This window comes from Microbacterium sp. GXF7504 (assembly GCF_054798235.1).
Genome location: NZ_JBSJZI010000005.1, coordinates 204,089 through 261,511, shown reverse-complemented (window position 1 = coordinate 261,511; position 57,423 = coordinate 204,089). Strand labels below are relative to the sequence as shown.

Sequence of the window (57,423 nt, the reverse complement as noted above, 5' to 3'; positions counted from 1 at the left end):
CCGACCCGACGGGCGCGCCGCTCGCCCCTGCCGCCACCGCCACCGCCCCCGGGGAATCGCGGGATGCCGCCTCCACTAGTGTGGGAGCCCACACCGGCAAGGGGGACGCCGTGCACACTTGGCCTGGGTCCAGTCATCCGCTGGGCGCCACCTACGACGGCAACGGCACGAACTTCGCCCTGTTCAGCGAATGCGCCGAGGCGGTCGAGCTGTGCCTCTTCGACGAGGACGGCACCGAGACCCGCGTCCCGCTCGTCGAGGTCGACGCCTACGTCTGGCACGCGTACCTGCCGAACATCGGCCCCGGGCAGCGGTACGGCTACCGCGTCCACGGTCCGTACGACCCCGCCAACGGGATGCGGTTCAACTCGAACAAGCTGCTGCTCGACCCCTACGCCAAGGCCGTCGAGGGCGAGGTGCAGTGGGGGCAGCCCGTGTTCGGGTACACGTTCGGCGACCCCGACTCCCGCAACGACGAAGACTCGGCCGCGAACATGATGAAGGGCGTGGTCGTGAACCCGTTCTTCGACTGGGGCGGCGACCGGCAGCCGAAGGTGCCGTACTCGGAGACCTTCATCTACGAGGCGCACGTGAAGGGGCTCACCGAGCGGCACCCGGCCGTCCCGGAGGAGATCCGCGGCACCTACAGCGCCATCGCCCACCCGGCGATCATCGAGCACCTGAAGAAGCTCGGCGTGACCGCCATCGAGCTCATGCCCGTGCACCAGTTCGTCAACGACGACACCCTGCAGCAGAAGGGCCTGTCCAACTACTGGGGCTACAACACCATCTCCTTCCTCGCCCCGCACAACGCCTACGCCGCGACCGGCCAGCGGGGACAGCAGGTGCAGGAGTTCAAGGGGATGGTGCGCGCCCTGCATGCGGCCGGCATCGAGGTCATCCTCGACGTGGTCTACAACCACACCGCGGAGGGCAACCACCTCGGCCCGACCCTGTCGTTCAAGGGCATCGACAACGCCGCCTACTATCGCCTCGAAGACGACGACAAGCGGTATTACACCGACTACACCGGCACCGGGAACAGCCTCAACGTCGGCAACCCGCACGCGCTGCAGCTCATCATGGACTCGCTGCGCTACTGGGTGCTCGAGATGCACGTCGACGGGTTCCGGTTCGACCTCGCCGCGACCCTCGCACGCGAGTTCTACGACGTCGACAAGCTCGCGACGTTCTTCGAGCTCGTGCAGCAGGACCCGGTGGTGTCGCAGGTGAAGCTCATCGCCGAGCCGTGGGACGTCGGCCCCGGCGGCTACCAGGTGGGCAACTTCCCGCCGCAGTGGACGGAGTGGAACGGCAAGTACCGCGACACCGTCCGCGACTTCTGGCGCGGCGAGCCCTCGACCCTCGGGGAGTTCGCGTCGCGCCTCACCGGGTCCGCCGACCTGTACGAGCACTCCGGGCGGCGCCCCGCCGCATCCGTGAACTTCGTCACCGCCCACGACGGCTTCACCCTGCGCGACCTCGTCTCGTACAACGAGAAGCACAACGACGCGAACGGCGAGAACGGCAACGACGGCGAATCGCACAACCGGTCGTACAACTTCGGGGTGGAGGGGCCCACCGATGACCCCGAGGTGCTGAAGATGCGTGCCCGGCAGCAGCGGAACTTCATCGCGACCCTGCTGCTCAGCCAGGGGGTGCCGATGCTGCTGCACGGCGACGAGCTGGGGCGCACGCAGCAGGGCAACAACAACGGCTACGCGCAGGACAACGAGCTCACCTGGGTGAACTGGGATGCGGTCGACCAGCCGCTCGTGGAGTTCACCGCGGCGCTCTCCCGGCTGCGCCGCGAGCACCCCACCTTCCGCCGGCGCCGGTTCTTCGACGGCCGCCCGGTCCGCCGCGAGGAGGGCACCCGGGTGCCGGACATCGTGTGGCTGCGGCCCGACGGCTCGGTCATGGAGCCGGAGGACTGGGACACCGGCTTCGGCCGCGCGGTCGGGGTGTACCTGAACGGCGAGGGCATCCGCGAGCGCGACCGCCGGGGCGAGCAGATCACCGACGAGGACTTCATCATCCTCTTCAACGCCGGTGACGACCCGGTCGACTTCACCCTCCCCGACGTGGAGTACTCGCCCCGCTGGGACGTCCTCGTCGACACCGCCGGGGAGCGCGCCGATTCGGAGCCGATCGACCCCGGGCAGGCCGTGACGGTGGAGCCGAAGTCGCTCATGGTGCTGCGCGAGCACGAGGCGCCGGCACCCGAGGTTGACCACTCGGTCGCCGCCTCCCTCGCCCAGGCTCTCACCGGCGCGATCGACGAGGTGCCGGGCGCCGCGCCGAAGTCGGAGCTCACCCGGTGACCGGGCTCCCGTCCTCGACCTACCGGCTGCAGATCCGCCCGTCGCTCGACCTGCACGCGGCCGCGGAGCTCGTGCCGTACCTGCGGGAGCTCGGCGTCGGCTGGGTCTACCTGTCCCCGCTCCTGCAGGCGACGACCGGATCGGACCACGGGTACGACGTCGTCGACCCGTCCCGGATCGACCCGGCCCGCGGGGGTGCCGAGGGGCTGGAGCGGCTCGCCGCGGCCGCGCACGGCGCGGGCCTCGGCGTCGTCGTCGACATCGTCCCGAACCACATGGGCGTGAGCGTCCCGCACGAGAATCCCTGGTGGTGGGACGTGCTGCGCCGCGGCCGGGACTCCCGGTACGCCGCCGCGTTCGACATCGACTGGGATGCGGGCGCCGGACGCCTCCGCATCCCGGTGCTCGGGGCGCCGCTCGATGAGGTGCTCGGCGACCTGCGCGTCGAGGACGGCGACGAACCCGTGCTCCGCTATTTCGACCACGAGTTCCCGCTCGCGGACGGCTCGCTCGACGGGATCCGGGATGCGGCCGCGCAGCTGCCCGAGGTGCTCGCCCGCCAGCACTACGAGCTCTGCCACTGGCGCGAGGAGGCCGCGGGCCTGAACTACCGCCGCTTCTTCGCCGTGACGAGCCTCGCCGGCGTCCGCGTCGAGGACCCGGCCGTCTTCGACGCGGCGCACGCCGAGATCCTCCGGTGGGTGCGCGAGGGCCTCGTCGACGGCCTGCGCGTCGACCACCCCGACGGCCTCGTCGACCCCGGCGCCTACCTCGACCGGCTCGCCGCGGCCACCGGCGGCGTCCCGGTGTGGGTCGAGAAGATCCTCGAGCACGCCGCCACCGCGCATCCCGAGGAGCTGCAGCCGTCCTGGGCCGCGACCGGCACCACCGGTTACGACGCCATGGCCGAGATCGACCGGGTGCTGGTGGACCCGGCGGGCGAGGGGGCGCTCACCGCGATCGACGCGCTGCTGCGCGCGCAGACCGGGCTCCCGCCCGCGCAGCCGTGGCCCGACCTCATCCACGGCACGAAGCGGATGATCGCCGACACGATCCAGCAGTCCGAGATCCGCCGGCTCGTGCGGGTGCTCCCCGCCGAGGTGCGCGAGGCCGTGCCGACCGCGGCCGACGCGCTCGCCGAGCTCCTCGCCTGCTTCCCCACCTACCGGTCGTACCTGCCAGCGGGGCGGGAGTGGCTCGACGAGGCGGCGGATGCGGCGACCGCCCGCCGCCCCGACCTCACCGCCGCGATCGCGGCGCTCCTGCCGGTGCTCTCCGACCCGTCGCAGGAGGCCGCGCGGCGGTTCCAGCAGACGACCGGCCCCGTCATGGCGAAGGGGGTCGAGGACACCGCGTTCTACCGCGCGACCCGGCTCGGCACGCTGACCGAGGTCGGCGGCGACCCGTCGGTGTTCGCGCTCCCGGTCGCCGGGCTGCACGATGCGTTCACCCGCCGTCAGGCGCGGTGGCCGCAGTCGCTCACCGCGCTCAGCACGCACGACACGAAGCGCGGCGAGGACGTCCGGGCCCGCCTGTCGGTGCTCGCGGAGGTGCCGGAACGCTGGGACGAGGTGCTCGGCCGCCTCCGCGCCGTCGCCTCCTGCGGGCACGGGCCGTTCGACGCGTTGCTGTGGCAGGCGATCGTCGGCGCGTGGCCGGCGAGCCCCGAGCGGCTGCACGCTTACGCCGAGAAGGCCGCGCGTGAGGCGGGGGAGGAGACCGGCTGGCTCGAGCCCGACGCGGCCTTCGAGGCGCGGATGCACGCCGTGGTCGACGCCGCGTTCGGCGAGGCGCGGCCCGTCGTCGAGGCCTTCGTCGCCGAACTCGCGCAGCCCGGCTGGTCGAACGGGCTGTCGGCGAAGCTGCTGCAGCTCGCAGGCCCCGGCGTCCCCGACGTGTACCAGGGCTCCGAGCTGTGGGAGACCTCGCTCGTCGACCCCGACAACCGCCGCGCGGTGGACTTCGCGGCGCGGGCGCGGATGCTGCGCGAACTCGACGCCGGCGCCCTCCCCGAGGTGGACGCCGACGGTGCCGCGAAGCTCCTCGTCGTCTCGCGCACGCTGCGGCTGCGACGCGACCGCCCCGACCTGTTCACGCGGTACCGGCCGCTGCACGCGGTGGGCACCGCATCCGGGCACGTCGTCGCGTTCGACCGCGGCGGCGCGATCGCGGTCGCCACGCGGCTGCCGGTCGGGCTCGCGGCCCGTGGCGGCTGGGGCGACACCGTGCTGCAGCTGCCCGCCGGCACCTGGCGCGACGCGTTCACCGGCGCGACGGTCGCCGGCGGCCCCGCCCCGCTCGCGGCCCTGCTCTCGCGGTACCCGGTCGCGCTCCTCGCCCCCGCCGCCGACGACGACGCCGACCAGAACCGCGAAACTGCATCTCACCGCCGAAACAGCGCGGTAACCCCGCAGTCTCGGCGACCGGATGCAGTCTCGCGGTCCAACGACACAGAGGAGACGGACGCGTGATCGAGGTGTGGGCGCCGAAGGCGCAGCGGGTGCGGATGCGGCGGCCCGGGGTCGACGACGTCGACCTCACCGCGGCGGATGCGGGCTGGTGGCGCGCGGAGGTCGAACTCGCCGACGGCGACCGGTACGGGTTCGTGCTCGATGACGGCGAGGTGCGGGCCGACCCCCGCTCGCGCCGGCAGCCCGACGGCGTGCACGAACTGTCGGCCTGGGTCGATCCCGGCGCCTCCGCGTGGACCGACCACGCGTGGACCGGGCGCCAGCTCGCCGGCGGGGTGATCTACGAGCTGCACATCGGCACGTTCACCCCCGAGGGGACCCTGGATGCGGCGGCCGCCCGCCTCGACCACCTCGTCGACCTCGGCGTCACGCACGTCGAGCTGCTCCCGGTGAACGGCTTCAACGGCGTCTGGAACTGGGGTTACGACGGGGTGCTCTGGTACACCGTCCACGAGGCGTACGGCGGCCCCGCCGCGTACGACCGGTTCGTCGACGCGGCGCACGCGGCCGGGCTCGCCGTCGTCCAGGACGTCGTCTACAACCACCTCGGCCCGAGCGGCAATCATCTGCCCGAGTTCGGTCCGTACCTGCGCGAGGGCAGCCGCAACACCTGGGGCGACTCGGTGAACCTCGATGAGGACGCCGTGCGCGCCTACATCGTCGAGAACGCGCTCATGTGGCTGCGCGACCACCACGTCGACGGGCTGCGACTCGACGCCGTGCACGCGCTCCACGACGAGCGAGCTCGCCACATCCTGCAGGAGCTCGCCGAGGCGGCCGACGCGCTGTCCGCCCACCTCGGACGCCCGCTCACGCTCATCGCCGAGTCGGACATGAACGACCCGAAGCTCATCCTGCCGCGCGAGGCCGGGGGCTACGGCCTCACCGCGCAGTGGAGCGACGACTGGCACCACGCCGTGCACGTCGCCCTCACCGGCGAGACCGCCGGCTACTACGAGGACTTCGCCGACCCCGAGGCCCTGCCGAAGGTGTGGGCGAAGGGGTTCTTCCACGACGGCACGTACTCGTCGTTCCGCGGACGCGAGCACGGGCATCCCATCCCGGCCCAGGTGCCGGCCTGGCGGCTGGTCACCTTCGCGCAGGACCACGACCAGATCGGCAACCGCGCCGCCGGCGACCGCCTGACCGCCACGCTCGGCGCCGACCGGCTGGCGGTCGCGGCCGTGCTCACCCTCACCGCCCCCGGCACCCCCATGCTGTTCATGGGCGAGGAGTGGGGTGCGTCGACGCCGTGGCAGTTCTTCACCTCGCATCCGGAGGAGTGGCTCGGGGATGCGGTGCGCACCGGCCGCACGGCCGAGTTCGCCCGCATGGGGTGGGACGAGTCGCTCGTCCCCGACCCGCAGGATCCGGAGACGTTCGTCCGCTCGCACCTGGACTGGTCCGAGCCCGAGCACCCCGAGCACGCGCGGCTGCTCGCGCTGTACCGCGCGCTGACGCGGCTGCGTCGGGAACACCCGGAGCTCACCGACCCGGCGTGGACCTCGCTCGACGCGGTCGACGAGACCCCGGACGCGGCGCCCGACGCGCGCCGGTTCACCCTGCACCGCGGGCCCCTCCGCATCCTGGTGAACCTCTCGCCGGAACCGTGGGACGTGCCCGTGCCTGACGCGGACGCACTCCTGCTCGCGACCTCGCCCGCGACCGCCCGCACCCCCGGTGCGCTCGCCCTGCCGCCGTCCTCCGCCGTCATCCTCCGGCGTAACGCGGGGGTAACACCGCCGGGCTAGGGTCGCGGCAGCGTTCATGTACAACACGGGTCACGGCCGGCAGGCCGCGACGGGAAACACGTGAAGTGGCTACCTCACATCCCAACGGTCGCCCTTCCCGGGGCGGCCCTCCGAAGGAGTCGCCATGACATTCCACGTCCCCATCATCGACATCACGCCCTACGTGCAGGGCGGGACCGACGCCGAGAAGGCCGACGTCGCGCGCCGCGTCGACGACGCGTGCCGCACCGTCGGGTTCATCCAGATCACGGGCCACGGCATCCCGGCCTCCGCGATCGACGGCCTCACCGACGCGATGGACCGGTTCTTCGCCCTCGACCTCGAGGAGAAGTCCGCCTCCCGCACCCCGCCGCAGATCAACCGGGGCTACAGCCCGCCGAAGTCGGAGTCGCTGAGCCTCTCGCTCGGCGTCGAGCAGGCGAGCCGCATGAACGACTTCTTCGAGGCGTTCAACGTCGGCGCGGGGCAGGGCCACTACCCCCACGCGCCGGGGCTGCCGCAGCCCGAATACGCCGACAACGTCTGGCCGGACGTCGACGGCTTCCAGGCGCAGGTGGAGACCTACTTCGCCGAGGCCGCGACGGTCGCACGCACCATGACCCGCATCTTCGCGGACGCCCTCGGCCTCGAGCCCGGCTTCTTCGACCGGCTCACGGGGCACTCGCTCGACGTGCTGCGCATGAACAACTACGCCCTCCCGCCCGGAACCCAGGTGACCCTCGACGGCGATCTCATCGGCATGGGCGAGCACACCGACTACGGCATCGTCACGATCCTCTGGGCGGACCAGGTGCGCGGCCTCCAGGTGCTCGGCACCGACGGCTCGTGGCACGACGTGCAGCCCGCCGACGACGCGCTGCTCATCAACCTCGGCGACGTCACCGCCCGGCTCACGAACGACCGGTGGCTCTCGACGCTGCACCGCGTCAAGCCGCCGGTGATCGACGGCACGATCGAGCGGCGCCGTTCGGCGGCGTTCTTCCACGACGGCGACGTCGACGCGGTCATCGCGACGCTGCCGCAGTGCGTGGATGCGGACCGTCCCGCCCGCTACGAGCCGGTCACCGTCGGGGAGCACATCGCCGCGAAGCTCGCGGGCTCGCGCGCCGGGAAGAAGAACGAGAAGACCGGGTCGGAGACCGCCCGGGTGCTCTCGGCCCGCGGCTGAGCCCACTCGCGCGCCCGGGGGCTGTCAACCCCAGCGGCGACGCGGATGCGGGTTCCTAGCGTGGGATGCATGGCCACCCCATCCACCGCAGCCCCCGCGCCCGCCGGCCGCGACGTCCGGTCGACCGGGACGGACGTCCTCCGGCAGACCGTCGTGATCGCCGCGACCTGCTTCATGCTCGTCGCGGCGGTCATCGGCGCCGGCGTCCTCGGCGGCACGCCCGTGCAGGACCTCCAGGACGGCGCGCTCTCGGCGGACGCCACGTACCTCGCGCCCGCCTCGCCGGCGTTCTCGATCTGGTCGGTCGTGTACGTCGGGCTCGTCGCGTTCGCGATCTGGCAGGCGCTGCCGGCGCAGCGCGCGGACGCCCGGCTGCGACGGCTCGGCTGGTGGATCGCACTCAGCGAGGTGCTGAACGGGCTCTGGCTCGTCGCAGCGCAGTTCCTGACGCTGCCGCTCACCGTCCTCGTGATCGCGCTGCTGCTGGTGAACCTCTGCATCGTGTTCGCCGGGACCGTCCGCCGACCCGGCCGCGGGTGGGTCGACCGCCTCCTCGTCAACGGTGTGAACGGCCTGCACCTCGGCTGGGTCACGCTCGCGACCGTCGCGAACACGACCGCCTGGCTCACCGAGACGGCGCCGGCGGAATGGGAGAGCGCAGCGGAGATCTGGGGGAGCGCGGTGCTCCTCGTCGTCGCCGTGGTGGGCATGGGGCTCGCCGGTGTCGGCGGCGGCCGACTCGCCCCCGCGCTCGCGCTGTCGTGGGGGCTGTCGTGGCTCGCGGTCGGGCGCCTCACCGACGAGCCGCACAGCACCGTCATCGGTGTGCTCGCCGTCGTCGTGGCGGTGCTCGTGCTCGCGACCGCGGTGATCAGGCGGGTGCGTACCGTGTCGCGAACGCGCGCAGCATCCGCGCCGGCTCGCTGACGTCCGCCGCCAGCACGCGCGCGGCGACCGCGTCGAACGCCTCGGCGGCGAAGTACCCCGCGTCGCGGTAGAACACCATCCGCTCGGTGAAGTCCCGGGCGGTCGGCTCGGGGTGGAACTGGGTCGCATAGAGGCGGTCGCCGACCCGGTAGGCCTGCACCGGGCACGCCGGGTTCGTCGCGAGCAGCACGGCGTCGGCCGGCGCCGTCGTGCTGGACTCCTTGTGGGCGGTGAACGCCTGGAACACGCGCTGCATCACGCCGAACACGGGGTCGTCCGCACCCGCGTCGGTCAGTTCGATCTCGGCGGCGGTCGTGCCCTCCGGGTAGTCCCGGGTCACGGTGCCGCCCAGCATCCGCGTGACGACGCCGATGCCGTAGCAGGTGAACATGGCGGCGGGGCCGGATGCCGTCGTCGCGGCGGCGGCGATGGTCTCGAGGTCCGCCTCGAGCCGGCGCTGCACCTCGGACCGGTCCGGGTCGGTGGCGTTGAAGGGACTGCCCCCGACGAGGAAGCCGGCGTACCGGTCGAGGGCGCCCGCAGGCAGCGGATTCCGGACGAGGTCGAGCTCGTGCAGCCGGTCCGGACCGAGCCCGGTGGCGTTCCGGAACGACCGGTACTCCCCCTCGGCAGCTCCCCGTTGCGGCCGCACGCAGACGTACAGCAGCGGGCGGGGATCCATGCCGAGAAGTCTAGGCGGGCGCTCAGCCGCGCGACGAGTTGACGCTGCGGCCGCGCACGACACCCACGAAGACATCGACGAGCGGCGAGGCGTCCTCCACCGGCCAGGCGAGTCCCACCGGCGACTCGGGTCCGTCGGCCAGGATGCGGAAGGTCACGTCCTTGCGGTGGTGCAGGCGCGCGAGCGACATCGGCACGACGGTGATGCCCACGCCCGCCGCGACGGTCGCGACGGCCTCCTCGGTGGTCGCAGGGGCGTCGAAGACCGGGGCGACGGTGCCCGGCAGGTCGGTGTGGAGCACGTCGTCGGCCGGCACGATCCGCACCTCGCCGGCGAGATCCTCGAGCCGCAGCTCCTCCGCGACCGTCAGATCCGACTCCGCGCCGCACACCACGACCGGCACCTCGCGGTAGAGCGGGATCACGTGCAGGCCGTCGCGGTCGAGGGGCAGCCGGGCGATGACCGCGTCCACGCTGCCGTCACGGAGCGCGGCCGCCTCCTCGCCGACGGCGAGGTGCGTGAGTTCGACCGGGTTCCGCGGCATCCGCTGCTGCCACACGTCCAGCCACTTGCCCGGGGTCGCGCCCGGGATGACCCCCAGGCGGAGCGGGCCCTCGGGGAGCGCGGGCGACGGCTCCGGGCGGGGCTGGGGCTTCGTCCGCGGTTTCGGCGCGGGCGTGCGCGCACCGCCCCGGGCGGCGCCGGGACGGCCGCCACCCCGGGTGCGCTTGCCGTGTGCGGTCATCCCGAAAGGCTACCGCCGCGGGTCACGCCGCGAGACGGAACCCCCGCGGGTCGGTGGCGACGCGCTCACCGTCGTGGATGGTCTCGTCGTCGCCGATGAGCGACCCCTGGGCGACCATGGCGCCCTCGCCGACGTACGTGCGCACGCCGATGGCGGCGCCGGCACCGACCTTGGCCTTCGGGCCGATGTGCGCGTGCGGGGCGATCCGCACCTGCGGGCCGATGACGACATCGCTCTCGATCCACGCGCCGCTGCCGACGAACGCACCGGCCGCGATCTGCGTCCCGGGTTCGACGTACGCCCCCGCCTCGACCACGGCCGAGGGGTGCACCTTGGCGCCGTTGGCGATGAGCCCGCGCCCGTTGGCGTGCTTGCGGTACCGCAGCGTCTCGCCGCGGTCGTTCTCGATGTCGATGTAGTTCTTACCCACGATCTCCTCCTCCGGCGCCAGGCGACGCCAGACAACAGGGACAACCACCGTGACCGGGGATTCATTCCCTCACCGTGATGTTGTTCGATGCGCGGCCGATTCCGGATGGGTTGACAACGCGCGGGGCGGGGGAAGCGGTCCCGCGCGGCCGGGCCGCGACGCGCCCGGATGCGCGAGGATGCGGCGGCGTCGGGCCCGATGCCATAGTGAGCACCTGGCGTCCGTCGAGCGGCGGACGGGAAAGGGGCCGACATGACCGACTTCGGGTCCACCACTCCCGTGCGACTGGAGCACACCGACGGCAAGGGGCTCGCCTCCGGCACCCTCGGGCTCTGGGGCTCGACCGTCATCGGTCTCGCCTCCACGGCACCGGTCTACTCGCTCGTGGCCACCCTCGGCTTCGTCGTCCTCGCGGTCGGCGCGCAGGCACCCATCGCGTTCATCATCGCGTTCGTCCCGATGCTCTTCATCGCGTTCGCCTACCGGGAGCTCAACAACGCCGTCCCCGACTGCGGGACGACCTTCACCTGGGCCACGAAGGCGTTCGGCCCGTGGGTGGGCTGGATGGGCGGCTGGGGCGTCGCGGTGGCCGGCATGGTCGTGCTCGCGAACCTCGCCCAGATCGCGGCCATCTACTTCTGGGCCCTGTTCGGCGTCGAGGTGGCCGGCAACGACTGGCGGGTCATTCTCGTCGCGCTCTTCTTCATCGCCTCGATGACCTACATCAGCTGGCGCGGGGTCGAGATCGGGCAGCGGGTGCAGAACATCCTGCTGGCGGTCCAGTACGTCGCGCTCGCCGTCTTCGTCGTCGCCGCCCTCTGGCAGTTCTTCGCCGGCACCGCGCCGAACCCGACGCCCTTCGACTGGGAGTGGCTGAACCCGCTCGCCTTCACCGACTGGAGCGGTTTCACCGAGGCGGTGCTGCTCGCCCTGTTCATCTACTGGGGCTGGGACACCTGCCTCGCGCTGAACGAGGAGACCAAGGACCCGAAGCGGATCCCCGGGCTCGCGGCGCTACTCACCTGCATCCTGCTGCTGGCGACCTACGTCTCCGTGACGATCGCCGCGATGATGTACGCCGGCGTCGGCGAGTCGGGCGTGGGTCTCGGCAATGAGGCGAACGCAGACGACGTGTTCCTGGCGATCCGGGACGGACTGCTCGGCCCGTGGGGCTGGCTGCTCGTGGTGGCGGTCCTGGTCTCGGCGGTCTCGTCCACGCAGACGACCATCCTCCCGACCGCCCGCGGCACCCTCGCGATGGGCGTCTACCGCGCCCTCCCTGAGCGGTTCAAGCGGGTGCACCCGAAGTACAAGACGCCGTCGTTCTCGACGCTCATCATGGGCGTCGTCGCGTCGCTGTACTACGTCGGGATGACGCTGGTCAGCGACAACATCCTGCAGGACTCGATCCTGTCGCTCGGTCTCGCGATCGCCTTCTACTACGCCATCACCGGGTTCGCCTGCGTCTGGTATTTCCGCCGCGAGCTGTTCACCTCGGGCCGGAACGTGGTCTACCGGCTCGTGCTGCCCCTGCTCGGCGCGCTCATGCTCACCTACGCGTTCGTGCAGTCGGCCATCGACATGTGGGACGTCGACTACGGGTACACCGTCATCTTCGGCATCGGCGGCACGTTCGTGGTCGGTGTCGGCGCGCTCCTCATCGGCGTGGTGCTGATGTTCGTCTGGTACCTCTTCCCCCGGGCGAAGCCGTTCTTCGACGGCCGGGCGCTGAACCGCGACACCCCGGTCATGGTGCCGGAGGACTGAGCCTCACCGCTGGCAGACCGGGCACCAGAAGACGTTGCGCTCGCGCGTCGGGTCGGCGCCGAGGCTCCCCTCGCGGATCGGCGTGCCGCAGCGCCGGCACGGGCGGCGCGCACGGCCGTAGACCCAGGTGGTGCGGCCCGCGCGCGCGTCACCCGTGAACACCCGCACCCGGCGGTCGCGGTTCGCCCGGATGAGACGGGCGCCGGTCTCGACGAGCGCGGGGGTGTCGGTCTCCGACGCCGGGGTCGTCGGCAGGATCCCGCGCAGGAACAGCAGCTCGTTCACGTACTCGTTGCCGAGGCCCGCGAGGTTCCGCTGGTCGAGCAGCGCGACGTGCACCTCCCGGCGGTCTGCGGCGAGCCGTGCGGCGGCCTCGACGGGGTCCCAGTCGTCCGCGAGCGGATCGGGGCCGAGGTGGCCGACCAGCCGGTCCTCCTCGGCGGTCGGGACGACATCGACCATGGCGAGGTCGAAGCCGACGGCGGTCCGTTCCGAGGACCCGACGATCGCGCGGGCGGCGAACCCGGGCTTGCGCCACCGCTCGCCGGGCCGGTAGACGTGCCACTCGCCCTCCATCTTCAGGTGGGAGTGCACGCTCCAGCCGCCCACGCGCATGAGCAGGTGCTTCCCGCGGGGGACGACCGCGTGCACGGTCTCGCCGCGCAGGTCGGCCGCCGCGACCCGCGGCACGCGCAATTCGAACCGCGTCACCTCGGCCCCGGCAAGCGCCTCGTGCAGCCGCCGCGCGGTGCGGAAGACGGTGTCGCCCTCAGGCACGCGCCGCCCCGTCCCGCGCAGGGGTGCGCGCGCCGGCGACCGGGCGCCGCAGCGTCAGCCCACGGGTGGACTCGACGAACCCGGCCGCACGGAGGGCGCCGCCGAGCGGCGTGCCGAACACGATCGCGCCGTTGACCTGCTCGATCGTGAGCGTCGCGAGCTTCCGCGCCTGTGCGGTGTCGGCGAGCGAACGCGCAGCGGCCGCGACCGCTTCCTCGTCGCCGGTGAACAGCAGCGCGGTCTTGCCGCCGCGTTCCAGGTACAGCGTCAGGGCACCGTCGACGAGCACGACGAGCCCGCCCGCCTTGCGCCCCGGCCGGTGCGTCACGCCCTCGACCGACGGCCACGGCAGCGCCGCACCGTACGGGTTCGCGGGGTCGGTCGCGGCGAGGGTGATCGCGTCGTACGGCGGCGGATCGGCGACGGCGGCGAAGGTGCGCAGCCGGTCGACGGTGGCGGATGCGGCGAACTGGGCCGCGCCGAGCTTCTCGATCACGTACCCGCGGCGGCAGTGCCCGGCCTCCTCGAAGCCGGAGAGCACCCGGTACGCCTGCGCGAACCCGCCGGGGATCCCCTCGGACTGCACGCTGCCGCGGGTGACCACGCCGTACCGGTCGAGGAGGAGCCCGGCCGACGCGGCGTGGCGCCGCGTCGGATCGGCCTCCGCGGCCGGGAGCAGCGACCAGCGTCCCCCCGCCCCGACCGGTCGGGGCGGGGCCGCGGGCAGGGAGATCGAGCTGCCGCGGTACAGCCGCGACCGGGGTGTCCGGCGCACCGCGCGGTGCGCCTGCGATCCCGCCGACAGCAGTCCCCGCACCGGCGCGAACGTGTCGTTCGTGACGCGTCCCGCCCAGGCCAGCCGCCACAGCGCGTCGAGCACGTTCTGCTCGGTCTGGGCCCCGGTCGTCTCGCGCAGCTGCGGCACGAAGTACGCGCCGCCGTGTTCGAGGGCGGCGAGGATCTGCGCGTCGAGGGACCCGTCGGCGACCTCGTCCTCGGGCGGCAGCAGGGTGAGCGGCGCGGCGTCGACCGGGTGCAACGCGATCCAGCCGTCGCGGCCGGGGAGCGACCCGTGCCCCGACCACACCACCTCGCCGGTCGCGGTGAGTTCGTCGAGCATCGCCGGGGTGTAGTCGCGCACCCGGCCGGGCAGCACGAGCGACTCCCATGCGCTCGCCGGGATCGGCACCCCGGCGAGCTGCTCGATGACCGCGAGCACGCCGTCGACCCCCTCGAGCGGTCGCGTAAGGTGCTGCCAGTCCGGCAGGAACCGGGCGAACGCCTCGGGCGGCACGGGCTCGACGCTGCCGCGGATCGCGGCGAGCGACCGCATCCGCAGCCGGCGCAGCACCTCGCTGTCGCACCACTCCGTCTCCTCCGGCCTCGCGGTCGTCGACTCCGGCAGGAAGTAGCCGCTGCTCACGCGTCCCTGCGCCTCGAGCCGCTGCAGGGCGTGCCGAGCGACTGCGACGCCCACCCCGAACCGGGTCGCGACGGCGTCGGCGGTGAACGGGCCGTGCGTGCGCGCATACCGCGCGGTCAGGTCGCCGAGCGGGTCGGGCACCGGCTCGAGGAACGCGTTCGGCAGCCCCACGGGGAGGGCGGCGCCGAGCGCGTCGCGCAGGCGGGCGGCGTCCTCGATCGCCGCGAGCCGCGCATCGCCCGCGATCGTGAGGCGGATCGCGCGGCGGGCGGTGAGGAGCTCCTCGGCGAATGCGCCCGCCGCCTCGACGGATGCGGCGGCGTCCGAGCCGCCCGGATCGCTCAGGCGCTCGGCGATCTCGGCGACCGAGAGCGGGCCGAGCACGCGCAGCAGGTCGGCGACGCCCTCGACGCCCCGCACCCGGCGCTTCGGGTCGAGCCGCTGCACCTCGCGCTCGAACTGCGCCATGACCTGCGGGTCGAGGAGCTCGCGCATCTCGACCGTGCCGAGCAGCTCCGACAGCAGTGCCGGGTCGACCGACAGGGCGGCGGCGCGGCGTTCGGCGAGCGGCGAGTCGCCCTCGTACATGAACGCGCCGACGTATCCGAAGAGCAGGTCGCGGGCGAAGGGGGAGGGCTGCCCGGTCGTCGTCTCGACCAGTCGGATGCGGCGGTCGGCGATGCGGCGGGCGATGTCGGTGAGGGCGGGCAGGTCGTAGACGTCCTGCAGCACCTCCCGGAGGGTCTCCAGGATGATCGGGAACGTCGGATGCTTCCGTGCGACCTCGAGCAGCTGCGCGGAGCGCTGCCGCTGCTGCCACAGCGGACTCCGCTTGCTCGGGTTCATCCGCGGCATGAGCAGGGCCCGGGCCGCGCACTCCCGGAAGCGGGACGCGAACAGTGCCGAGCCGCCCACCTCCTCGGTGACGATCTGCTCCAGCTCGTCGGCGTCGAACACGAACAGCTCGGCGCCGGGCGGCTCGCTCTCGGTATCGGGCACGCGCGCGATGATGCCGTCGTCGCTCGCCACCGCCGACCCCTCGACGCCCAGGCGCTCGCGGATGCGGGCGTTCACCGCCAGCGCCCACGGCGCGTGCACCTGCATGCCGTAGGGGGAGTGCAGGATGACGCGCCAGTCGCCGACCTCGTCGCGGCTCCGTTCGACCGTCAGGCTCCGGTCGGTCGGCACGGACCCGGTCGCCTCCCGCTGCTCGGCGAGGTACGCGAGCAGGTTCGCCTGCGAGTGCTCGTCGAGGCCCGCCTCCGTGAGGCGCTCGCGCGCGGCATCCGGTTTCGCCGACGACACCTCGCGCGAGAACGCGCCCAGCGCCTCGCCGAGCTCCGCCGGGCGGCCGATGCCGTCACCGTGCCAGAACGGCACCTTGCCCGGCTGCCCGAACGCGGGCACGACGTTCACCCGGTCGTGCGTGATCTCCACGATGCGCCAGCTCGTCGTGCCGAGCGTGAACACGTCGTTCACGCGCGACTCGTAGACCATCTCCTCGTCGAGCTCGCCGACGCGGGCGTTCTGCGTCTCACCGGCGACGTACACCGCGAACAGCCCGCGGTCGGGGATCGTGCCGCCGCTCGTCACCGCGATCCGCTGCGAACCGGGGCGCCCGGTGAGCGTGCCGTGGTCGCGGTCCCAGACCACGCGGGGGCGGAGCTCGGCGAACTCGTCGGACGGGTAGCGCCCGGCGAGCAGGTCGAGCGTCGCCTCGTACGCCGAGCGCGGCAGGGTGCGGAACGGCGCCGAGCGGCGCACCGTCTCGTACCATTCCTCGACGTCGATCGCGCCGAGCGCGGCGGCCGCGACGGTCTGCTGCGCGAGGATGTCGAGCGGGTTCCGCGGGATGCGGATCGACTCGATCTTGCCGTCCAGCATCCGCTCGGTGACGACGGCGGTGTGCAGCACGTCGCCACGGTGCTTCGGGTAGAGCACGGCGCGGCTGATCTCGCCGACCTGGTGCCCGGCGCGGCCGACCCGCTGGAGCCCGGACGCGGCGGAGGGCGGCGCCTCCACCTGGATCACCAGGTCGACCGCGCCCATGTCGATGCCGAGCTCGAGGCTCGAGGTCGCGACGACGCAGCGGAGGACGCCGGACTTCAGCTCCTCCTCGACCTGCGCCCGCTGCTCCTTGGAGACCGACCCGTGGTGCGCCTTCGCCAGCACCGGCGCGACCCCGGCGGTCTGCCCGGCCTGCGCCACCATCTGCGCCGGGACCGTCTGCTCCGGCACCTCGAGACCGAGCCGCCCGGCGAAGATCTCGTTCAGGCGTGCCGTGAGCCGCTCGGCGAGGCGCCGGGAGTTCGCGAACACGATCGTGGAGCGCTGCGCGAGCACACGGTCGACGATCGCCTCCTCCACGTGCGGCCACAGCGACCCGGTGATCTCGGTGGGGTCGTCGCGGTCGCCGGAGAGCCAGTCGTCGTCGCCGGACTCCTCCTGGCCGGGCGGGGGCGGCGGGTGCAGCATGTCCTCCACCGGCACCGACACCCGCAGGTCGAACGTCTTCGAGGCGCGCGGCGCCACGATGTCGACCGGGGCCGCACCGCCGAGGAACCGCGCGACCTCGTCGATCGGGCGCACCGTCGCCGACAGGCCGATGCGCTGCGCCGGGTGCTCGAGCAGGTCGTCGAGCCGTTCGAGGCTCACCGCGAGGTGGGCGCCGCGCTTGCTGGCCGCGACCGCGTGCACCTCGTCGACGATCACGGTGTGCACTTCGCGCAGGGTCTCCCGCGCCTGGCTCGTGAGCATGAGGTACAGCGACTCGGGGGTCGTGATGAGGATGTCCGGCGGCTCGGTCAGGAGCTTCCGGCGGTCGGCGGCCGGGGTGTCGCCGGAGCGCACGCCGACCGTGACGTCGGGGGCGGGCAGGCCGAGGCGCCGTGCGGACTGGCCGATGCCGATGAGCGGCGAGCGGAGGTTCCGTTCCACGTCGACGCCGAGCGCCTTCAGCGGCGAGACGTACAGGATGCGGGTGCGCGTGGGGTCTGCGGCGGGCTTGCGGCGGCGGCGCCCGGCATCCGGTTCCGGGGTGGCGACGGGTGCGGCGGCGCGGTCGCGGAAGACCCGGTCGAGCGCCCACAGGAACGCCGACAGCGTCTTGCCGGAACCGGTCGGGGCGACCACGAGCGCGTGCCTGCCCTGCGAGATCGCGTCCCACGCGCCCGCCTGGGCGGGGGTCGGGGCGCTGAAGGCGCCGCGGAACCAGTCCTGCGTGGCAGGCGAGAACCGCTCGAGCACGTCACTCACCCGACCATCATGGCCGGTGCCACCGACGTCGGGGCGGGGTTGCGCTCACGGCGCACACCCCGTCCCTGCCCGCGCTCCCGAGTTCGCTCACCTGTCGCCTGTTGCTGCTGGGGGCCGCAGTTCGTGACAGGTAAGGCGGTGGCGCGGGCGTCCGTGCCCGCTCACCTGTCGCGAGTTGCTGCCGTGGGCCGCAGTTTGCGACAGGTGAGCGTGTGTTGCGGGCGACGCGTCGCCGGCGGGACGGCGCCGAATGCACGGTCCCGTGCTCAGCCGGTGACGTACTCCCGGCGGATGCGGGGCGACAGGCGCACCAGGAGCTCCTCGCCGACGGTGTCGATCGTCTCGGCGAGGGTGGTGGCGGTCGCCTCGCCGAGGGAGCCCGGCCCGAAGACGTGCACCTCGTCGCCGATCGCGGCGCCGGGCCAGGACGCGACCTCGAGCGCGGTGTCCTGCACGGCGAGGAGCCGCCTGGGACCCGCAGGGGTGCCGACGTCGACCCGTCCGGCGAGCGTCGACGGGATGCCGTCGAGTGCGCCCACGCCGACCGTCACCGCATCCGGGCCGACCGCCGTCACCGGCGCGACGAGCGTGGCCGCGGGCACGATCCCGGGGAGGTCCTCGCCGCCGGCGGAACGGATCCCGTACCCGAACGCGCCCACCCGGGTGAGGTCGAAGCGGAACTCCTCGCGGGCGAACGACGCGGCGCTCGCCGCGAGGTGGCGCACCTCCGGCCGGAGCCCCGCGGCCTGGGCGGCGGTGACGGCGTGGAGGTATTCGTCCCGCGCCGCGTCGTCGGTCGCGTCGCTCGTCTCGGCGAGGTGGCTCCACACCCCGACGACGCGGATGCGACCCTCCGCCTCGAGTGCCGCCGCGCGGTCGACGAACGGGGGCCAGTCCTCCCGCCGCACCCCGTTGCGGTGCAGCCCGGTGTCGATCTTCAGGTGCACCGGGACCGGGCGGCCGCCGGCGGCGTCGGCGACGTCCGTCAGGGAGCGCGCGTCGCCGACCCCGATGTCGAGCCCGGCGTGCACGGCGTCGTCGAGTTCGGACCGCGCCGCGGTCGCCCAAGAGAAGACGCGGGCGTCCGGGCCCGCTGCCGCGCGGACCCGCAGCCCGGTGGGCACGTCGAACGCGCCGAACCAGCGGACCCCGTGCCGCGCTGCGGCCGTGACGATCGCGTCGACGCCGTGGCCGTACGCGTCGTTCTTCACCACGAGCATGAGCTCGGCCGGGGACAGCCGGGCGCGGAGGGTGTCGATGTTCGCGAGGACGCGGTCGAGGTCGACCCGGAGGCGCGGCGCGGTCACGCGGTCTCCTCCCGGGCGACGTGCAGGCCCAGGGTGCACACGATCTCGGTGGCGCGCAGGCCGGTGATGCGCTCCCAGTCGGCGAGGGCGCCTTCGCCCGGAACCGCGCCGCCGAAGTACACCACCGGGTCGTCGACCTGCACCGGCGCCTCACCGACGTCGATCATGCAGACGTCCATCGCGACCCGTCCGACGATCGGATGCGGCACGCCGCCGATCGTGACGTGCGCCCGGTTGCCGATCGCCCGCACGACGCCCTGCCCGTACCCGCCGGAGACGAGCGCGACCGTCGTGTCGGCGGCGGCGACGTGCGTGGCGTTGTAGCTCACGCCCTCGCCGGCGCGCAGCGGCTTCAGCGACAGCACGGTGCCGACCAGTCGCATCGCAGGGCGGCCGGTGCCGCCGGGGAGCCCGTACAGGTCGCGCGGGTCGAGCGTGGGCTTCGTCGCCACCACCTCGAGGCCGACGGCCGCCGCATCCGTCGTATCGATCGGGTCGAGCACGGCACGGCGCACCCCGGCCGCCGCGAGGGCGCGGGCGACGGTGCCGACGCCGTGCCCGTAGGCGTCGCGGCGCAGGTCCGCGACCGCATCCGGGCCCGCGTGCAGCCGGGCGTTCGCGAGCAGCGCCTCGGACGAGATCTCGGCGCGCAGGGCGCGGGGGGAGATCACTGCGCCGCCTTCGCCGTGATGCGGTCGAGCTGTCTGCCGAGGAACGTACGCACGTCGTGGAGCTCCTGCTCCGAGACGCTGTGGGCCATGCCCTCGTACACGCGACCGCTGAGGTCGACGTGTTCGGGCAGCCACTGGATGCTGTGGGCGATGAGCGGCTCGGGGATGACCTCGTCCACCGCGCCGCGGCCCCAGAAGACCGGGGTGTCACGACGCTCGGCGAGTACCGGGTCGCCGGGGAGCGGGCCGGGGTGGACGTAGCCGCTGAGGTTCACCGCGAACGGGATGCGGTCGGGCGCGAGCCGCAGCGCCTGCAGCGACACCGCGCCGCCCTGCGAGAACCCGAGGAGCCCCGCCCGCCCGATCCCGGCGGCGTCGAGCCATTCCAGCAGCCGTGCCGCGCCCTCCGTGACCTTCTCCGTGCTGCGCCCGTCGAGCCCCTCGATCGGGTACCAGGAGAACCCGGGTGCCGGGAACGGCGGGGTCAGCGGCGCGCGCACCGCGGCGTACACGAACTCCGGCGGCAGGTACGGCACCAGACCGAAGAGGTCGTGCTCGTCGCTGCCGTAGCCGTGCAGGAGCACCAGCACCGGGCGGTCGTCACGGTCGGCGGGCGGGACCGACCAGCGCACCGCGCCGTCGTCGAGGGCCGGAGTCGCGTCCATGGCTCCATTGTGTCAGCCGCCCCCGACGCCGGGCCGGGTGCGGGCCGTGCCGGCGCGTGCGGGGCCGTGAGGTATACAAGAGGCATGCCGGTCCGCACCCCAGACCCCGACCCGAACGAGTCAGGCGACGAGCGTCGCGACCCGCTGAACGCGTTCGAGCTGGGCGGGTCGCTCCCGGCCGACGCCGCGAACCCGGCGTGGCTGAGCGACGTGGAGCTCGCCGAGGCGCGGCGTCGCCTCCCCATGCTCTACGTCGAGGCGCTTCCGGTGCGCACCGACGGGCTCGGCAACGTCACGCAGGTCGGCATCCTGCTGCGGGCCACCCCGATGGGGGAGATCACGCGCACGATCGTCTCCGGGCGGGTCCGGTACGGCGAGACCGTCCGGGACGCGCTGTTCCGGCACCTGGAGAACGACCTCGGGCCCATGGCCTTCCCGCTGCTGCCGCCGCAGCCGGCGCCGTTCACGGTCGCCGAGTACTTCCCCATCCCCGGCGTCAGCGCGTTCCACGACGACCGGCAGCACGCCGTCTCCCTCGCGTTCGTCGTGCCGGTCACGGGCACCTGCGAACCCCGGCAGGACGCGCTCGAGCTCACCTGGATGGAGCCCGCCGAGGCCGCGTCCGACGCCCTCGCCGCCGAGATGGAGGGCGGCCGCGGCACCCTCGTCCGGCTGGGCCTGGCCAGCGTCGGTGCACTGCGGTGATCACCGACCCCGCCAGTCCGCTCCTCGTCGAGTTCGGTATCGCGCTCCCGGTCGCGCTGCTGCTCGCATCCCTCCTCGCACGCGCCGTGCGCACCGCCTTCGGACGGCGCCGCGCACCCGGGCAGGCGGCGCTGTCGATCGTGGCGCTGCTCGGCATGGCGCTCGGGATGCTGCTGTCGGGCATCTTCCTCGACGACCAGCGCGTCTGGACCCTCGGCACCCTCCTGCTCGTGCTCGGCTCGAGTGTCGGCCTCTGCCTGCTGTTCGCCGCGATCCACGCCGCCCGCCGCCGCGTCCTCGACGACGTGGACGTGGCCGCCGTGCTCCGCGCGGGCGAATCCGCGTCGGTGGAGTTCAAGGAGACCGCCCGCTGGAACGTGCGCGAGGAGCGCAAGGACTCCCGCATGGAGGGCGTGATCGTCAAGACGATCGCCGCGTTCCTCAACAGTGAGGGCGGCGTGCTCGTGATCGGCGCCGACGACGGCGGCCGGGTCACCGGGCTCGACCGCGACCTCGCGACGCTGCGCACGCCCGACCACGACCGGTACGAGCTCTGGCTGCGCGACCTGTTCATCTCGAACTTCGGTCGGAACGCGGCGGCGCTGCCCCGCATCCGCTTCGTCGAGGTCACCCCCGGGCAGACCGTGTGCGCCGTGCAGGTGCCGCCCTCCTCGGCACCGGTGTTCGTCACCCAGTCCGCGGGCGGCGGCGGCAGTACCGAGCTGTGGGTGCGGGTGGGCAACTCCACCCGTGCGCTCCCGGTGGACGAGGCCGTGCAGTACGTCGCCCGCCGGTTCCGCCCGACCCTGTTCACCGCCCTCTTCGGCCGCCGTCTGGCCCGCTGACCCGCAGCTCGACGCCGGTTCGCCCGTCACGGATGACGGATGCGCCCGCCCGGGACCCTGCATCCGCGACGGATGAACGCGGGCCCGTGCCGACGGCGACGGGCCGGACCCCGTGAAGAGGTCCGGCCCGTCGGCGTGCGTCGGGTGGGTTCAGCCGCGTGTGGTCTCCTCCGCGATCGCCGCGACGAACGCGTCGACGTCGTCCTCGGTGGTGTCGAAGGTGCAGAGCCACCGCACCTCGCCGATCGCGGCGTCCCAGTCGTAGAACCGGAAGCGTTCGCGCAGGCGGTCGGCGACGCCGTCCGGCAGGGTCGCGAAGACGCCGTTCGCCTGCGTCGCCTGGGTGAAGGCGACGCCGCGGATGCTGCCGTCGGCGAGGCCCCGCTCGATGCCGGCGCGCAGGCGCGCGGCCATGGCGTTCGCGTGGCGGGCGTTGCGCAGCCACAGGTCGTCGCCGTAGAGGGCGACGAGCTGGGCGGAGACGAACCGCATCTTCGAGGCGAGCTGCATGCTGCCCTTGCGGATGTACGGCAGCGCCTTCGCGGCGGCGTCGTCGAACACGACGACGGCCTCGGCCGCGAGCGCACCGTTCTTCGTGCCGCCGAGGCTCAGCACGTCGACGCCGGCGTCGCGCGTGAACGCGCGCAGCGGCAGGTCGAGGGCGGCGGCGGCGTTCGAGATGCGGGAGCCGTCCATGTGGAGCCGCATGCCCAGGCCGTGCACGTGGTCGGCGATCGCGCGGACCTCGTCGGGCGTGTAGACCGTGCCGAGCTCGGTGGACTGCGTGATCGAGACCGTGAGCGGCTGCGAGCGGTGCTCGTCGTCCCAGCCCCACGCCTGCAGGTCGATGAGCTCGGGGGTGAGCTTGCCGTCGGGCGCGGGCACGGTGTGGATCTTGATCCCGCGCTGCTCGGGGGCACCGCCCTCGTCGACGTTGATGTGCGCCGTCTCGGCGGCCACGACCGCGCCCCAGCGGGGCAGCAGCGCCTGCAGCGCGATGACGTTCGCACCGGTGCCGTTGAAGACGGGGAAGGCACGGGCGCCCTCACCGAACTGCGTCGTGATGACCTCGGCCAGGCGCTCGGTGTACGGGTCGTCCCCGTACCCCGGGACGTGTCCCTCGTTCGCCGCGACGATCGCGGTCATGACCTCGGGGTGGACTCCGGAATAGTTGTCGCTGCCGAACTCGCGGGCGGCGACGTCGTGAAGTGTGTACATCGTCCTTCCAGGGTATGACCGCTGCGGCACCGCCCTTGACCGGCGGTCAGTCGGTGCCGCGGATGCCGGTGGTCGACGCGATGACGGGGCGGAGCTTCTTCTCCAGCGCCTCGAAGAACATCGACAGTGGGAACTCGTCGTCCAGCACCGCGTCCGTGTACCCCGACGGCGGACCGGCGAGCACCTCCTCCGGCAGGCCGCGGGCCCACTTCGAGGCCGGATGCGGGGTGACCACCGCGCTGACGAGGTCGTACGCCGCGAGCCAGTGCGCGGTCTTCGGCCGGTCGATCGACTCCCAGTAGAGGCGGTCGACGGCCTCGCCGAGGGCGGTCACCGCATCCGGGACCGCGTCCCAGTCGACGGTGAGCCGCGTGTCGGTCCAGTGCAGCACGCCGCGTCGGTGGAGCCACGCGAACAGCAGCTGCCCGCCGAGCCCGTCGTAGTTGCGCACCCGGGTGCCGGTCATCGAGAAGCGGAAGATGCGGTCGAAGAGCACGGCGTCCTGCACGAGGCCCGCGTGCTCGAGCATCGCCGTCTCGGTGTCGTCGAGCTGCTCGCCGGCCTCCCTGCGGGCGCGCAGCCGGTGCTCGATGCCGACGCACTCCCGGAACGCGGTGAGGTCGCAGCGCAGCTCCTCGAGCGAGTAGAGGAAGTACGGCATCCGCTGCTTGATCATGAACGGGTCGAACGGCAGGTCGCCGCGCATGTGGCTGCGGTCGTGGATGAGGTCCCACATCACGAACACGCGCTCGGCGAGGGCCTGGTCGTCGAGCATCCGGCGGCTGCGCTCCGGGAGGTCGAGCTTCGTCGTCTCGGCCGCGGCGGCGACGACCCGGCGGTAGCGGGCGGCCTCACGGTCCTGGAAGATCGCGCCCCAGGTGAACGCCGGGATCTCGCGCATCGCGACGGTCTCGGGGAAGAGCACGGCGGAGTTCGTGTCGTAGCCGGCGGTGAAGTCGATGAGGCGCAGGGACACGAACAGGCCGTTCGTGTACTCGGTCTCCAGGCGCTCGATGAACCCGGGCCAGATGACCTCGACGAGCACCGCCTCGAGGTGCCGGTCGGGCGACCCGTTCTGCGTGTACATCGGGAAGACGACGAGGTGCCGCAGGCCGTCGACGCGCTCGCGCTGCGGCTGGAAGGCGAGCAGGGCGTCGAGGAAGTCGGGCACGCCGAAGCCGCCGTCGCGCCAGCGGCCGAGATCGGCCACGACCGCGTCGAGGTAGGCGGCGTCGTGCGGGAACCGCGGGGCGAGCGCGGCCACGGAGGCGGTGACCGTGTCGACGAGGGATGCGGCGCGTCCGTGCGCGGCGGTGTCGGGGATCGACCCGTCCTTCACCTGGAGCCCCTGGATCGCGGTGACCGCGTCCTTCAGGGCCAGCCAGGCGGCATCCGTCTCGACGGGGGTCTCGAGCTCGAGGGTGGTGGGCATCGCGGCCTCCTTCTGTTCCGTAGTTCTTCCGGTGGGAAGCCACGCTAACAGGAAAAAGTCCTGCCGAGAATGGGAGAGGCGCGCTGATACGGTGAAACCATGACCGACGCCCCGCACCTCGACGACGCCGCGGACGCCGCCATCGTCAGGGTCGTCGCCGCTGACGGGCGCGCCACGCTCGCGCAGCTGGCCGAGGAGGCCGGGCTCTCCGTCTCGGCCGTGCAGTCGCGACTGCGCAAGCTCGAGCAGCGCGGGGTCATCACCGGGTACCGCGCGATCGTCGACCCCGAGGCGGTGGGCAAGCCCCTCGCCGCGGTCGTGGAGATCACCCCGCTCGACCCGGCGCAGGCCGACGACGCCCCGGAGCGCCTGGCGCACCTCGACGCGATCGAGGCCTGCCACTCGGTCGCGGGGGAGGCCAGCTACATCCTGTTCGTGCGCGTGCCGACGCCGCGGGCGCTGGAGGAGCTCATCCGCGACATCCGTCAGGCCGCGAACGTGCGCACCCGCACCACCGTCGTGCTGCAGACGTTCTACGAGCACCGCCCGCTGCTCCCCGTCGCCCCCGCCGACTGACGCGACCGCGAACGCCAGAGGGCCGTGAGACTGCATCCTGCCGCCGAGACAGCGGGGTGACCCAGCAGTCTCGGCGCGCAGTTGCAGTCTCGCGGCCCCCAAATCGGCCGCGAGCGGCCTCAGCGGGTCACTGGCCGCCCTCGGTGAGGGTCACCTCGATCGGGGTGTAGGTGCCGTCGACCTCGACGCCCTCGGACTTCAGCTCGTCGAGCGCCTGCTGGATGTAGTCGTTCGAGTACGCGGATGCGGGCGGGCCCGCGGTGATGAGGTTCTGCCCGTCCTGGTTCACCGCCGACATGGCGCCGGCGACCGTCTTGTCCCACGCGGCCTTGTCGACGAGGCCGAAGGCGTCGCCGCCCCAGATGAGCTTGTTGACCTCGTTCATCTGCCACAGCTGGTGGACCGGCCCGACCGGGAAGGCGAGCTCGGCGGTGGAGGCGACGTCCCAGACCAGCTCGGCGGCCTCCTCCGGGTTGTCGCGGGCGAACAGCCAGCCCTTGATGACGGCCTTCAGGAAGCGCACCGCGGCGTCGGCGTAGGCCGGGTCGTCCTCGAGGCGCTGCGTGTCGGCCCAGATGGCGTCCTGCAGCATGGCGCCCTCGGTGTCCTCGTAGTAGATGACGTCGAGGTCGTCCATCGTGTACAGCTCGCCGGTCTCCGGGTTCACGGTCTCCAGGACCATCGCCAGCTCGTTGTACGTCATGGCCTGCGCGGCGTCGACGTCGCCGTCGAGCAGCGCGTTCATCGAGAAGTCCTGCGTGGTGATCGACACCGTCGTCGAGTCGAGGCCCTCGGCGCCCATGGCAGCGAAGATCTCCCACTCGTTGCCGAATCCCCACGAGCCGATGCGCTTGCCCTCGAAGTCGGCGACGGAATCGATGCCGGAGCCCGCCCACGACACCTGCGTGGTGCCGGAGGTCTGGAAGACCTGCGCGATGTCAGTGAGCTCGATGCCGCTGGACTCGATGGTGCCGAGCACCTTCGGGACCCAGGCGATCGCGAAGTCCACGTCGCCCGCGGCGAGGGCGTCCTGCGGGACGATGTCGCCACCGGAGGGGAGGATCTCCACGTCCTCGAAGCCCTCCTCCTCGAAGTAGCCGTTCTCGAGCGCCACGTAGTAGCCGGCGAACTGCGCCTGCGGCAGCCACTGCAGCTGGAGCTTGATGTCGGTGATGGGTTCGAAGTCGCCCGACGCGCTGTCGGTGGAGTCCGAGGACGTGCCGGAACACGCCGTGAGGGCGAGCGCCGCCGTCGTGACGGCTGCCGCCGCTCCGAGGACGCGCCTGGTGCTGTGTCGCATGTCGTTCCTTTCGTTCGGGTGGTGCGCGGGGTGTCGGGCGGACCTCCGGGTCAGCTCGAGCTGCGTCTCGTCGTGAGGCGCTCCAGCAGCACCGTGACGAGGAAGAAGACGAGGCCGACGATGATCGCGGCCCCCACGTACGCCCACGCGAGCGCCGCGTTGCCGGACTTCGAGTAGCCGGCGATCGCGGTGCCGAGCCCGTCCGCGGGGCCGCCGAAGTACTCCGCGACGAGGGCGGAGATCACCGCGAGCGAGCTCGCGATGCGGACGCCCGTGACGAGGTAGGGCAGCGCCGTGGGGAAGGTGAGCTTGCGGAACTGCTGCCAGCCGTCGGCGGCGTACGCGGTGAACAGGTCGCGCTGCACCGGGCGGGCCTGTCGCAGGCCCCGGAGCACGTTGACGAACACCGGGACGAACGAGGCGATCCCGGCGACGACCTCGCGTCCGAACTGGCTCGACGCGCCGAACATGGTGTTCAGCAGCGGCGTGAGCGCCACGATCGGCACGACCGCGATCGCGGCGACGACGGGCGCGGTCATCGCGTCCACCGGGCGGAGCCACGCTGCGACCCCGGCGAGCACGACCGCGACGATCGTGCCGGTCACGAGGCCGACCAGCGCGTTGCCGCCGGTGACCAGGGCGTCCTCGGCGATGATGCCGACGTTCGCGCCGAAGGCCGCGAACACCTCCGCCGGCCCGGGCACGAGCTTCGCCCTGCCGGTGGTGATCATCGACATGCCGAGCCATGCGGCGAGCAGCAGCACGCCCACCCCGATCGGGGCGACGATGCGGAGGGTCCGCTCGGCCGTGGCGGTCATCGCTCGTTCGCCCGTTCCACCGGTGCGCCGTGCAGCGACTCACGGACCGCGGTGACCCGCTCGAAGAACCGCGGCGACTCGCGCAGCGACTCCGGCCGCTCCCGCCCGAACGGCACCTCGAGCACCTCCGTGATGCGGCCCGGCCGCGGCGACATGACCACGACGCGGTCCGAGAGGTACACCGCCTCCGGGATCGAGTGCGTCACGAAGACGACGGCCGCGCCGGTCTCCTTCGCGATCCGGATGAGCTCGGTCTGCATCCGCTCGCGCGTCATCTCGTCGAGCGCGCCGAACGGCTCGTCCATGAGGAGGAGCTTCGGCCGCGTCGCGAGCGAGCGGGCGATCGCGACCCGCTGCTGCATGCCGCCGGAGAGCTCGTCGGGGTAGCGGGCGCCGAAGTCGGTGAGCCCCACCATCTCGGCGAGCTCCGCCGCGCGGGCGGTGCGCTCGGCGGAGGCGACCCCGTGGAGTTCCAGCGGCAGCGCGATGTTCGCGAGCACGGTGCGCCAGGGGAGGAGCCCCGCCTGCTGGAACGCGATGCCGTAGTCCTGGTCGAGGCGGGCCTGGCGCGGGCTCTTGCCGAACACCTCGAGCGTGCCGTCGGTGGGCTGGTCGAGGTCGGCGATGAGCCGCATGAGCGTCGACTTGCCGCAGCCGGAGGGCCCGATGAGCGAGACGAACTCCCCCGCGGCGATCTCCAGCTGCACGTCCGCGAGCGCCTGCACGGGGCGCTTCGCGGTGCCGAAGACGCGGTCGACGCCGGTGACCCGGACGGCGGTCTGATCGGATGCGGTCATGCCAGGGCCTCTCCACGGCGGTAGGTCTTCAGCGACGCGCCGAGCAGCGCGACGGAGCCGGCGGCGATGAGTCCGAGCAGGACCGCGCCGAAGATCGGGGCCCAGGGGAGGGCAGGGTCGGCGGATGCGGACTGCGCCATCTGCAGCAGCATCCGGCCGAGGCCGCCGCGCATGCCGATGGACACCTCGGCGACGACGGCGCCGACGACCGCGTTCGCGGCGGCGAGCCGGAGCGCCGGCAGCAGGTAGGGGACCGCGGCGGGCAGGCGCAGCCGGAAGAGCGTCTGCCGGTACCCGGCGGCATAGCTGCGCATGAGGTCCTGGTGGATGGCGTCGGGTGCGTTGAGACCGCGGAGGGCTCCGATCGCGACCGGGAAGAACGCCAGGTACGACGCGATGAGCGCGACCGAGAGCCACCCGGGCCAGGGGAAGAGGTTGCGGTCGATCTGGTTGCCGATCCGCGACACGAGGGGCGCGAACGCGATGAGCGGCACGGTCTGCGACACGACGATCCACGGCAGCAGGCCCCACTCGGCGATGCGCCACCGCTGCATGAGCAGGGCGAGCAGCATCCCGACGACGACGCCGATGAGCCAGCCGACCGCGGCGATGCCGAGGGTCGTGACGACGCCGCCCGCGACGGTCTGCCACAGCGGCGGCGTGCTGGCGCCGCTCGTCGGCTCGAACAGGCGGGCAAGCATGATCCAGACGTGGGGCATGGCCCGGTCGTGGGTGCGGGGGAGGATGCGCAGGCCGTCGCGCTCGTCGCCGATGACGACGCCGTCCTCCGGGCCGAGCCACTTGTACAGCTCCCACAGGAGCACGAGCGCGACGATCCCGATCGCGCCCCACGCCCACGCGGCGCCGCGGGGCATGCCGGTGCCCGTCCGGCGACGGCGCGGGGCGGGTGCGACGGGATCGGTCGTCGTCATCGCTTCGCCGTGATGTGCTCGGACAGGGCGGGGATGACCGTCTCGCCGTACACCCGCATCGTCTCCTCCTTGTTGTCGTGCTGGAGGTAGCCGGCGAACTGGGTGACGCCGAGCTCGCGCAGCTGCTCGAGTTTGGCGATGTGGTCCTGCGCGGTGCCGAGCACGCAGAACCGGTCGACGATCTCGTCGGGCACGAAGTCGACGTGGTCGTTGTCGGCCTTGCCGTGGGTGTTGTAGTCGTACCCCTGGCGGCCGGCGATGTAGGAGGTGAGCGCCTCCGGCACCTCGCCGTGCATGCCGTACTTCGCCACGATGTCGGCGACGTGGTTGCCGACCATGCCGCCGAACCAGCGGCACTGCTCGCGCATGTGCTCCCAGTCGTCGCCGATGTACATGGGCGCGGCGACGCAGAACTTCACCTCGTCGGGGTCGCGACCGGCGGCGGCCGCGGCCTCGCGGACGACCTTGATCATCCACGCGGCGATGTCGACGTCGGCCAGCTGCAGGATGAAGCCGTCGCCGACCTCGCCCGTGAGCTTCAGCGCGAGCGGGCCGTATGCGGCCACCCACACCTCGAGCTCGGAGCCGCGGCTCCACGGGAACCGGAGGGTCGCCCCGTTGTACTCGACCGGGCGGGAGTTCGCGAGCTCCCGGATGACGTGCACCGACTCGCGCAACTCCTTCAGCGTGGTCGGCTTGCCGTTCGTGACGCGGACGGCCGAATCGCCGCGGCCGATGCCGCAGACCGTGCGGTTGCCGTACATCTCGTTCAGGGTCGCGAACACCGACGCGGTCACCGTCCAGTCGCGGGTGGCCGGGTTCGTCACGAACGGGCCGACCGTGATCCGCTTCGTCGCGTTCAGGATCGCCGAGTGGATGACGTACGGCTCCTCCCACAGCAGGTGGGAGTCGAAGGTCCAGACGTGGCTGAACCCGTGCGCCTCCGCCAGCTGCGAGAGCTGGACGACGCGGGATGCGGGCGGGTTGGTCTGCAGGACGACGCCGAAGTCCATGGGGGTCCTCCTCAGACCAGGTACTGGGTCAGGCCGCGCTTGACGAAGCGTCCGTCGCCCTTGGCGCCGAGGTAGCGCCCGTCGTCGACGATCACCTTGCCGCGGGAGATGACGGTGTCGACGTGCCCGTCGACCTCGAAGCCCTCCCACGCGGAGTGGTCCATGTTCATGTGGTGGGTCTTGCCCACCCCGATCGAGGTGTGCCCGTTGGGGTCGTAGACGACGATGTCGGCGTCCGCGCCCGGCTGGATGACGCCCTTCCTGCCGTACATGCCGAACATGCGCGCCGGGGTGGTGCTGGTGAGCTCCACCCACCGCTCGAGGGAGATCTCGCCGGTGACGACGCCCTGGTACATGAGGTCCATGCGGTGCTCGACCGAGCCGATGCCGTTCGGGATGGCGCGGAAGTCGCCGCGGCCGAGTTCCTTCTGGTCCTTCATGCAGAACGGGCAGTGGTCGGTGGAGACCATCTGCAGGTCGTTCGTGCGGAGGGCCTGCCACATGTGGTCCTGGTGCCCCTCGGCCCGGGAGCGCAGCGGCGTGGAGCACACCCACTTCGCCCCCTCGAACGAGCCCCACTCGGGGCTGGAGGCGCCGAGCTGTTCCTCGAGCGAGAGGTAGAGGTACTGCGGGCAGGTCTCGCCGAACACGTTCTGGCCCTTGTCGCGGGCGGCGGCGAGCTGTTCGACGGCCTGCTTGGCGCTCACGTGCACGACGTACAGCGGTGCGCCGGTGAGGTTCGCGATCATGATCGCGCGGTGCGTGGCCTCCTCCTCGGCCTGCCAGGCGCGCGCGATGCCGTGGAAGTACGGGTCGGTCTTGCCGGACTCGACGAGCTGCTCGGCGAGCACGTCGATCACGGGGCCGTTCTCGGCGTGCATCATCGTCAGCAGGCCCGTGTCCCGGGCGACCTGCATGGCCCGCAGCACCTGTGCGTCGTCGGAGTAGAAGACGCCCGGGTAGGCCATGAAGAGCTTGAAGCTCGTGATGCCCTCGTCGATGAGGCCCGGCATCGCGGCCAGGGCGTCCTTGTCCACGCCGCCGATGATCTGGTGGAAGCCGTAGTCGATCGCGCAGTTCCCGGCGGCCTTCTCGTGCCATGCGGCGAGGCCGTCCTGCACGCGCTCGCCGGAGCGCTGCACCGCGAAGTCGATGATCGTGGTGGTGCCGCCCCAGGCCGCGGCGCGGGTGCCGGTCTCGAACGTGTCGCTCGCCTCGGTGCCGCCGAAGGGCAGCTGCATGTGGGTGTGCGCGTCGATGCCGCCGGGGATGACGTACTTGCCGGTGGCGTCGACGACGGTGTCGACGGATGCGGCGAGGTCGGTGCCGAGGAGCTCCGAGCCGGGGGCGAGCACGGCGACGATGCGCTCGCCGTCGACGAGGACGTCGGCCTGGGTGCGGCCGGTCGCCGAGACGACGGTGCCGCCGGTGATGAGGGTCGTGACCATGGGTCGTTCCTCCTTACGGCTTCGCGATCCGGGTGTAGGAGTCGGGCCGGCGGTCCCGATAGAACTGCCAGTCGTCGCGCATCTCGCGCACCATGTCGAGGTCGAGGTCGCGGATGAGGATCTCCTCGTGCTCGCTGGAGCCGCGCTCGCCGACGAAGTCGCCGCGCGGGTCGATCACCTGGCTCGTCCCGTAGAACTCGACGGCGAGGTCGCCGTACTCGTTGTCCTCGCGGCCGACGCGGTTGGGCTGGAGGACGAAGTAGCCGTTGGCGACCGCGGCGGCGGGCCCCTCGACCTCCCACAGGCGGTTCGACAGGCCCGGCTTCGTGGCGTTCGGGTTGAACACCATGTGCGCGTCGTTCAGGCCGAGTTCGCGCCATCCCTCGGGGAAGTGGCGGTCGTAGCAGATGTACATGCCGATGCGGCCGACGGCGGTGTCGAACACCGGGTAGCCGAGGTTGCCGGGCCGGAAGTAGAACTTCTCCCAGAAGCGGTCGAGGTGCGGCAGGTGGTGCTTGCGGTAGGTGCCGAGGATGGTGCCGTCGGCGTCGACGAGCACGGCGGAGTTGTAGTAGACCCCGGTCTCGGCCTCCTCGTAGATCGGCAGCACCATCACGGTGCCGAGTTCCTTCGCCAGCGACGCGAAGCGCTGGACGATGGGGCCGTCCGCGGGTTCGGCGTACCGGTAGTACTTCTTGTCCTGGGTGATCCCGAAGTAGGGCCCGTAGAAGAGCTCCTGGAAACAGACCACCTGCGCGCCCTGCGCGGCCGCCCCCCGCGCGAAACCCTCGTGCTTGTCGAGCATGGACGCCTTGTCGCCCGTCCAGGTCGTCTGTGTGATCGCCGCTCGTACCGTCGTCATCATTGCCTCCCGGTCGTGGGGTGTTGCCGTGGACTATAGAGCCGCCGCCGGGCTCCCCGATAGGTTTCGCGCCAGTTCTGTTACTGTTCCTGCTGAACATTTCTCTGTAATTTCCGGATGTGACGGAGCCGTAAATCCTGCGGCCGAACGGCGGGAGAACCGATGCTCCGCCCCGAGACCCTCACCGCGCGCACCCCGCAGGGACTGGCGGGCGAACTCTCCCGCCTCGTGGCGGAGGGCGTGCTCGCCCCGGGCGACCGGCTGCCCACCGTCCGCGAGGTCGCCTCGGCCCTCGGCGTCTCCGCCGGCACTGTGAGCGCGGCCTGGCATGCGCTTGCCGCAGCGGGGGTCATCGTCACGCGAGGCCGCGCCGGGTCCTTCGTCCGCGACGAGCGGCGGGAGTGGCTGAGCCCGCGGGTGAACACGCTCGTGACGAGCGATGACGGAGCACGGCTCGATCTCTCCCTCGGCACCCCCGACCCGGCGCTGCTGCCCTCGCTCGCCCCCGCACTCGCCCGGGCGACGCCCCGTGCCGACACCGGCCGCTACCACGACCTGCCCGTGCTCCCGGAGCTCCACCGGGTGCTCCATGACGGCTGGCCGACGGGCGCCGTCGGCGCGATCACGGTGGTCGACGGCGCGCTCGACGGCATCGTCCGGGTACTCGAGCAGGTCGTGCGGTTCGGTGACCGCGTCGCGGTGGAGTCCCCGGGGTTCCCGTACTTCTTCGACCTGCTCGACGTGTTCGGCGCCGAACCCGTTCCGCTCGCGCTGGACGGGGAGGGGGTCACGCCGGCGTCGCTCGCCCGTGCGCTCGCGCGCCGCCCCGTCGCCGTCGTGCTCCAGCCGCGCGCGCAGAACCCCACCGGCGCGTCGATGAGCCCGGAGCGGGCCCGCGCCCTCGTCCGGGTGCTGCGCACCGTCCCCGGCGGCGACCGGGTCACGGTCGTCGAGGACGACCACTCGGCGCTCATCGGCTCCGCCCCCGACGTGACACTCGGACGGTGGCTCCCCGACCAGGTGGTGCACGTGCGCAGCTACTCCAAGTCGCACGGGCCCGACCTGCGGATCGCCGCGATGGGCGGGCCGACCCGGATCGTGGAGCGGGTCGTGGCCAGACGGATGCTGGGACCGGGCTGGACCTCGCGGCTCCTGCAGGCCGTGCTGCTGGACCTCCTCACCGACGAGACCGCCGTCGCCCGCGTGCGCGCCGCGCGGCTCGTGTACCGGGACCGGCTCGACCGGGTCGCAGCCGGACTCCGGCGTCGCGGCATCGACGTCGGCGAGCCCGACGGGCTGAACCTGTGGCTGCCGGTGGTGGACGAGCGGGCCGCACTCGTGCACCTCGCCGCATCCGGGATCACCGCCGCATCCGGGTCGGCGTTCGTGGTGGACGACGCGACCGGCCCCCACCTGCGGGTGACCGCCGGCGTCGCCGCGGAGAACCTGGGGATGGTCGCCGACGCGCTCGCCGACGCCGCGGCGGCCGAGCCCCTCGTCTGACCCCGCCGTCCTGCACGCGGGGCGGCTGGATACATCGCGGGGATGACGACCGCGGACCCGGCCGGCCGTAGCGTGGAGGGCGTGCTGCGACGACTCACCCGCCGACAGCTCGCGTTCGACCTCGTCGGCGCGGGCGTCTACCTCTTCGTCTTCGCGGCCCTGCCCGGCGAGCGGCGGGTCGAGATGCTGCTGCTCCTGGTCGTGTTCACCGCCGCGCTCGCCGTCCGCCGCCTCTCGCCCGGCCTCGCGCTCGCGATCGCCTGGGTGGGGGCGCTGGTCCAGATGCTCGTGGGCGTCGACCCCGCCGGCGCCGACGTCGCGATCTTCGCCGTCCTCTACGTGACCTCCGCGTACGGGACGAGGCTGGAGTACTGGCTCGGCTTCGCGTCGTCGTTCGTCGGTGCGGCGTTGATCGCGGTGTACGTCGTGGTCGTCATGCCGGTGCGGAACGGCACCGCCACGCTCACCGTCGACGACCTCCCGCTCGCGTTCCTGGTGTTGACGACGGCGACCTTCGGGCTGCTCCTGGCCTGGACGGCCGGGGCCCTCGTGCGGATGACCCGGCGGGCGCGCGAGAACCGGCTCGCACAGCGCGTCGCCGAGGCCGAGGCGGCCGTGGAGCAGGAGCGCGTGCAGATCGCCCGCGACATGCACGACGTGGTCGCCCACTCGCTCGCGGTCGTCATCGCGCAGGCCGACGGCGCCCGGTACGCGGCGAAGGCAGATCCGGCGGCGGCCGAGACCGCGCTCGTCACGATCGCCGGCACCGCCCGGGCGGCGCTCACCGACGTGCGGCTGCTCCTCACGCAGCTGCGCCACCGCGAGGGCGACGGACCGCAGCCGACCCTCGCCGACCTCGACGGCCTGTTCGCGCAGTTCCGCGACGCCGGACTCGACCTCCGGGTGCGCATCGCCTCGCCGCCCGACGACGCCTCGGCCGCCGTCCAGCTCGCGGTCTACCGCATCCTGCAGGAGGCCCTGACGAACGCGCTCCGCCACGGCGACCGCACCGCGCCGGTCGAGGTCGCCGTCACCTGGCAGGATGCTGCGGTGGAACTTCGCGTGCGGAACCGGGCGGCCGGTGCCCAGGGACCCGGCGGCGGGCACGGCATCGTCGGCATGGGCGAGCGGGCGACGCTCGTCGGCGGCACCCTGCACGCCTCCCCGGACGGCGTCGGCGGCTTCGTCGTCAGCGCCCGCATCCCGGTCGGGGCGGGCGCATGAGCGGCCCGGTGCGCATCGTCCTCGTGGACGACCAGGCGCTGTTCCGCGCCGGCATCCGCATGGTCGTCGATTCCCAGCCCGACCTGGAGGTCGTCGGCGAGGCGGGTGACGGACGGGAGGCGCTCGAGGTCGTGGCGCGCACCGCACCCGACATCGTGCTCATGGACGTGCGGATGCCGGTCATGGACGGTCTGGCCGCGACCGCCGAGCTCCTGCAGCGCCCCGACCCGCCGCGGATCATCGTGCTCACCACGTTCGACCTGGACGAGGCGGCGGCCCGCGCCATCCGCCAGGGCGCGAGCGGGTTCCTGCTGAAGGACGCGCAGCCGGAGTTCCTCCTCGCCGCGATCCGCACCGTCCACGCCGGCTCCTCGGTCATCGCGGCGGGTGCCACCGCCGAGCTGTTCCGCGCGCACCCGGCCCCCGCCGCGGAGCCGCCCGCGGCGTTCCGCGAGCTCACCGAGCGCGAGCGCGAGATCTTCGCCCTCGCCGCGCGGGGGCTCTCGAACGGCGAGATCGCCGCGCAGGAGTTCCTCTCGGAGGCGACCGTGAAGACCCACATCAGCCGCATCCTGGCCAAGCTCGACCTGCGCGACCGCGTGCAGCTCGTCGTCTTCGCGCACGATCACCGTCTGGTCTGAGCCGCGGATCATCCCGTCGGCTGATGCGGATCAGCCTCCGGGCCGACGCGGCGGGTGCGGCCTGCTCCGTAGCGTCGAAGACATGCAGACGAACGCAACGGACTCGGGGATCGCAGCCCGGGTGGAGCACCTCTCCAAGCATTTCGGCACCGGTGACGGCGCGGTCCGCGCCCTCGACGGCGTGAGCGTCGGCATCCGCGCCGGCGAGTTCACCGCGATCATGGGGCCCTCCGGGTCGGGCAAGTCGACCCTCATGCACATCATGGCCGGCCTGGATGCGGCCACCTCCGGCCGCGTCTGGCTCGGCGACACCGACATCACCCCGCTCGGCGACGCGGAGCTGACACTCCTGCGACGCCGCCGCATCGGCTTCGTGTTCCAGTCCTTCAACCTCGTGCCGACCCTCGACGTGCAGGGCAACATCCTGCTGCCCTTCGACCTCGACGGGCGTCGCCCCACCGAGGGCGAGCGGGCGCGGATCGACGCGCTCATCGACACGCTGGGCCTGCGGGAGCGCCTCGGCCACCGCCCGCACCAGCTCTCCGGCGGTCAGCAGCAGCGCGTCGCGATCGCCCGCGCGCTCGCGACCTCGCCCGACCTCGTCTTCGCCGACGAGCCCACCGGCAACCTCGACTCCCGCACCGGTCGCGAGGTGCTGGAGCTGCTGCGGGACGCGGCGCGACTGCACCGCCAGACCATCGCCATGGTCACGCACGACCCGGTCGCGGCGGCCTACGCCGACCGCGTGCTGTTCCTGGGCGACGGCCGCATCGTGGCCGACCACCGCGGCATCGGCGCGGAGGAGATCTCGGCGTTCATGCTCGCCGAGGAGGCACGGGCATGACGACCGCACCGACCCCGCAGCGCTGGTACCGGGAGACCGGCATGGGCGCCAGCATCCTCGTCAGCGCGATCTCCACCGCCTTCGGCGTGCTGCTGCTGACCACGACCGAGTTCATCGCCACGATCATCCGGTCCGACGCGGACGCGGCCGAGTCGGGCACCGTGCGCCTGGTGCTGTCGATCATGACGGCGCTCCTGCTCGGGCTCGCCGTGTACGTCGCGGCGATCGTGGTCTCGAACACGTTCGCCACGATCGTGGCGGGCCGGACCCGGCGCATCGCGCTCATGCGGCTCATCGGCGCGACCGCCCGCAGCCAGCGGGCCGTGCTCGGCCGCCAGGGCCTCGCGGTCGGGGCTGTCGGCGCGGTGCTCGGCACGCTCATCGGCGTCGCCGGCGGCTGGGTCGGGGTGCGCGCGTTCGAGGCGGGGCTGGGGCTGCCGCAGCTGGACGTCGCGTTCATCCGTCCCGACGTGTTCGTGCCGGGTGCCATCGTCGCCCTCACCACGTGGGCGGCGGCGTGGATCGGCTCGCGCCGCGTGCTCGCGGTGACCCCGCTGCAGGCGCTGGGCGCCGCGGGCGAGCCGCCGCACGAGGAGCTCGCGCGCCGCACCGGTCGGAACGTCACCGCCGTCGTCCTGTTCGTCATCGGTACGGCGATGCTCGCCGGCGGTGTGCTCCTCGGGATGCTGACCCCCATGGGCGTCGTGGTCGCGTTCTTCGGCGGGGTGTTCTCCTTCGCCGGCATCGTCCTCGGCGCGACGCTCGTCATGCCGCCGCTGCTGCGGCTCGTCGGCCGCGCGTTCGGCGGGGCGGTGACCGCGCGCCTCGCGGCGGAGAACGCCCTGCGTCACCCGGAGCGGACGAGCCGCATGGCGATCGGCGTGGTCATCGGCGTGACCCTCGTGTCGATGTTCTCGGTGACGACCGAGACCGTGAAGGCGGTCGTCGCCCGTGCGTTCGACGGCGAGGTGCCGGCCGAGTTCGCCATGGCGCTCGACGGGTTCGCCGCGATCATGGCGGGTCTGGTCGGGGTCTCCGCGATCATCGCCGGCGTGGGCCTGGTGAACCTGCTCGTGCTCGGGGTCACGCAGCGCACCCGCGAGCTCGGCCTGCTCCGGGCGCTCGGGCTGACGTCGGCCCAGATCCGTCGTGTGGTGCTCCTGGAGGCTGCGCACGTGACGATCACCTCGGTCGTGCTCGGCCTCGTGCTCGGCACGGTCTACGGCTGGGCCGGCGCGCAATCGCTCATGGGCTCCTCCCCGACCGCCGACGGCGGCGACGCATGGGTGCTCCCCGCGGTCCCGGTGCCCGCCTTCGCGCTCATCGTCGCCGCGACCGCGGTGCTCACCCTGATCGCCTCGGTCGTGCCGACCCGGCTCGCGACCCGCGTCACCCCCGTGACCGCCCTGGCCGCCGCCTGACCGTCCCGTCCCGTCCCGTCCGGCCCGTCCCGACCGTCCGGTTCCGTCACTCGGTGACCGGCGCGGGGTCGTGGGCCCAGGACGGGGCGAGCGAACGGATGCGGGCGGCCCGCCACTGCCACATCGCCCACAGCGTCGGCCAGAGGAGCGGAGCGGTGCGGCCGCCGATGACGAGCCGCTCGCGCCACAGGGTGCGGGCGGGGTCGCCGGCGACGGGGGAGACCGCCATCTGGTGGTCCCACACGTCGAGGGTGGCGAGCGGGCCGGTGAGCGGCGTTCCCGCGTCGCGGAGGATCCGCACGCGGCCGGCGTGCTCGTCGACGTACCGGTCGCTCACCGAGATGTACTGGCTCCCGAGGGGCACGACGCCGAACGCGGACATCGCCACCGCCGCATCCTGTCCCGGCTCCCAGCTGGTCGGCGCGTCCGAGATCGGTCGCACCTCCAGCAGCGGGCCGTAGAGCTCGGCCAGCGCCTGCGGGGAATGCAGCGCCCGCCAGGCGGCGTCGGGGTCGCAGGCGATCTCGAACTTCTGCAGGATGCGCATACCCGAGTGTCGCACCCGGGTCCGTGCCGCGTCACGGGGGTGGACACGCCCGTGGGACGAATCGTGACGCCCGGTTCGGCGCTGCGCGGAGGCCGACCCTACGCTGATGGGATGCCGTCTCCGTTCGATCAGTCCCGGTACCAGGTCCGCTTCGAGTGGGGGACCGACGGCCTCGACCGACTCGCGCCCGCCGACGTCGTCGTCCTCGTCGACGTGCTGCTCGAGGGCACCCGGATCGCCGACGCGGTGGCGCGCGGCGAGTCCGTGCCGGTGCCCGAGGCGCTGACGGATGCGGTCGCCACCGCCGGCGACGCGCTCGTGCTCGCGGCGGGACTCGTGAACGCCTCGGCCGTCGCCCGTGAGGTGCTCGCCGAGCAGCGCCGCCGCGCCGACCGCACCTCGGTCGCGATCGTCGCGCTCGGCGACCCCACCGCATCCGGCACGCGGTTCACGGTCGAGGACCAGTTCGGTGCCGGTGCGGTCGTCGACGCGCTGGGCGCCCTCGGCATCGACCACACCTCCCCCGAGACCGCGGCCGCCGGCGAGGCGTTCCGCGGGCTGCGCCGTGCACTGCGGCACCTGCTCACCGCATCCGGGTCGGGCCAGGAGCTCCTCGACGCGGACCGCCGTGACGAGGTGCTCGCCGCCGCGCAGGTCGACGCCCTCGACGTCGTGCCCGTCCTCCGCGACGGCGTCTTCACCGCCGCCTGACCCGCCCCGCGTCCGGCGCCGGGTCGCGCCCCCGCGTCGTGCGCCCGCGTCTCGCCCTCGCGCGCCCGCGTCTCGCCCCCGCGCTCCCGCCCGCTGCATCCCGCGTCCTGCCCCCGCCGAGCCACCCCCTTTCCTGCGGCCCACCCCTTTTTCTGCGGCAGGAAAGGGGGTCGCTCGCTGAAAGAGGGGTGGTTCGGCGCGGTCGCCCGGGGTGCTCGCGTCGGCGTGCACCCCGGTCGCCGCGTCCCGCACGACCGGGATGCTGCGCCTCGCCTCCCCGGCCCGGGATGCTGCGCCCGAGCACAACTGCGGAGATGCTGCGCGACACGCCGCGCCGGCGGCATCCGTGCACGGCGTGTCGGCCACGAACTCCGCAGTTGTGCACGGCGGATGCCGCCGCCGGGCCCGGCTGCCCACCGACCGGAAGCAGCCCGGGATCAGGAGAAATCCCCGGGTCAGGATGATCTGCCGTGGATCCTCCTGTGCTCGGGATATCTCCTGATCTGGAGCGGTCACCGCGCACCGCGGCCGCGACCCGCACCCCCGCGGACGGGCGGACTCAGCGCGGGGTCGCGGCGGCGCGGCGCTGCGCCGGGGTGATCTCGCGCCGCGTCCAGGTGAACACGTGCCGCGGGTCGTACCGGGGCGCGCAGATCGCGCAGGAGGTCGCCCGCGACGCCCGGCGGTGCCGGTAGACGACGTGCCCCGCCGGGCAGGTGCCGACCCAGGAGGCGAGCTCGACCGCGGTCTCACCGTGGTGGGTCGTGCCGCCGACGTAACCGAGTCTGCGGGCGACGCGCTTCCACTCCGGGCCGTGCCCGGCGGCGGGACCCGCCAGCGCGTGCGCGACCTCGTGGAGCAGGGTCTGGTGGTTCTCGTCGTCGTCGTGGCGCGCCGAGAGGTAGCGCGAGACGCTGATGCGCTTGCGCGAGAAGTCGCACTGCCCGGCGCGGCGCTTGGCGTTGTCGAACCCGAACGTCCACCCGTCGTCGAGGTGGAGGGCGATCAACGCCTCCGCCCAGGCGCGGACGCGGTGCGGTTCGGACATGCGGGCAGCGTACGCGGGGGTCCGGACGCTCAGCTCGCGACGGTCTCGCGGACGCGTCGGCGGTCGATCGCGTCGATCGCGAGGAGCGTCGGCTCGAGCTCGTCGTCGCTGGCACCGGCCTCCTGGCGCAGGAACAGCGTCCGCTTGAAGTCGGCGCGCGCGCCCTCGAGGTCCTCCGCGTCGAACCGGGTCTTGCCGCGGTGCTGGTAGGCGAACGCGGCGATCCCGGCCCAGCCCTGCCCCTCGGCCTCCTCGGCGCAGAACGTGAGCTCCTGCTCGGCGGGACCGTACTGGCCGCGCCACTGCAGCACGGTGGCGTGCAGGATGCGGGCGCGCAGCAGGTCCTTGCGGGTGCCGCCCATGCGGGCCACCCGGACGGACTGCTCGGAGACGGCGAGGGCCTCGTCGAGCTGCCCGGTCACCTTCAGCAGCCACACCCGCTCGAGGAGCGCGGGGAGGCTCCGCAGCGCCCCGATCTCCTCCAGCCGCTCGGTGCACTCGCGCTCGTCGACGATCTCCCGCAGGGTCTCGGGGTCGTATCCCTTGATGTTGCTCACGACGACTCCTTCCCGCGTCCGGCCATGCCCCATCCAGTGTGCACGGAGGAACGGCCGCCGCCGTTCAGGCCACGCCGGTCCGGCGCCGGTGTCGCCCCTCAGCGTTCGAAGATCGACGACGCCGGCTTCGGCGACGGCTGCGCGTCGGCGTCGGTCACCGGGCGCACCGACCCGACGAACGCGTCGAGTTCGGCCCCGTGCGCGACCTTCGCCGGATGGGGACCCGCGGCCATGAGGCGGGGCAGCCACTCGGTCGGCAGCGGCGCGGCGGATGCGGCGATGACGAGGTTGCCGAAGCGGCGCCCCTTCAACGTCTGCACTTCGGCGAGCAGGACCACGTGCTCGAGCACCTCGCGGACGGTCGCGACCTGCCGGCGTGCGAACGCCAGTCCGGCGCCGTCCGCGACGTTCACGAGCAGCACGCCGCCGGGGGCGAGCAGCGCCGCGCCCTCGCGGTAGAACTCGATCGTGGTGAGGTGCGCGGGGGTCTGCGAGCCGGCGTAGACGTCGGAGACCAGGAGGTCGACGTTGCCGGTGAGGCCGGCTGGGAGGCGCCCGAGTCCCTCCCGGGCGTCGCCGATGCGCACCCGGATGGACGCGCCGCGGGGGAGCGGCAGCTGCGCGCGCACGAGTTCGACGAGGGCCGGTTCCAGCTCGATGACCTGCTGCCGCGACCCGGGGCGGGTGTGCTCGATGTAGCGCGGGATGGTGAGGGCCCCCGCGCCGAGGTGCACGGCCGTCAGCGGCTGTCCCGGCATCCGGAGCCGGTCGATGACGGCGCCCATGCGCGCGACGTACTCGAAGTGCAGGTGCGTCGGGTCCTCGAGGTCCACGTGCGACTGCGGGGTCCCGGCGACCTCGAGCTCGAAGCCGGAGGTGAACGCGGAGGGGACGACGCGGGCGATCGACCCGTCGCTCAGCCGTGCCTGGGGACGCTCGATCTCCTCGTACCGGGCCCGTGCCATGCACCCACGCTATCCCGCCTCCGGCTAGCGTGGGCGCGTGCGCGCGATGGATCTGAACGCCGACCTGGGCGAGACGGTGGACGGCCGCCCCACCGCCGACGACGAGGCGATGTTCGCGCTCATCACGAGCGCGTCGGTCGCCGCCGGCGGGCACGCGGGCGACGAGGCGTCCATGCGGGAGGCCGTCGCGCGGGCCGCCGCGCACGGCGTCGCACTGGGCGCGCACCCGTCCTTCCCCGACCGTGCCGGCTTCGGCCGGGTCGCGATGCCGATGCCGCCGGAAGACCTGCGCCGGGTCGTCGCGACCCAGCTCGACGCGCTCGTGGCCGCCGGCGCCGACCTCCGCTACGTCAAGCCGCACGGCGCGCTCTACCACGTGGCGGGCGCCGATCCGGCGTCGGCGGACGCCGTCGTGCGGGCCGTGCTCGCCCTCGCCGACCGGCTCGGCCGCCCGCTCCCGGTGCTCGGCCTCGGCGACGCGCTCGCTGCCGCGACCCGCGCCGCCGGCCTGCCGTTCCACCGCGAGGCGTTCCTCGACCGCGGGTACCTCCCGGACGGCACGCTCGTGCCGCGCGGCGAGCCCGGCGACCTGCTGCACGAACCCGACGAGGTCGCCGCCCGTGCGGTGCGGCTCGCCGAGCGGGGCGAGGTCGTCGCGGTCGACGGCACCGTCGTCGTGACGGATGCGGTCTCCCTCTGCCTGCACGGCGACACCTCGGCGGCCGTGGCGATGGCCCGCCGGGTGCGCGCCGCCCTCGACGACCGGGGGATCCCGGTGCGCGCACCGTGGTGAACCGGTCATGAGCGTCGCGCGCCGCATCCTGCCGATGGGCCGGGAGGCACTCCTGGTCGAGGTCGACGACGTGACCGCGGTGCTCGCCCTGCACGCCGCGCTCGCCGAAGCGCCCTCGGCGGGGGTCACCGGTCTCGTGCCGGCGGCCCGGACCGTGCTCGTGCGGTTCGACCCCGCCCGCATCCGCGCCGCCGCGGTCCGCGACTGGGTCGCGGCGGCCGATCCGGACGCGGCCCCGGCGGACGCCGGCGGTGACGAGGTGGCGCTCCCGGTGGTCTACGACGGCGCCGACCTCGACGAGACGGCGCGGATGCTGGGCGTGACCCCCGGCGACCTCGTCGACCGGCACGCGCGCACCCCGTGGCGGGTCGCGTTCACCGGGTTCGCCCCGGGGTTCGGCTACCTCGTCGGTGACGGGTGGCCGTTCGACGTGCCGAGGCTCGAGACCCCGCGCACCCGCGTGCCGGCCGGGGCGGTCGGGCTCGCGGCGGGGTTCGCGGGCGCCTATCCGCGGGAGACGCCGGGCGGCTGGCGGCTCATCGGCCGCACGCCGGTGCGGCTCTTCGACCCGGATGCGGCGCGGCCCGCCCTCCTCACGCCGGGCGCTCGCGTGCGGTTCGTGCCGGAGCGCGCAGGCGCCGTCGAGATCGCGGCGGCGCCCGAGCCCGCGACGGCGGCATCGCCCGCGTCGTCCCCCGCACACGCGCACGGCGGCACCCCGATTGCCCGCGTGGACGCCGTCGGGGTCGCGACCGTGCAGGACCTCGGCCGCCCGGGGCTCGCGCACCTCGGCGTCTCGACCTCCGGCGCCCTCGACCGCGGCGCGCTGCGGCTGGCCAACCGGCTCGTCGGCAACCCCGAGGACGCCGCCGCGATCGAGGTCGGCCCGGGCGGCCTTCGCGCGACCGCGCTGCGCGACGTCTGGATCGCGACGACCGGCGCGTGGGCACCGACCCGCCTCGCCGGCCGCCCGGTCGACCAGTACCGCGCGCTCCACTGGCGTGCGGGCCAGACGCTGGAGCTCGGCTTCCCGACCCGCGGGGCACGGGTCGTCCTGGCCGTCGCGGGCGGCGTCGCCGCGCCGGCGGCACTCGGCTCCCGTTCGACCGACACCCTCGCCGGGCTCGGTCCGGCACCCCTCGCGGCGGGCGACGTCGTCACGGCCGGGCCGCCCGCCGGCCCCGTCCCGCCGCTGGACGCGGGACCCTGGGGATGGCCGCCGGAGGTCCGCGAACTCCGGATGCGGTGGGGCCCGCGCGCGGACTGGTTCACCCCGGCGGCGCGGCGGTGCCTCACCGCGACGGAGTGGACCGTCGGCACCGCGGCGGACCGGGTCGGTGCGCGCCTGGAGGGGCCGGTGCTCGAGCGTGCCGTCCCGGGGGAGCTGCCGAGCGAGGCGATGGTGCCCGGTGCCGTGCAGGTGCCGCCGGCGGGGCCTGTCGTGCTCCTCGCGGACGGTCCGGTCACCGGCGGATACCCCGTCATCGCGGTGGTCGACGAGGCCTCGCTGGACCTGCTCGCGCAGGCGCCGCCCGGCTCCCGCGTGCGGTTCCGCACCGCCTGAGACCGCGCGGCGCGCGGTTATACCGCAGCATCCGAAGGTCGTCAAGAATCGACTGGACACGGCGCGTCGGATCGACTACAGTGAGTAGTTGCGCTCAGTTCCCCCTGCCCTCATATGGTGGTCGGCTTGTGCGTTCGGTGCCCCCGCAGATGGCGGCGTGCGGTACGGACGTTTCGGGAGCGAACGAGCACTCCACCTGACGACAAGGACACGAGCCCCACCCGGGCCCATGGAGGTATTTCCCCTTGGCTGCTGCGCCCAACGCATCCGATTCCACCACCAAGACCCCGAAGAACGGACGCGCGGCTTCCCGCCTTTCGTTCGCCAAGATCTCCGACACGCTGACGGTCCCGGACCTGCTCGCACTGCAGACCGAGTCCTTCGACTGGCTCGTCGGCAACGAGGCCTGGAAGGCCCGCGTCGCCGAGGCGAAGGCCGCCGGTCGCACCGACGTGCCCGAGATCAGCGGCCTCGAGGAGATCTTCGAGGAGATCTCCCCGATCGAAGACCTCAGCGAGACCATGCAGCTGAGCTTCACCAACCCGTACCTCGAGCCCGAGAAGTACTCCATCGAGGAGTGCAAGGAGCGCGGCAAGACCTACGCGGCCCCGCTCTACGTCGAGGCCGAGTTCATGAACCACCAGACCGGTGAGATCAAGACCCAGACGGTCTTCATGGGCGACTTCCCGCTCCAGACCGACAAGGGCACGTTCATCATCAACGGCACCGAGCGCGTCGTGGTGTCGCAGCTCGTCCGTTCGCCCGGCGTCTACTTCGACAAGACCCCGGACAAGACCAGCGACAAGGACATCGTCTCGGCGCGCATCATCCCGAGCCGCGGCGCCTGGCTCGAGTTCGAGATCGACAAGCGCGACCAGGTGGGCGTGCGCATCGACCGCAAGCGCAAGCAGTCCGTCACCGTCTTCCTGAAGGCCCTCGGCCTGTCCAGCGAGGACATCCTGAACGAGTTCGCCGGCTTCACCTCGATCGAGGAGACGCTGGAGAAGGACACGATCCTCACCAAGGAGGACGCGCTCCGCGACATCTACCGGAAGCTCCGTCCGGGCGAGCAGGTGGCCGCCGAGGCCGCCCGCGCGCTGCTCGACAACTTCTACTTCTCGCCCAAGCGCTACGACCTGGCCAAGGTCGGCCGCTACAAGATCAACCAGAAGCTGGGCCTGGACAAGCCGCTCACCGACTCGGTGCTGACCGTCGAGGACATCGTCGCGACGATCAAGTACCTCGTCGCACTGCACCGCGGTGACGCCACCGTCGCCGGCGTCCGTGGCGGCGAGGCGGCGGAGATCCGCGTCGACGTCGACGACATCGACAACTTCGGCAACCGTCGCATCCGCGCGGTCGGCGAGCTCATCCAGAACCAGGTGCGCACGGGTCTGTCCCGCATGGAGCGCGTGGTCCGCGAGCGCATGACCACGCAGGACATCGAGGCGATCACCCCGCAGACCCTGATCAACGTGCGTCCCGTCGTGGCCGCGATCAAGGAGTTCTTCGGCACCTCGCAGCTGTCGCAGTTCATGGACCAGAACAACCCGCTCGCGGGTCTGACCCACAAGCGCCGCCTGTCGGCGCTGGGTCCCGGCGGTCTGTCGCGCGAGCGCGCAGGCGTCGAGGTCCGTGACGTCCACCCCTCGCACTACGGCCGCATGTGCCCGATCGAGACCCCTGAAGGCCCGAACATCGGTCTGATCGGCTCGCTCGCGTCCTTCGCGCGCATCAACGCGTTCGGCTTCATCGAGACCCCGTACCGCAAGGTCGTCGAGGGTCGGGTCACCGACCAGATCGACTACCTCACCGCCAGCGAGGAGAACGACTACATCGTCGCGCAGGCCGGTGCGGAGCTCGACAAGGAGGGCCGCTTCGTCAACGAGCGCGTGCTCGCCCGCCGCGGTCAGGGTGGCGAGGTCGACCTGTTCCCGTCCGAGGAGATCGGCTACATGGACGTCTCGCCGCGCCAGATGGTGTCGGTGGCGACCTCGCTCATCCCCTTCCTCGAGCACGACGACGCGAACCGCGCCCTCATGGGTGCGAACATGCAGCGCCAGGCCGTGCCGCTCGTCCGGAGCGAGTCCCCGGTCGTCGGCACCGGTATGGAGGGCTTCGCCGCGATCGACGCCGGTGACGTGGTCACCGCGCAGAAGTCCGGTGTGGTCCTGGAGGTCTCGGCCGACGTCGTGACCATCCAGCTCGACGAGGGCGGCACGCAGGACTACTTCCTGCGCAAGTTCGACCGCTCGAACCAGGGCACGTCCTACAACCAGCGCGTCATCGTCTCGGCGGGCGACCGCATCGAGGCCGGCGAGGTCATCGCCGACGGTCCCGCGACCGAGAACGGCGAGCTCGCGCTCGGCAAGAACCTGCTCGTCGGGTTCATGACGTGGGAGGGCTACAACTACGAGGACGCGATCATCCTCAGCCAGGACCTGGTGAAGGACGACACCCTCTCCTCGATCCACATCGAGGAGTACGAGGTCGACGCCCGCGACACCAAGCTTGGCAAGGAGGAGATCACGCGTGACCTCCCCAACGTCAGCCCCGACCTGCTGAAGGACCTCGACGAGCGCGGCATCGTCCGCATCGGCGCCGAGGTGCGTCCCGGCGACATCCTCGTCGGCAAGGTCACGCCGAAGGGCGAGACCGAGCTGTCGGCCGAGGAGCGACTGCTGCGCGCGATCTTCAACGAGAAGAGCCGTGAGGTCCGCGACACGTCGCTGAAGGTCCCCCACGGCGAGCAGGGCACGATCATCGCCGTCAAGGAGTTCAACGCCGAGGACGGCGACGACGAGCTCGGCTCGGGCGTGAACCGCCGCGTCGTGGTCTACATCGCCCAGAAGCGCAAGATCACCGCCGGTGACAAGCTCGCCGGCCGTCACGGCAACAAGGGTGTCATCGCGAAGATCCTGCCCGTCGAGGACATGCCCTTCCTCGCCGACGGCACCCCGCTGGACGTCGTCCTGAACCCGCTCGGCATCCCCGGCCGCATGAACTTCGGCCAGGTCCTGGAGACCCACCTCGGGTGGATCGCCAAGCAGGGCTGGAAGGTCGAGGGCGAGCCCGAGTGGGCGAAGCACCTGCCGGAGGAGGCCCGCGAGGCCGCGCCCGGCACGAAGGTCGCCACCCCGGTGTTCGACGGCGCCTACGAGGAGGAGATCGCGGGTCTGCTCGACTCGACGCTGCTCACCCGCGACGGCGAGCGTCTCATCGACCGCTCCGGCAAGGCGCAGCTGTTCGACGGCCGCTCCGGCGAGCCGTTCCCGGCGCCCATCTCGGTCGGCTACATGTACATCCTGAAGCTGCACCACCTGGTGGACGACAAGATCCACGCCCGTTCGACCGGTCCGTACTCGATGATCACCCAGCAGCCGCTCGGTGGAAAGGCGCAGTTCGGCGGTCAGCGCTTCGGTGAGATGGAGGTGTGGGCCCTCGAGGCCTACGGCGCCGCGTACGCGCTCCAGGAGCTCCTGACGATCAAGTCCGACGACATCCTCGGCCGCGTGAAGGTGTACGAGGCCATCGTCAAGGGCGAGAACATCCAGGAGCCCGGCATCCCGGAGTCGTTCAAGGTCCTCATGAAGGAGATGCAGTCGCTGTGCCTGAACGTCGAGGTCCTCTCGGCCGACGGCACCACGGTGAACCTCCGCGACACCGATGACGACGCCTTCCGCGCCGCCGAGGAGCTCGGCATCAACATCTCCACCCGGTTCGAGTCCTCGTCCATCGACGAGATCTGAACCAGGCCAGGCAAAGAACGAATTCCTACACAGGAGAATCAGTGCTCGAATCAACCACTTTCGATGAGCTTCGCATCGGCCTGGCCACCGCCGACGACATCCGTCGTTGGTCCTACGGCGAGGTCAAGAAGCCCGAGACCATCAACTACCGCACGCTGAAGCCGGAGAAGGACGGCCTCTTCGGCGAGCAGATCTTCGGTCCCAGCCGGGACTGGGAGTGCGCGTGCGGCAAGTACAAGCGCGTCCGCTTCAAGGGCATCGTGTGCGAGCGCTGCGGCGTGGAGGTCACCAAGTCCTCCGTCCGTCGTGAGCGCATGGGCCACATCGAGCTCGCCGCCCCCGTCACCCACATCTGGTACTTCAAGGGCGTGCCCTCGCGCCTGGGCTACCTGCTCGACATGGCGCCGAAGGACCTCGAGAAGGTCATCTACTTCGCCGCGTACATGGTGATCTCGGTCGACGAGGAGGCCCGCCACCGCGACCTCCCCACACACGAGAACAACCTGCGTCTCGAGATCAAGAACCTGGGCGACCGTCGCGACTCCCGCGTCGCTGCGCGCCTGGCCAAGCTGGAGGAGGAGCTCGCCGCACTCGAGGCGGAGGGCGCCAAGGCCGACCAGAAGAAGAAGGTCAAGGACGCCGCCGAGAAGGAGATGGCGCAGATCCGCAAGAACGCGGACGAGCAGATCGCCAAGCTCGAGCGCGTCTGGGAGGACTTCCGCACGCTCGAGGTCGGGCAGCTCAAGCCCGAGGACGAGATCTTCATCGAGCTGCAGGACCGCTTCGGTCAGTACTTCGAGGCCCACATGGGTGCGGAGTCGATCAAGCGTCGCCTGGAGGCGTTCGACCTGGAGGCCGAGGCCGAGAGCCTCCGCCTGCAGATCTCGGAGGGCAAGGGCCAGCGCAAGATCCGTGCGATCAAGCGCCTGAAGGTCGTCAGCTCCTTCCTGCAGACCGGCATGAGCCCGGCCTCGATGGTGCTCGACGTCGTCCCGGTGATCCCGCCGGAGCTGCGCCCGATGGTGCAGCTGGACGGTGGCCGCTTCGCGACCAGCGACCTGAACGACCTCTACCGTCGCGTGATCAACCGCAACAACCGTCTGCGGCGCCTCATCGACCTCGGTGCCCCCGAGATCATCGTGAACAACGAGAAGCGGATGCTGCAGGAGGCCGTCGACGCGCTGTTCGACAACGGCCGCCGCGGTCGCCCCGTCACCGGTACCGGCAACCGTGCCCTGAAGTCCCTCAGCGACATGCTGAAGGGCAAGCAGGGTCGCTTCCGCCAGAACCTGCTCGGCAAGCGCGTCGACTACTCGGGCCGTTCGGTCATCATCGTCGGCCCGCAGCTGAAGCTGCACCAGTGCGGTCTGCCCAAGCAGATGGCCCTGGAGCTCTTCAAGCCGTTCGTCATCAAGCGCCTGATCGACCTCGGTCACTCGCAGAACATCAAGGCCGCCAAGCGTGCGGTCGAGCGCACCCGTCCCGAGGTCTGGGACGTGCTCGAGGAGATCATCCGCGAGCGCCCCGTGCTGCTCAACCGTGCACCCACGCTGCACCGCCTGGGCATCCAGGCCTTCGAGCCCCAGCTCGTCGAGGGCAAGGCCATCCAGCTGCACCCGCTCGTCTGCGCCGCGTTCAACGCGGACTTCGACGGTGACCAGATGGCCGTCCACCTGCCGCTGTCGGTGGAGGCGCAGGCCGAGGCCCGCATCCTCATGCTGGCGTCGAACAACATCCTGAAGCCGTCCGACGGCCGCCCGGTGACCCTGCCCTCGCAGGACATGATCATCGGTCTGCACCACCTGACCACGGTCAAGGAGGGCGCAGCCGGTGAGGGCCGCGTGTTCGGTTCGGTCGGCGAGGCGATCCTGGCGAAGGACGAGGGCACCCTCGACCTGCAGGCGAAGGTCCGCATCCGCATCCCGGGGCTGACCTTCCTCGAGGGCGAGGCCCCCGAGGGCTACGAGCGCCACGGCCTCGTGGACGCGTCGCTCGGTCAGGCGATCTTCAACGACACGCTCCCCAAGGGCTACCCGTTCGTGCGCGAGCAGGCGGACAAGGGCAAGCTGTCGCAGATCGTGAACAAGCTGGCCGAGGAGTACCCCAAGGTCGAGGTCGCCGCGTCGCTCGACCGGATCAAGGACGCCGGCTTCTACTGGGCCACCCGTTCGGGTGTCACCGTCGCCCTGAGCGACGTCCTGACGCCGCCGAACAAGCCCGAGATCATCGCCGAGTACGAGAAGCGCGCCGCCAAGGTGCAGTCCCAGTACGAGAAGGGTCTGACCACCGACGCGGAGCGCCGCCAGGAGCTCATCAAGATCTGGACCGAGGCGACCGACGAGGTCCAGGCCGCGATGCGCGCCAACTTCCCGGCCGACAACACCATCAACCGCATGGTGTCCTCGGGTGCCCGTGGTAACTGGCTGCAGATCCGGAACATCGCCGGTATGCGTGGTCTGGTGAACAACCCGAAGGGTGAGATCATCGCCCGTCCGATCATCTCCTCGTACCGCGAGGGGCTGTCGGTCGCGGAGTACTTCATCGCGACGCACGGTGCTCGTAAGGGTCTGGCCGACACCGCCCTCCGTACCGCCGACTCCGGGTACCTCACCCGTCGTCTGGTGGACGTCTCGCAGGATGTCATCATCCGCGAGGAGGACTGCGGCACGTCCAAGGGTCTCGAGCTGCCGATCGCGGCGGCCGGTGCCGACGGCGTCCTCATCAAGGACGCGAACGTCGAGAACTCGGTGTTCGCCCGTACCCTCGCGGCCGACGTGGTCGACGCGAAGGGCGAGGTGCTGGCCGAGGCCGGCTCCGACGTGGGCGACGTGCTCATCAACCGCCTCGTCGAGGGTGGCATCACCAGCATCAAGGTGCGTTCGGTGCTGACCTGCGACTCCGCGGTGGGTGTCTGCGCGAAGTGCTACGGCCGTTCGCTGGCCACCGGCAAGATGGTCGACATCGGCGAGGCCGTCGGCATCATCGCCGCCCAGTCGATCGGTGAGCCCGGTACCCAGCTGACGATGCGTACCTTCCACACCGGTGGTTCCGCGTCGGCCGAGGACATCACCCAGGGTCTGCCGCGTGTCCAGGAGCTCTTCGAGGCGCGTACCCCGAAGGGTTCGTCCCCGATCGCCGAGGCCGCCGGCCGCATCACGATCGAGGAGACCGAGAAGCAGAAGAAGGTCATCCTCACGCCCGACAACGGCGACGAGCCGCACGTCTACCCGGTCCTCAAGCGCGCCACCCTCCTCATCGAGGACGGGCAGCACGTCGAGGTCGGTCAGCCGCTGCAGGTCGGCACGCTGGACCCGAAGGAGATCATGCGCGTCATGGGCGCCCGCGAGGTGCAGAAGTACCTCGTCGGCGGCGTGCAGGGCGTGTACCGCTCCCAGGGTGTGCCGATCCACGACAAGCACATCGAGGTCATCGTGCGCCAGATGCTGCGCAAGGTCACCGTCGTCGACCACGGCGACACCGAGCTCCTGCCCGGTGAGATGGTGGACTCGCGTCGCTTCATCGACATGAACCGTGCCGCCGTGGCAGAGGGCAAGCGCCCCGCGTCGGGTCGTCCGGAGCTCATGGGTATCACCAAGGCGTCCCTCGCGACGGAGTCGTGGCTGTCGGCCGCGTCCTTCCAGGAGACGACCCGCGTGCTCACCCAGGCGGCGATGGAGGGCAAGCGCGACCCGCTGGTCGGTCTCAAGGAGAACGTGATCATCGGAAAGCTGATCCCGGCCGGCACGGGTCTGTCGAAGTACCGCAACGTCGTGGTCGAGGCCACGGAGGAGGCGAAGAGCGAGCGGTACCCCAACCGCATCTTCGCGTCCGACGGTGCGTACAGCGACGCCGACCTGAGCTACGTCGACTTCGACAGCTTCTCCACCGACGACTTCACGCCCGGTACCTACAACTGAGCTGAAGCGTGAGACCGAAGGCCCCGGGCATCCGCCCGGGGCCTTCGGCGTTCCCGCGCGCGCCGCTCCCGAGTCGTCGCGGCAGCGCCGCGTACCGTGGACGACGGGAGGGATCGTGGCACGGGTGGGTGGGCGCAACAGCGTTCTGGCATGGATGGCGGGGATCTTCTGCGCCGCCGTCGTCGGCGTGCTCGTCGTGCTCGCCGTGCCTGCGATCCCGGCTGCGGTCGCGCTCGTCGGGGACACGCTCCGCGGCGCCGGATCGGTGCCCTCGTTCGTGCAGGCCCGCGCCGACGGCAAGGGCGAGACCACCGCACCGGAGTGTCAGGCGCTCTACACCGACGCGCTCTGGGCGCAGCTGACCCAGCGGGTCGGTGGCGACCCGGTGCAGGACGCCTCTGCGCCGGTCACCGTGGCGGAGACCCTCTCCACCGCACTCGCGTCCACCGTGCGCGTCACATGCACGTTCACCGCGGTGAACGCCGGCCGTATCGTCACGACGGTCTCCGACGTCGATCCGGACACCGCGTCGATCGCCCGCGCCGCGCTCGAGGTCAGCGGCTTCGCGTGCACCGACTACGCGGACGGCGTGCGCTGCGCCCGTGCCGACGGCGCCGTGGTCGAGGAGGACGTCATCCGCGACGGCGTGTGGGTGTCGACGACCTTCGACGGCTGGCAGCCGGACCGCTACGTCGAGCGGATGGCGCAGCAGCTCTGGCCGCAGGGCTGAGTCAGCCGAACATCCGCGACACGATCCCGTCGGTGTAGCCGGACGGTGCGAGGTTCGAGTAGGACGTGTCGATGAGCACATCGTCCCGCCAGAACAGGGTGCGGCCGTCCTGGACGGGGTACTGCTCGTTCACCCAGCTCTTCTCGCAGCGGGTGCCGCCCGCGGGGGTGTAGCAGGTGAACCCCTGCTCGTCCGCGAGCCGGTTCAGCAGGTCGAGGGCATCGCCGCGCGACACCCTCGAGACCGTCGTCTCCAGGAACGTGGTGTCGGCGGCGGGCTCGCGCCAGAGGCACACGAGCGACCCGTCGGGCTGCACCCCGGTGGCGGTGCCGTTGGCGGGGTCGTTCAGCGGCACGTCGGCGAGCTGTGCCCGGACGGGCTCCGGCAGCATCTCCAGGCAGTCCGTCGGCAGGGAGACCGGGGTCGCGGACGGCGTCGGGGTCGGCGTCGCGGGGTCGTCGGGAGACGCGGATGCCGACGGTGCAGCCGGCTGCGACGAGGACGGCGCACCGGTCGGCTCGGGTGCGCACGCGGTGAGCGCCGACGCGAGCACGAGGGTGCCGAGGACGGGGAGCAGACGGGGTCGCGCGGACATGCCCACACCGTAGCGGGCGGATTCGCCCGCACGACTGCGCGCCTTCGCGGGTCGCCGACGGCCGACGGTTACGCTCTCGGTGCGGGCGAGCGCCCCGTATGAGGAGCCGATTGCGATGAGTGACCCCAACACCACCCCGAACGGCGAGCCCGCCGAGGCGGAGCCCAGCGTCGACGACGCCGTCGCGCGCGCGAACGAAGGGCTGGCCGACGCCGAGCTCGCGGGCCGCGAGGCCGTGGGCGAGCCGATCGTCGTCGAGGAGACCGTCGTCGAGCGCGACGTCGTGGCCGAACCGGCCGACGACGCGGCCTCGGAGGAGGTCGTCGCCGAGGAGGTCGTCGTCGAGGAGACCGCCTGGTACGACCGCCCGCTCGAGGAGACCCCCGGCGCGGCCGAGCCCGTCGACGCCGCCGAGCCGACCGCATCCGAGCGTGTCGTCGACGCCGAGCCGGTCCAGGACGCGCCCGCCGCGCCCGCCGCGCCCGCCGGCACGTACGCCGCGCCTGACGACACCTACGTCGCGCCCGCCGACACCTACGTCGCATCCGCCGCCGCGCAGCCGATCTTCGTGCAGGCGCCGGAGCCGCCGCGCCCCCGCGGCAACCGCGGCGCCGCCGGCCTCATCGGGCTCGTCGCCGCGCTCGCCTTCGCCGTCCTGTACCTCGGCATCATCCTCGGTGCGGCGTTCGCGTTCGGCTTCCTGTCCGGCGACACCGCGCTGGACTACGTGCTCGGCACCGTGACGTCCTGGCTGTTCTGGACGCCGGTGGTCGCCTTCTTCCTCGGCTTCTGGCTGCTGGGCGCCATCCTCAACCGGGCGCGCTGGGCGCACTGGGTGATCTGGGGCATCCTCGTGGGCCTCGTCTCCTACGGCGGCTACGTGCTGGGTGTCCTCCTGCAGGCGCCGTTCTGGCTGCTCACCGAGCGTGAGGGCGCGGACCTGCTCTCGGCTCAGGTGCTGGCGCCGTACGCCATCGTGGCCTTCGTGCTCGGACGCGAACTCACCATCTGGTTCGGCGCCTGGGTCGCCGCCCGCGGCCGTCGCGTCACCGAACTCAACGAGGTCGCGCAGCGCGAGTACGAGCGCACCCTCGAGGCGGGGCCGCAGCTGCACCAGCGATGACCGTCCCGCCGACGCCACCGCGTCCGCCGGTCCGTCCGGCGGTCGCGGTGGCGTTCTGCGTCGTGGGCTTCTTCGCGCTCGTCGTCGCCGGACTCGGCCTGCTGAGCCTTGCGACCGACACCGACGTGATCGACGTCCCCGGGCTCGGACAGCTCCCCGGGATCGTGGGGATGCTGGCGGCCCTCGCGGCGTTCGCCGGCACGACGTGGGCGACCGTCCGGCGGCCGCAGCCCGCGTACGGCGGCGTCGTCGTCGCGGTCGTCGGCACCTGGCTGGCGTACGTGCTCGTGACCGGGATCGCCGCCGCGGCGGCCGCCGGTGAACTCGGCCCCGGCATCGCGGTGACGGGCTCGTTCGCGCTCGGGTGGCAGGGCCTCGTGATCGCGGGGGCCGCGCTCGTGGCGGGGTGGTCGGCCATCGCGCTCGTTCGCACCCGCGCCTCCCGGCCGCAGTGGCCATGGGAGCGCGACGACCAGGACGAGTGAGCCCGCCCGGGCGGAGAAACCCGCGCGGATCCGCGGAAAGCACGGCGCGGGGACTACCGTGGTGTTCGTGGAGCGCTCGCTGGAGACGCAGGTGAGCCAGGCCGTGGACGCCTGGCTGCGCTGGCTGCCCAGGTGGACGCCCTCCACCCACCGCGGCCGGGTCGCACCCTGCCGCCGGTGCCTCGGTTCACCGATCCTCTCCGCCGCCGGCGTCGGCGCCGACGTCCCGCATGCGGTGCAGCACGGGCTCTCGACGCGCATCAAGGCCATCGTCGACCGTGCGGTCGCGGACTACACGGCGCGGAACCTGCCGCTGCTGCAGGCCGAGCTCGACCAGCAGGCCGCGCGCAACCGCGCCCGCAGCTACCGGCCCACCGAGGGGCTCGACCCCGAGTTCGAGGGGATGCCGCTCGACCCCGACCCCGCGCCGGGCGCACCGTTCCTCTTCACGATCGCGGGGCTCGCCGAGCAGGCCGACGAGGACGTCCCCGCCCTCCCGCCGCTGTCCGAGGAGGCGAAGGCGGCCCTCCGGCAGGAGGTGGCCCTCGCCGACGACTATGCGAACATGGTGGGGCGTGAGGTGTGCGCCATCCTGCTCCACCACAGGCTGCGCATCCAGGGGGACATCGCCCGCTTCGTGGAGCCGCAGATCGAGGCGCTCCTGGACGACCTGACCCGTTCACTCGACGCGCCCTTCGACCCCCGTGATTTCGACGGACCCCGACCCTGAGGCACCGCACATGCAGATCGTCACCGCCCCCGCCCTGACGGCATCGACCCCGGATGCCGGATCGCTGGTGCTCATCGCACTCCTGTCGACGCTGCCGACCCTCGTGCTGTACGTGTGGACGGCGCTGGCGCTCTCCCGCGTGTACACGAAGATCGGGGTGGCCGGATGGAAGGCGTGGGTGCCGGTCTACAACGCCGTCGTGTTCCTCCGCCTCGGCGGTCTCAGCGGCTGGCTGCTGCTCCTCCTGCTCATCCCGGTCTTCGGTGTGATCTTCGTCTACGTCGCGATCGTCACCTCGGCGCACCGCATCAACCTGGCCTTCGGTCACGGGGCGGGCATGACGGTCCTCGCGGCGCTGCTGTTCCCGGTGTGGGCGAGCGTGCTCGGGTTCGGTCCGGCCGAGCCCGACCGGACGCACGAGCCGTACGCCGCGGCCGTCGAGCAGGATCCGGCGGACGCCTTCCGCGCGCTGTCGCCCGACTTCGGCCGCCTCGACACCGGGGAGGCCCCCGACCTCCTGGCCCGCCGCGACGTGCCCGCACCTTCGGCGTGGATCCCGGCGGCACCGGCGCCCGCCTTCGAGACGCCCGCCGAGCCCGCACCGGCACCGGTCCCCGAGCCGTCCGCGTCCCCCGCCGCGGCGGCGGCGCCCGCCGCCCCCGAACCCTCGGCGCCCGCAGCCGTCCCGGCACCCCCGACGTGGGAGGCCCCGGAGCCCGCCACGTGGGAGGCGCCCGCCGCCGCCCCGGCGGAACCGGCGCCCGTCACCTCGTGGTGGATGCCGGCGCCCGAGGCGGAGCCGCAGCCCGAGCCCGCCGGGGCGAGCGCACCCGACGTGGACGCCGACGAGCCGGAGACCCCCGAGTGGTTGGCTGCGGCCCCCGCGCCGTCGCCGGCTCCGCAGGCCCCGGCGGAGCGGGTCGAGACCCCGCCGGTCGCGCCGCCCGCGCGCCCGGTGCTGCGTCAGCCCTACGTCGCCGAGCCCGACGCGTTCCCCGAGGACTCCGGCGCCGTCTCGGCGGTCGTCGGCTCGCCGACGGCCGGCGCGCCGCGTCCGGCGGCCGCATCCGTCTCGGCGTTTCGCCCCGGCATGAGCGACGCGGTCGACGACACCGTGATCGCTGTCCGCAAGCGCCCCGCGTGGGCGCTGCAGCTGCCCGACGGCTCGAGCGTGGACCTCACCGTCGACGCCGTCGTGCTCGGTCGCCGCCCGGCACCGGTCCACGCGGCGCCCGGCGCGCAGCTGGTCGAGGTGGTCGAGGAGACCCGCACCGTCTCGAAGACGCACGCGCTCCTGCGCCGCCAGGGCGAGGCCTGGCTCGTCTCCGACCTCGGCTCGACGAACGGCGTCGTGGTCGACGACACCGAGGTCGAACAGGGGCAGAGCGTCGCGGTCGAAGGGGAGTTCCTCCTCGGCGACGCGGTCCTGCGCATCGTCCGCCGCGAGCGCTGAGCCCGGCGGAGGCCGCCGGGAGAACGGGATCGACCGCCGTTTGACCGGGCGCGTCGCGCGGGCGTATCATTGATCGGGTGTGCGCTCATGCGCGCCCTGCGTCGTGCCTCGGTTCGACTCGGGTCGCTCGCGGACGCACCATCTCAGGGCACGGCCTGCGAACAGGCCACCCCCACGGCATATCCACCACGAAAGACGCGCCAGAATCCTGCTGCGTCGGCGGATCCACGTGAGCCCGCCCGGGCGTGCATCGTCATCGGGTGGGGGAGACCACGTCGCTGTCACCGTGCAGCACAACCAAGGAGAGAACGTGCCAACCATTCAGCAGTTGGTTCGCAAGGGCCGCTCGCCGAAGGTCTCGAAGACCAAGGCGCCGGCGCTGAAGTCGAACCCGCAGCAGGCAGGCGTCTGCACCCGCGTGTACACCACCACGCCCAAGAAGCCGAACTCGGCGATGCGCAAGGTCGCCCGTGTCAAGCTCCGCAACGGCACCGAGGTCACCGCGTACATCCCC

46 protein-coding genes and 1 pseudogene are annotated in these 57,423 nt (G+C 72.5%); 25 read left to right on the top strand and 22 right to left on the bottom strand.

Annotation, left to right across the window (positions count from 1 at the left end; genetic code table 11):
• The first annotated feature begins 110 nt into the window (after positions 1 to 110).
• From glgX to ACWAUO_RS13690, 5 genes are all read left to right on the top strand, one after another.
• On the top strand, positions 111 to 2,324 hold the full coding sequence (gene glgX / locus ACWAUO_RS13710; protein ID WP_460776240.1) for a glycogen debranching protein GlgX: 2,214 nt from the start codon (positions 111 to 113) through the stop codon (positions 2,322 to 2,324).
• Positions 2,321 to 4,795 (top strand): malto-oligosyltrehalose synthase, encoded by a 2,475-nt coding sequence (gene treY, locus ACWAUO_RS13705; protein WP_460776191.1) that lies wholly within the window; start codon positions 2,321 to 2,323, stop codon positions 4,793 to 4,795. Before glgX ends, treY begins: the two co-directional genes overlap by 4 nt.
• 35 nt (positions 4,796 to 4,830) lie before the next feature.
• Positions 4,831 to 6,546 carry a malto-oligosyltrehalose trehalohydrolase gene (treZ, locus tag ACWAUO_RS13700; RefSeq protein ID WP_460776239.1) on the top strand — a complete coding sequence of 572 codons (1,716 nt, stop codon included), beginning with the start codon at positions 4,831 to 4,833 and terminating at the stop codon, positions 6,544 to 6,546.
• A 124-nt stretch (positions 6,547 to 6,670) separates the two neighbouring features.
• Positions 6,671 to 7,714: an isopenicillin N synthase family dioxygenase gene (locus tag ACWAUO_RS13695; protein WP_460776189.1), complete on the top strand. Its 1,044-nt coding sequence runs from the start codon at positions 6,671 to 6,673 to the stop codon at positions 7,712 to 7,714.
• 69 nt (positions 7,715 to 7,783) lie between these two features.
• Entirely contained in the window at positions 7,784 to 8,641 is an 858-nt protein-coding gene (locus ACWAUO_RS13690; protein WP_460776188.1) for a tryptophan-rich sensory protein, read from the top strand.
• Here the strand turns inward: ACWAUO_RS13690 and ACWAUO_RS13685 are convergent.
• From ACWAUO_RS13685 to ACWAUO_RS13675, 3 genes are read right to left on the bottom strand one after another with little or no spacing between them, the layout of a single operon-like run.
• A complete protein-coding gene (locus tag ACWAUO_RS13685; RefSeq protein ID WP_460776186.1) occupies positions 8,586 to 9,323 on the bottom strand; it encodes a glutamine amidotransferase-related protein in 738 nt (245 codons plus the stop codon). The two genes, ACWAUO_RS13690 and ACWAUO_RS13685, sit on opposite strands and share 56 nt — an antisense overlap.
• A gap of 22 nt (positions 9,324 to 9,345) precedes the next feature.
• Entirely contained in the window at positions 9,346 to 10,068 is a 723-nt protein-coding gene (locus ACWAUO_RS13680; RefSeq protein WP_460776184.1) for a LysR family substrate-binding domain-containing protein, read from the bottom strand.
• 22 nt (positions 10,069 to 10,090) lie between these two features.
• Positions 10,091 to 10,498 carry a transferase gene (locus ACWAUO_RS13675; protein ID WP_460776183.1) on the bottom strand — a complete coding sequence of 136 codons (408 nt, stop codon included), beginning with the start codon at positions 10,496 to 10,498 and terminating at the stop codon, positions 10,091 to 10,093.
• 252 nt (positions 10,499 to 10,750) lie between these two features.
• Between ACWAUO_RS13675 and ACWAUO_RS13670 the strand changes: the two genes are divergently transcribed.
• Positions 10,751 to 12,265, top strand: a complete 1,515-nt coding sequence (locus ACWAUO_RS13670) for an APC family permease (RefSeq protein ID WP_460776182.1) — start codon at positions 10,751 to 10,753, stop codon at positions 12,263 to 12,265.
• Between the two features lie 3 nt (positions 12,266 to 12,268).
• On the opposite strand, the gene ACWAUO_RS13665 is transcribed toward ACWAUO_RS13670, so the two are convergent.
• From ACWAUO_RS13665 to ACWAUO_RS13645, 5 genes are all read right to left on the bottom strand, one after another.
• On the bottom strand, positions 12,269 to 13,042 hold the full coding sequence (locus ACWAUO_RS13665; RefSeq protein ID WP_460776180.1) for a DNA-formamidopyrimidine glycosylase family protein: 774 nt from the start codon (positions 13,040 to 13,042) through the stop codon (positions 12,269 to 12,271).
• Entirely contained in the window at positions 13,035 to 17,720 is a 4,686-nt protein-coding gene (locus tag ACWAUO_RS13660) for an ATP-dependent helicase (RefSeq protein ID WP_460776179.1), read from the bottom strand. Before ACWAUO_RS13660 ends, ACWAUO_RS13665 begins: the two co-directional genes overlap by 8 nt.
• A 266-nt stretch (positions 17,721 to 17,986) precedes the next feature.
• Entirely contained in the window at positions 17,987 to 19,027 is a 1,041-nt protein-coding gene (locus ACWAUO_RS13655) for an alanine racemase (protein WP_460776177.1), read from the bottom strand.
• The gene (locus ACWAUO_RS13650) at positions 19,024 to 19,698 is read right to left on the bottom strand and encodes an alanine racemase C-terminal domain-containing protein (RefSeq protein ID WP_460776176.1); all 675 of its coding nucleotides are present in this window, start codon (positions 19,696 to 19,698) and stop codon (positions 19,024 to 19,026) included. The genes ACWAUO_RS13655 and ACWAUO_RS13650 overlap by 4 nt, the downstream gene beginning before the upstream one ends.
• Positions 19,695 to 20,363, bottom strand: a complete 669-nt coding sequence (locus ACWAUO_RS13645; RefSeq protein ID WP_460776174.1) for an alpha/beta hydrolase — start codon at positions 20,361 to 20,363, stop codon at positions 19,695 to 19,697. The genes ACWAUO_RS13650 and ACWAUO_RS13645 overlap by 4 nt, the downstream gene beginning before the upstream one ends.
• Positions 20,364 to 20,447: 84 nt before the next feature.
• On the opposite strand from ACWAUO_RS13645, the gene ACWAUO_RS13640 reads away from it, so the two are divergent.
• Together ACWAUO_RS13640 and ACWAUO_RS13635 are read left to right on the top strand one after the other, a co-directional pair.
• Positions 20,448 to 21,068, top strand: coding sequence for a DUF4916 domain-containing protein (locus tag ACWAUO_RS13640; protein WP_460776173.1), 621 nt, complete (start codon positions 20,448 to 20,450; stop codon positions 21,066 to 21,068).
• On the top strand, positions 21,065 to 21,913 hold the full coding sequence (locus ACWAUO_RS13635; RefSeq protein ID WP_460776171.1) for an AlbA family DNA-binding domain-containing protein: 849 nt from the start codon (positions 21,065 to 21,067) through the stop codon (positions 21,911 to 21,913). Before ACWAUO_RS13640 ends, ACWAUO_RS13635 begins: the two co-directional genes overlap by 4 nt.
• Before the next feature lie 150 nt (positions 21,914 to 22,063).
• On the opposite strand, the gene ACWAUO_RS13630 is transcribed toward ACWAUO_RS13635, so the two are convergent.
• Entirely contained in the window at positions 22,064 to 23,131 is a 1,068-nt protein-coding gene (locus ACWAUO_RS13630; protein ID WP_460776170.1) for a threonine aldolase family protein, read from the bottom strand.
• A 46-nt stretch (positions 23,132 to 23,177) separates the two neighbouring features.
• On the bottom strand, positions 23,178 to 24,563 hold the full coding sequence (locus tag ACWAUO_RS13625) for a DUF6421 family protein (RefSeq protein ID WP_460776168.1): 1,386 nt from the start codon (positions 24,561 to 24,563) through the stop codon (positions 23,178 to 23,180).
• A gap of 99 nt (positions 24,564 to 24,662) precedes the next feature.
• Here ACWAUO_RS13625 and ACWAUO_RS13620 point away from each other — a divergent pair, with 99 nt between their 5' ends.
• Entirely contained in the window at positions 24,663 to 25,139 is a 477-nt protein-coding gene (locus tag ACWAUO_RS13620; protein WP_460776166.1) for an Lrp/AsnC family transcriptional regulator, read from the top strand.
• Positions 25,140 to 25,266: 127 nt separating this feature from the next.
• Here the strand turns inward: ACWAUO_RS13620 and ACWAUO_RS13615 are convergent, their stop codons facing one another.
• From ACWAUO_RS13615 to ACWAUO_RS13585, 7 genes are read right to left on the bottom strand one after another with little or no spacing between them, the layout of a single operon-like run.
• A complete protein-coding gene (locus ACWAUO_RS13615; protein WP_460776164.1) occupies positions 25,267 to 26,439 on the bottom strand; it encodes an ABC transporter substrate-binding protein in 1,173 nt (390 codons plus the stop codon).
• A 50-nt stretch (positions 26,440 to 26,489) separates the two neighbouring features.
• Complete coding sequence (locus ACWAUO_RS13610) at positions 26,490 to 27,257, bottom strand: ABC transporter permease (protein ID WP_460776163.1); 768 nt, start codon at positions 27,255 to 27,257, stop codon at positions 26,490 to 26,492.
• Complete coding sequence (locus tag ACWAUO_RS13605; protein ID WP_460776161.1) at positions 27,254 to 28,054, bottom strand: ABC transporter ATP-binding protein; 801 nt, start codon at positions 28,052 to 28,054, stop codon at positions 27,254 to 27,256. Before ACWAUO_RS13605 ends, ACWAUO_RS13610 begins: the two co-directional genes overlap by 4 nt.
• Positions 28,051 to 28,986 carry an ABC transporter permease gene (locus tag ACWAUO_RS13600; RefSeq protein WP_460776159.1) on the bottom strand — a complete coding sequence of 312 codons (936 nt, stop codon included), beginning with the start codon at positions 28,984 to 28,986 and terminating at the stop codon, positions 28,051 to 28,053. Before ACWAUO_RS13600 ends, ACWAUO_RS13605 begins: the two co-directional genes overlap by 4 nt.
• On the bottom strand, positions 28,983 to 29,999 hold the full coding sequence (locus ACWAUO_RS13595; RefSeq protein ID WP_460776157.1) for a TIGR03842 family LLM class F420-dependent oxidoreductase: 1,017 nt from the start codon (positions 29,997 to 29,999) through the stop codon (positions 28,983 to 28,985). Before ACWAUO_RS13595 ends, ACWAUO_RS13600 begins: the two co-directional genes overlap by 4 nt.
• 11 nt (positions 30,000 to 30,010) lie before the next feature.
• Positions 30,011 to 31,447, bottom strand: a complete 1,437-nt coding sequence (gene hydA / locus ACWAUO_RS13590) for a dihydropyrimidinase (protein WP_460776156.1) — start codon at positions 31,445 to 31,447, stop codon at positions 30,011 to 30,013.
• Positions 31,448 to 31,460: 13 nt separating this feature from the next.
• Positions 31,461 to 32,309 (bottom strand): nitrilase-related carbon-nitrogen hydrolase, encoded by an 849-nt coding sequence (locus tag ACWAUO_RS13585; RefSeq protein WP_460776154.1) that lies wholly within the window; start codon positions 32,307 to 32,309, stop codon positions 31,461 to 31,463.
• Between the two features lie 162 nt (positions 32,310 to 32,471).
• On the opposite strand from ACWAUO_RS13585, the gene ACWAUO_RS13580 reads away from it, so the two are divergent.
• The 5 genes from ACWAUO_RS13580 (at position 32,472) to ACWAUO_RS13560 (ending at position 37,942) form a co-directional block, all read left to right on the top strand.
• Positions 32,472 to 33,812, top strand: a complete 1,341-nt coding sequence (locus ACWAUO_RS13580) for an aminotransferase class I/II-fold pyridoxal phosphate-dependent enzyme (protein WP_460776152.1) — start codon at positions 32,472 to 32,474, stop codon at positions 33,810 to 33,812.
• A 42-nt stretch (positions 33,813 to 33,854) separates the two neighbouring features.
• Positions 33,855 to 35,036: a sensor histidine kinase gene (locus ACWAUO_RS13575; protein WP_460776151.1), complete on the top strand. Its 1,182-nt coding sequence runs from the start codon at positions 33,855 to 33,857 to the stop codon at positions 35,034 to 35,036.
• A complete protein-coding gene (locus ACWAUO_RS13570; RefSeq protein ID WP_460776149.1) occupies positions 35,033 to 35,677 on the top strand; it encodes a response regulator in 645 nt (214 codons plus the stop codon). The genes ACWAUO_RS13575 and ACWAUO_RS13570 overlap by 4 nt, the downstream gene beginning before the upstream one ends.
• 82 nt (positions 35,678 to 35,759) lie before the next feature.
• The gene (locus ACWAUO_RS13565) at positions 35,760 to 36,521 is read left to right on the top strand and encodes an ABC transporter ATP-binding protein (RefSeq protein WP_460776148.1); all 762 of its coding nucleotides are present in this window, start codon (positions 35,760 to 35,762) and stop codon (positions 36,519 to 36,521) included.
• Positions 36,518 to 37,942, top strand: a complete 1,425-nt coding sequence (locus tag ACWAUO_RS13560) for an ABC transporter permease (RefSeq protein ID WP_460776146.1) — start codon at positions 36,518 to 36,520, stop codon at positions 37,940 to 37,942. Before ACWAUO_RS13565 ends, ACWAUO_RS13560 begins: the two co-directional genes overlap by 4 nt.
• Before the next feature lie 46 nt (positions 37,943 to 37,988).
• Here the strand turns inward: ACWAUO_RS13560 and ACWAUO_RS13555 are convergent, their stop codons facing one another.
• Positions 37,989 to 38,489 carry a hypothetical protein gene (locus ACWAUO_RS13555; protein ID WP_460776144.1) on the bottom strand — a complete coding sequence of 167 codons (501 nt, stop codon included), beginning with the start codon at positions 38,487 to 38,489 and terminating at the stop codon, positions 37,989 to 37,991.
• 111 nt (positions 38,490 to 38,600) lie between these two features.
• On the opposite strand from ACWAUO_RS13555, the gene ACWAUO_RS13550 reads away from it, so the two are divergent.
• On the top strand, positions 38,601 to 39,200 hold the full coding sequence (locus tag ACWAUO_RS13550) for a 2-phosphosulfolactate phosphatase (protein ID WP_460776142.1): 600 nt from the start codon (positions 38,601 to 38,603) through the stop codon (positions 39,198 to 39,200).
• 559 nt (positions 39,201 to 39,759) lie between these two features.
• Here ACWAUO_RS13550 and ACWAUO_RS13545 read toward each other — a convergent pair.
• The 3 genes from ACWAUO_RS13545 to ACWAUO_RS13535 form a co-directional block, all read right to left on the bottom strand.
• The gene (locus ACWAUO_RS13545) at positions 39,760 to 40,248 is read right to left on the bottom strand and encodes a SprT-like domain-containing protein (RefSeq protein WP_460776140.1); all 489 of its coding nucleotides are present in this window, start codon (positions 40,246 to 40,248) and stop codon (positions 39,760 to 39,762) included.
• Positions 40,249 to 40,277: 29 nt separating this feature from the next.
• Positions 40,278 to 40,805, bottom strand: coding sequence for a hypothetical protein (locus tag ACWAUO_RS13540; protein ID WP_460776139.1), 528 nt, complete (start codon positions 40,803 to 40,805; stop codon positions 40,278 to 40,280).
• Positions 40,806 to 40,903: 98 nt separating this feature from the next.
• Positions 40,904 to 41,770 (bottom strand): spermidine synthase, encoded by an 867-nt coding sequence (locus ACWAUO_RS13535; protein ID WP_460776137.1) that lies wholly within the window; start codon positions 41,768 to 41,770, stop codon positions 40,904 to 40,906.
• Positions 41,771 to 41,807: 37 nt separating this feature from the next.
• Between ACWAUO_RS13535 and ACWAUO_RS13530 the strand changes: the two genes are divergently transcribed.
• The 5 genes from ACWAUO_RS13530 to ACWAUO_RS13510 all read left to right on the top strand — a co-directional run bounded on the left by ACWAUO_RS13530 (position 41,808) and on the right by ACWAUO_RS13510 (position 52,523).
• Complete coding sequence (locus ACWAUO_RS13530; protein WP_460776136.1) at positions 41,808 to 42,563, top strand: 5-oxoprolinase subunit PxpA; 756 nt, start codon at positions 41,808 to 41,810, stop codon at positions 42,561 to 42,563.
• 7 nt (positions 42,564 to 42,570) lie between these two features.
• Positions 42,571 to 44,127, top strand: a complete 1,557-nt coding sequence (locus ACWAUO_RS13525) for a 5-oxoprolinase subunit B/C family protein (RefSeq protein WP_460776134.1) — start codon at positions 42,571 to 42,573, stop codon at positions 44,125 to 44,127.
• 245 nt (positions 44,128 to 44,372) lie between these two features.
• Complete coding sequence (gene rpoB / locus ACWAUO_RS13520) at positions 44,373 to 47,876, top strand: DNA-directed RNA polymerase subunit beta (protein WP_460776133.1); 3,504 nt, start codon at positions 44,373 to 44,375, stop codon at positions 47,874 to 47,876.
• Between the two features lie 41 nt (positions 47,877 to 47,917).
• The gene (locus ACWAUO_RS13515; protein WP_460776131.1) at positions 47,918 to 51,793 is read left to right on the top strand and encodes a DNA-directed RNA polymerase subunit beta'; all 3,876 of its coding nucleotides are present in this window, start codon (positions 47,918 to 47,920) and stop codon (positions 51,791 to 51,793) included.
• Between the two features lie 154 nt (positions 51,794 to 51,947).
• Complete coding sequence (locus tag ACWAUO_RS13510) at positions 51,948 to 52,523, top strand: hypothetical protein (protein ID WP_460776129.1); 576 nt, start codon at positions 51,948 to 51,950, stop codon at positions 52,521 to 52,523.
• A gap of 1 nt (position 52,524) precedes the next feature.
• Here ACWAUO_RS13510 and ACWAUO_RS13505 read toward each other — a convergent pair whose 3' ends face one another.
• Entirely contained in the window at positions 52,525 to 53,118 is a 594-nt protein-coding gene (locus ACWAUO_RS13505; protein WP_460776128.1) for a hypothetical protein, read from the bottom strand.
• Positions 53,119 to 53,233: 115 nt separating this feature from the next.
• On the opposite strand from ACWAUO_RS13505, the gene ACWAUO_RS13500 reads away from it, so the two are divergent.
• From ACWAUO_RS13500 to ACWAUO_RS13480, 5 genes and pseudogenes are all read left to right on the top strand, one after another.
• Entirely contained in the window at positions 53,234 to 54,241 is a 1,008-nt protein-coding gene (locus ACWAUO_RS13500) for an ABC transporter (protein ID WP_460776126.1), read from the top strand.
• On the top strand, positions 54,238 to 54,726 hold the full coding sequence (locus ACWAUO_RS13495; protein WP_460776124.1) for a hypothetical protein: 489 nt from the start codon (positions 54,238 to 54,240) through the stop codon (positions 54,724 to 54,726). Before ACWAUO_RS13500 ends, ACWAUO_RS13495 begins: the two co-directional genes overlap by 4 nt.
• A gap of 67 nt (positions 54,727 to 54,793) precedes the next feature.
• Positions 54,794 to 55,456 carry a spermidine/putrescine ABC transporter substrate-binding protein gene (locus ACWAUO_RS13490; RefSeq protein ID WP_460776122.1) on the top strand — a complete coding sequence of 221 codons (663 nt, stop codon included), beginning with the start codon at positions 54,794 to 54,796 and terminating at the stop codon, positions 55,454 to 55,456.
• A gap of 10 nt (positions 55,457 to 55,466) precedes the next feature.
• Positions 55,467 to 56,909, top strand: coding sequence for a DUF5684 domain-containing protein (locus ACWAUO_RS13485; RefSeq protein WP_460776121.1), 1,443 nt, complete (start codon positions 55,467 to 55,469; stop codon positions 56,907 to 56,909).
• Positions 56,910 to 57,219: 310 nt separating this feature from the next.
• Positions 57,220 to 57,423: pseudogene (locus tag ACWAUO_RS13480) on the top strand (30S ribosomal protein S12); the annotation flags it as partial.

What these genes read in the sequence shown, in the direction of transcription:
- ACWAUO_RS13680 (WP_460776184.1), bottom strand. Translation starts at nt 10,068, where the DNA reads ATGACCGCACACGGCAAGCGCACCCGGGGTGGCGGCCGTCCCGGCGCC.
- ACWAUO_RS13510 (WP_460776129.1), top strand. Translation starts at nt 51,948, where the DNA reads ATGGCGGGGATCTTCTGCGCCGCCGTCGTCGGCGTGCTCGTCGTGCTC.
- ACWAUO_RS13495 (WP_460776124.1), top strand. Translation starts at nt 54,238, where the DNA reads ATGACCGTCCCGCCGACGCCACCGCGTCCGCCGGTCCGTCCGGCGGTC.
- ACWAUO_RS13690 (WP_460776188.1), top strand. Translation starts at nt 7,784, where the DNA reads ATGGCCACCCCATCCACCGCAGCCCCCGCGCCCGCCGGCCGCGACGTC.
- ACWAUO_RS13645 (WP_460776174.1), bottom strand. Translation starts at nt 20,363, where the DNA reads ATGGACGCGACTCCGGCCCTCGACGACGGCGCGGTGCGCTGGTCGGTC.
- ACWAUO_RS13640 (WP_460776173.1), top strand. Translation starts at nt 20,448, where the DNA reads ATGCCGGTCCGCACCCCAGACCCCGACCCGAACGAGTCAGGCGACGAG.
- ACWAUO_RS13535 (WP_460776137.1), bottom strand. Translation starts at nt 41,770, where the DNA reads ATGGCACGGGCCCGGTACGAGGAGATCGAGCGTCCCCAGGCACGGCTG.
- hydA (WP_460776156.1), bottom strand. Translation starts at nt 31,447, where the DNA reads ATGGTCACGACCCTCATCACCGGCGGCACCGTCGTCTCGGCGACCGGC.
- ACWAUO_RS13550 (WP_460776142.1), top strand. Translation starts at nt 38,601, where the DNA reads ATGCCGTCTCCGTTCGATCAGTCCCGGTACCAGGTCCGCTTCGAGTGG.
- ACWAUO_RS13630 (WP_460776170.1), bottom strand. Translation starts at nt 23,131, where the DNA reads ATGTACACACTTCACGACGTCGCCGCCCGCGAGTTCGGCAGCGACAAC.
- ACWAUO_RS13620 (WP_460776166.1), top strand. Translation starts at nt 24,663, where the DNA reads ATGACCGACGCCCCGCACCTCGACGACGCCGCGGACGCCGCCATCGTC.
- ACWAUO_RS13595 (WP_460776157.1), bottom strand. Translation starts at nt 29,999, where the DNA reads ATGGACTTCGGCGTCGTCCTGCAGACCAACCCGCCCGCATCCCGCGTC.
- ACWAUO_RS13560 (WP_460776146.1), top strand. Translation starts at nt 36,518, where the DNA reads ATGACGACCGCACCGACCCCGCAGCGCTGGTACCGGGAGACCGGCATG.
- ACWAUO_RS13570 (WP_460776149.1), top strand. Translation starts at nt 35,033, where the DNA reads ATGAGCGGCCCGGTGCGCATCGTCCTCGTGGACGACCAGGCGCTGTTC.
- ACWAUO_RS13585 (WP_460776154.1), bottom strand. Translation starts at nt 32,309, where the DNA reads ATGACGACGGTACGAGCGGCGATCACACAGACGACCTGGACGGGCGAC.
- ACWAUO_RS13575 (WP_460776151.1), top strand. Translation starts at nt 33,855, where the DNA reads ATGACGACCGCGGACCCGGCCGGCCGTAGCGTGGAGGGCGTGCTGCGA.
- ACWAUO_RS13565 (WP_460776148.1), top strand. Translation starts at nt 35,760, where the DNA reads ATGCAGACGAACGCAACGGACTCGGGGATCGCAGCCCGGGTGGAGCAC.
- ACWAUO_RS13485 (WP_460776121.1), top strand. Translation starts at nt 55,467, where the DNA reads ATGCAGATCGTCACCGCCCCCGCCCTGACGGCATCGACCCCGGATGCC.
- ACWAUO_RS13695 (WP_460776189.1), top strand. Translation starts at nt 6,671, where the DNA reads ATGACATTCCACGTCCCCATCATCGACATCACGCCCTACGTGCAGGGC.
- ACWAUO_RS13505 (WP_460776128.1), bottom strand. Translation starts at nt 53,118, where the DNA reads ATGTCCGCGCGACCCCGTCTGCTCCCCGTCCTCGGCACCCTCGTGCTC.
- ACWAUO_RS13525 (WP_460776134.1), top strand. Translation starts at nt 42,571, where the DNA reads ATGAGCGTCGCGCGCCGCATCCTGCCGATGGGCCGGGAGGCACTCCTG.
- ACWAUO_RS13555 (WP_460776144.1), bottom strand. Translation starts at nt 38,489, where the DNA reads ATGCGCATCCTGCAGAAGTTCGAGATCGCCTGCGACCCCGACGCCGCC.
- ACWAUO_RS13600 (WP_460776159.1), bottom strand. Translation starts at nt 28,986, where the DNA reads ATGACGACGACCGATCCCGTCGCACCCGCCCCGCGCCGTCGCCGGACG.
- ACWAUO_RS13610 (WP_460776163.1), bottom strand. Translation starts at nt 27,257, where the DNA reads ATGACCGCCACGGCCGAGCGGACCCTCCGCATCGTCGCCCCGATCGGG.
- ACWAUO_RS13615 (WP_460776164.1), bottom strand. Translation starts at nt 26,439, where the DNA reads ATGCGACACAGCACCAGGCGCGTCCTCGGAGCGGCGGCAGCCGTCACG.
- ACWAUO_RS13625 (WP_460776168.1), bottom strand. Translation starts at nt 24,563, where the DNA reads ATGCCCACCACCCTCGAGCTCGAGACCCCCGTCGAGACGGATGCCGCC.
- ACWAUO_RS13685 (WP_460776186.1), bottom strand. Translation starts at nt 9,323, where the DNA reads ATGGATCCCCGCCCGCTGCTGTACGTCTGCGTGCGGCCGCAACGGGGA.
- ACWAUO_RS13605 (WP_460776161.1), bottom strand. Translation starts at nt 28,054, where the DNA reads ATGACCGCATCCGATCAGACCGCCGTCCGGGTCACCGGCGTCGACCGC.
- treZ (WP_460776239.1), top strand. Translation starts at nt 4,831, where the DNA reads ATGCGGCGGCCCGGGGTCGACGACGTCGACCTCACCGCGGCGGATGCG.
- ACWAUO_RS13670 (WP_460776182.1), top strand. Translation starts at nt 10,751, where the DNA reads ATGACCGACTTCGGGTCCACCACTCCCGTGCGACTGGAGCACACCGAC.
- ACWAUO_RS13580 (WP_460776152.1), top strand. Translation starts at nt 32,472, where the DNA reads ATGCTCCGCCCCGAGACCCTCACCGCGCGCACCCCGCAGGGACTGGCG.
- ACWAUO_RS13545 (WP_460776140.1), bottom strand. Translation starts at nt 40,248, where the DNA reads ATGTCCGAACCGCACCGCGTCCGCGCCTGGGCGGAGGCGTTGATCGCC.
- ACWAUO_RS13500 (WP_460776126.1), top strand. Translation starts at nt 53,234, where the DNA reads ATGAGTGACCCCAACACCACCCCGAACGGCGAGCCCGCCGAGGCGGAG.